The sequence below is a fragment of the Streptomyces sp. NPDC055103 genome (genome assembly GCF_053607625.1).
The window spans coordinates 1-56,439 of record NZ_JBSGTX010000035.1 but is presented as its reverse complement, the minus strand read 5'-3'; the positions used below and the strand labels follow the sequence as shown (position 1 = coordinate 56,439).

Genomic DNA, 56,439 nt, shown 5'->3' with positions numbered 1-56,439 from the left:
CGCCGTGGCCCGCCTCGCAGTGCTCGTACAGGGCCTGGAGGAAGTCCGAGGGGCCCCGGGGCTTCTTCTGGGACGGGCCCCACCAGTGGGCCGAGCCGAGGAGGAGGGAGCGGGGGCGCGTGAAGGTGACGTAGCCGAGGCGGAGCTCCTCCGTGTGCTGGTGGTCCCGCATGGCGTTCTTGAACGAGGTGAGGGACTTGGCGTCCCAGGTGTCGATGCCCGGCAGCGTGTCCGCGTCGCCGCGCAGGGCGTGCGGCAGCACCTGGGGCTGGGACGTCCACGCCTCGCGGGCGCGGGCGCTCGGGAACGCGCCCGCGACCAGGCCGGGGACGGCGACGACGTCCCACTCCAGGCCCTTGGACTTGTGGGCGGTGAGGACCTTCACCGTGTTCTCGCCGCCCGGCAGGGCGTTGTCGAGGCCCTTCTCGAACTGGACGGCCGTGCGCAGGAAGCCGAGGAAGGCGAGCAGGCTCGCCTCGCCGTCGAGGGAGGCGAACCCGGCGGCGATGTCCAGGAAGTTCGAGAGGGTCTCGCGGCGGCGGGCGGCCAGCGCGTGCGGGGAGGCCGAGAGCTCGACCTCCAGGCCGGTCGCGGTGAGTATCCGGTGCAGGACGTCCATGAGCGGGTCGGCGAGCGAGGTGCGCAGGGCGCGCAGCTCGGCGGCGAGGCGCGCGAAACGGACCCTGGCCTCGGCGGAGAAGGGCAGTCCGTCGTCGGAGGCGCCGCCTGAGTCCAGGAAGGTGTCGAGCGCGTCCGCGAGCGAGATCACCTCCGCCGGGTCGACGCCCTCGACGGCGGCGGCCAGCCGCTGCTCGGGGTCCGGGTCGTCGCCGCCGCGGTGGACGAGGAGGCGGGCGCGGCGGCCGAGGAGAGCCAGGTCGCGGGGGCCGATGCGCCAACGGGGGCCGGTGAGGAGGCGGACCAGGGAGGCGTTGGCCCCCGGGTCCTGGAGGACCTCGCAGACGGCGACGAGGTCGGCGATCTCGGGCAGGTGGAGGAGGCCGGAGAGGCCGACGACCTCGACGGGCACGTCCCGGGCGACGAGGGCGGCGTGGATCGCGGGGAAGTCGGTGGCCGTACGGCACAGGACGGCGATCTCGCCGGGCTCGCGGCCGGTGCGGACGAGGTGGGCGAGGGAGTCGGCCAGCCAGTCGATCTCCTCGGCGTGGGTGGGCAGCAGGGCGATGCGGACGCTGCCGTCCTGCTCCGCGCCGGGCGCGGGGCGTAGCGCCTCCACGCCCGCGTGCATGGCGCGCAGGGGGGCGGCGAGGCGGTTGGCGAGGTCGAGGAGGCGGCCTCCGCTGCGCCGGTTCTCGGAGAGCGAGTAGCGGCTCGCGGGGCTGCCGTCGGCGCCCGGGAAGTGCTCGGGGAAGTCGTCGAGGTTGGCGACGGAGGCGCCGCGCCAGCCGTAGATGGCCTGGCAGGGGTCGCCGACGGCGGTCACCGCGTGGCCGGTGCCGTGGCCGAAGAGGCCGGAGAGCAGCAGCCGCTGGGCGACGGAGGTGTCCTGGTACTCGTCGAGGAGGACGACCCGGAACTCGTCCCGCAACAGGCCGCCGACCTCGGGCCGGGTGGTGGCGAGCTCGGCGGAGAGGGCGATCTGGTCGCCGAAGTCGAGGAGGTCGCGGGAGCGCTTGGCGGCGCGGTAGCGGACGACGAGGTCGAGGAGCTCGCGGCGGGCGGCGGTGGCCTCGGGGATCTTGCGCAGCTCGGCGTTGCTGAGCTTGGCGCCGGCGAGCGCGCTGAGGAGCTCGGAGTCGTACGCGCCGAGGTCCTGGGGCCGTACGAGGTGCTCGGCGAGCTCGCCGTCGAGGGCGAGGAGGTCGGTGACGAGGGTCGGGAAGGACTTGGTCAGCGCCGGGTACGGGCCGGGGGCCTCGCGGAGCACGCGCGCGGCGAGCTGGTAGCGGGTGGCGTCGGCGAGGAGCCGGGAGGTGGGCTCCAGGCCGATGCGGAGGCCGTGGTCGGTGAGGAGCTGCCCGGCGAAGGCGTGGTACGTGGAGATGCGGGGCTCGCCGGGGGGCTCGTCCGGGTCGATGACGTCGGGGTCGGTGACCCCGGCGCGGACGAGGGCGGTGCGGACGCGCTCGGCGAGTTCGCCCGCGGCCTTGTTGGTGAAGGTGAGGCCGAGGACCTGCTCGGGGGCGACCTGTCCCGTGCCGACCAGCCAGACCACGCGGGCGGCCATCACCGTCGTCTTGCCGGAGCCGGCTCCGGCCACGACGACCTGCGGAGCGAGCGGCGCGGTGATGCAGGCCGTCTGCTCCGGGGTGAACGGGATGCCGAGGAGCTCCTTGAGCTGCTCGGGGTCGGTGAGGTGTGCGGTCACCTCAAAGAGGCTAACGCGACCGACTGACAGTGCGGCCCCGGCCGGTGCTCACCGGGCCTCCCGCACCCCCGTCACGCGCGCGTGCCCTGGTCCAGCTTGGAGAGGTCCACCGTCTCGGAGGCGGGCGGGACGACCACGTCGACGGGCTTGTCGTAGTCCGAGAACACCATGGAGCCGGGTTCGTCGCCGCCGGTCCTGACCATCTTGAGGATGTAGGGCTTGCCCTCCTGGGAGACGGAGACGGTGGTCGTCCCACCGCCGGCCTTCTTCTTCGACAGGGTGGCGACGGGGGTGCCGTCCACCTCACCGTCCGGCCCGCGCGTCAGGCCGCCGCGCTCCGCCGGGTCCTTGTCGAGGTCGGCGAGGAGTCCCTTCAGGTCGCAGACGCCCCCGAGGTCCGCGGAGCCGGCCTGTCCCGGGGCGATCTTCAGCCAGCGGCCCTTGACGAGCTCGATCGTGGCGTCGATCTGGGCCTCGGGCATGCCCTGGGAGGCCATGGAGACGCGCCAGAAGGCCTCGTCGCCCTTCATGTACGTGATGTCGTCGACGCGGCGCAGTTCGGCGGTGCCGCCGTCGATCTTCATCACGCCGGTGCACTCGTCGCGGTCGTTGACGGCGAATTCGATGTCGAGCGGCTGCCCGTCGGCGGCGACCCGGCCCGCCATGCGGAGCGAGGTCGCGGACTGGGTGGCGGTGACCGCCCGCTCGCCGATCTCGTCGGGCGTGAGCTTCGCGAAGGGGTCAGGGGAGGGAGAGGGGGCCGTGATCCCCGCCGGTGCCGCCGGGACAGCCGCCCAGGCCACCGCGGGCGCGGGGCCGGCGACGACCACGGCGGCGCAGATCACGGCCGCGGTACGGAGCTTTCGGTGCGACGCCATGCGAGCCTCCTCGCGGGTTCCCGAGCCCCGGCCCCTGTCCACCAGGGTGGCCCCACGCGCGCGTGCCCGCGACCGGGCGGGGTGGTGCGCGCGTGGGGAGGGGTGGTGCGGGTCAGGACGCGCCGGCGAGCTGCGCCATGTCGACGACCTGGTCGGCCGGGGGCGCGGTGACCGTGACCGGCTTCTCGTAGTCGGTGAAGGTGACCGTGCCGGGCTCCTCGCCGCCGGCCTCCACGACCCGGAGGACGTACGGCTTGGCGGCGTCCTTGGCCACGTAGAAGGTCGTGGTCTCGCCCTTCGTGCCCTTGCCCGTGAGGACGACGGCGGGCGTGCCCTCGACGTCCGCGTCGGCGCCGCGGGTCAGGCCCTTGCGCGGCGTCTCCTCGTCCATGTCCTTGATGATGGTCTTGAGGTCGCAGAAGGCGTCGGGGCCGCCCTCGCCGCCGGCCGGCATCTTCATCCAGCGGCCCTTGAGGAGCGCGGTCATGGCGCCGGCCTCCTCGGACGAGCCGCCCTCCTCGCCGGTGGTGGAGCTCCAGAAGGCGTCGTCGCCCTTCATGTAGCTGACGCCGCCGGTGCCGAGCATCTCGGCCTTGCCGCCCTTGGCGCTCTGCATCGTGCCCTTGCAGGAGCCCTTGCTGTCGACGGAGAGATCGACGGTCATCTCCTCGCCGTCGGTCTTGCCGGTGCCGTTCATGTGGAAGGCGGTGGCCGCCTTCGTGGTGGCGACGGCCTTGTCGGCGATGGCGTCGGCGGTGAGGCCCGCGAACGGGTCCGCGGCCTTGTCGTCGCCCTGGGAGCAGCCCGTGACACCCGAGACCACGGCCACACAGACCGTCGCCGCAACCCAGAGCTTCCGATTGGCCTTCATGCGTACTCCCTCAGCGTTCGTTCACAGCTTGTCTTCACGGTGTCCTTATGAGGGACGCCGCGAAGAGTGACGTGCGAGAGCGAACAATAGATGTACGCGGTGGAACGTGACCCTCCACACAGAGCGTCATTCGACGATCTGTCGGCCCTCGGGCTGGGCGCTGCACGAGGCGCGGAACGCGCAGTTCGTGCAGTGCTGACCGGTCGTGGGGGTGAAGCGTTCGTCGAGGACGCGGCCGGCGGCGGTGGCGAGCAGGTCGCCGACCCACTCCCCCTCCAGTGCCTCCTGGGCCTGGACCTTCGGCAGGGCGTCCCCGCCCTCCTTCTTGGGCGCGGCCTGTCGCAGCTGTACGAGTTCGGCGCCGCCCGGCTCCGGACGGTTCCCGTCGAAGACCTCGTCGAGGGCGCCCTCGCGGACCGCGAGCTGGTAGACGGCGAGCTGCGGGTGGTGGGCGACCTCGTCCCTGGTGGGGGCCGACTTGCCGGTCTTGAAGTCGACGACGTAGGCGCGGCCGTGCTCGTCGGTCTCGACGCGGTCCATGGAGCCGCGGATGCGGACCGCGTACTCCCCCGCCTCCAGGGTCACGTCGAAGCCGTGCTCGGAGGCGGCGGGGGTGCGGCCGCCGCGGTCCATGACGTGCCACTGGAGGAAACGTTCGAGCGCCACGCGCGCGTGGGCCTTCTCCTGGGCCGATTTCCAGGGGGCGTCGAAGGCGAGGGCGTCCCAGACGGAGTCCAGGCGGGCCATGAGGACGTCGAGGTCGGCCGGGGTGCGACCGGAGGCGACCTCGTCGGCGAGGACGTGCACGACGTTGCCGAAGCCCTGGGCGGCGGTGGCGGGGGCCGCGGCCTTGACCTCGCGGCCCAGGAACCACTGGAGGGAGCAGGTGGTGGCGAGGTTCTCCAGGGCGCTGGGCGAGAGGGCGACGGGCAGGTCGCGGTCACGCAGCGGCACCGTGCTGTGCGTCGGCTCGAAGAGCCCCCACCAGCGGTCCGGGTGCGCGGCGGGCGCCAGTGGCTGGCCCTCCTCGTCGGTGAGCGCGGCGAGGGAGGCGAGGCGGTGGACGGCGGCGTCGCGGAGCGCGGGCGAGGCCGCGGGGTCGACGGTCGTCGCCCGGAGCTCGGCGACCAGGGCCGAGACGGCGAGGGGGCGGCGGGGGCGGCCGGGCACGTCCTTCGGCTCGACGCCGAACTCGGCGAGGAAGCGGGAGGGCCGGTCGCCGTCCTCCGCCGCCGCCTTCACGGCGGTGACGACGAGGCGGTCGCGGGCGCGGGTGGCGGCCACGTAGAACAGGCGGCGCTCCTCGGCGAGGAGGGCGCCGGGGGTGAGGGGCTCGGCGAGGCCGTCGCGGCCGATGCGGTCGGCTTCGAGGAGGGACCCGCGGCGGCGCAGGTCGGGCCAGAGGCCCTCCTGGACGCCGGCGACGACGACGAAGCTCCATTCGAGGCCCTTGGAGCGGTGGGCGGTCATGAGACGGACGGCGTCGGGGCGGGTGTGGCGGCGGGTGAGGGTGTCGGCGGCGATGTCCTGGGCGTCGAGCTCTTCGAGGAAGTTGAGGACACCGCGGCCGCCGACGCGCTCCTCGGCGCGGGCGGCGGTCTCGAAGAGGGCGCAGACGGCGTCGAGGTCCCGGTCGGCGTTGCGCCCGGCGGGGCCGCCGCGCAGGGCGGCGCGCTCCAGGCGCCCGGGCCAGGGGGTGCCGTTCCAGAGCACCCAGAGGGCCTCCTCGGCGGTGCCGCCGGCGGCGAGGAGCGTACGGGTCTCCTGGAGGAGGTCGCCGAGCCGCTTTGCTCCGCGGGCGTAGGCGGGGTCGTGGGCGACGAGACGCTCGGGCTCGGCGAGGGCGCGGGCGAGCAGGACGTCGGAGGGGGGCGGGATCTTGTTCCCGCCGGCCCGCTCCTCGTCGCGGAGGGCGCGGCCGAGTCTCCGCAGGTCGGCGGGGTCCACACCGGCGAGGGGGGAGGCGAGCAGTTCGAGCGCGGTCTCGACGCCGAGCCAGCCGGCGGCGGCGGCCTGGGGCGCCGCCTGGGGCCCCGAGGCCTCCTCGGGCTCCTGGGCCCCCGGGGCCTCCTCAGCCTCCTGGGCCCCCGAGGCCTCCTGGGGCTCTTCGGCGCCCGCCACCTGGTCCGCCCCGGGTGCGGGGTGCGGGTGGGGGGCCGACGGTGCGGCTCCGTGGGTGGTTGTGCCCACCCTCCCCCAGAGCTCCGCCTGGGAGGTACCCCCAGCCCCGGCGGAACGCATGCCCACAACCTGGGCGGGACCGAGCGCGGGGTCGCCCACGACAGGGGCGGCCCCGGGTGCGGGCTCGCCCGCAGACGGGTCCGGCGTCGGCGCGGGCTCGCCACCGGCCAGGCCCGGCGTAGGCGCGGGCTCGCCACCGGCCAGGCCCGGCGTCGGCGTCGGTGTCGGGTTCGTTGTCGGTTTCGCCACCGCTCGGAGGGCCAGGAGCAGGGGGGCGACCGCCGGCTCGTGGCGCAGGGGGGTGTCCGCGGCGTCCGTCTCGACCGGGACGCCCGCCGAGGTGAGGGCCCGGCGGAGGGAGGGCAGGGAGGCGGCGGCTCGGGTGAGGACGGCCATGTCCTGCCAGGGGACGCCGTCCTCCAGGTGCGCCCGGCGCAGCAGGTCGGCGATGTTCTCGGCCTCCGCCGAGGCCGTGGGATAGGTGTACGCCTCCGCCCGGCCCCCGTCCCGCGCCGCCGCGAGCTCCCGGTGGGCCCGGACCTTGGCGGCGGGGAGCCGGGTCAGCGGCATCCGCTGGGTGAGCAGCCGGGTCGCCCCGAGCAGCTCCGCGCCCGCGCGCCGCGAGGTGCGCAGGACCTGCACGCCGCCGTCGCCGCCGAAGGCGGCCGGGAAGTCGAGGATGCCGTTCACGTCGGCGCCCCGGAAGGCGTAGATCGACTGGTCCGGGTCGCCGAAGGCGACGACCGTCCCCCGGCCGCCCCCCGTGAGCGCGTGCAGGAGCCGGACCTGCGCGGGGTCGGTGTCCTGGTACTCGTCGACGTACACCGCGTCGTACGCGGGCAGGGTGACGCTCCCGGCGAGGAGGACGGCCCGGTGGACGAGCTCCGTGTAGTCGAGGACGCCCTGGAGGTCGAGGACGTCGAGGTACTCGGCGAGGAAGCCGGCCGCCGCCTTCCAGTCCGGTCGCCCGACGCGCTCGGCGAAGCGGGCGAGCGCGTCCGGGCCGAGGCCCAGCTCGCGGGAGCGCGCGAGGACCGCCCGCACCTCGTCGGCGAAGCCTCGGGTGGTGAGGCAGGCGCGCAGCTCGTCGGGCCAGCCGACCCGTCCGAGGCCCGCCTTCTCCAGGTCGATCTGGCCGGCGAGCAGCTCGCGCACGGCGAGGTCCTGCTCGGGTCCCGACAGCAGTCGCAGCGGTTCGGCGAAGAGCTCGGCGTCCTGGTGGGCGCGGATCAGGGCGTAGCAGTACGAGTGGAAGGTCGTCGCCTGCGGCGGGCGGCGGCCGCCGAGCCGGGTGGCCATGCGGTCGCGGAGTTCGACGGCGGCCTTGCGGCTGAAGGTGAGGACGAGGAGGCGTTCGGGGTCGGCGCCCCGCTCCATGCGGGCGGCGACCGACTCGACGAGGGTCGTCGTCTTGCCCGTGCCCGGTCCGGCGAGGACGAGGAGCGGTCCGCCGGTGTGGTCAACCACTTCCCGCTGGGCTGCGTCCAGCTGAGGGGGATCCAGCGGGGCCGGCGCGGTACGCACCAGTCGGTACGCGCCCGGGGTCCGCTGCCGGCCCGGACCCGGGTACGGCTGTCCCTGGTGCGGCGTGTGCCGGGTGGTGGAGGAGGAGCTCACGTGGTTCGCCGGTCCTGGGGGATGTGGTGGTGCGGATGAGACGCCCCTGCGCGGCGGCCGTCGCCGCGGAAGACGCGAACGTCGACGTTACGCGAAACGGCCCGCCGCCGAGCCGTACTCCGCGCCGGTTCCCCCGCCCCGCGCCGTGCCGGATCCGGCGCCGCAGGCCGTACCGCGTCCGCTCCTCCGGGCCCGCCGGGCCCACCCGGACCGCACCCCCCGGCGCTCCGGCCTCAGGTGTGAGTTCCGTCCCAGCGCGCCCGCCGCATGTCGATCCGCGGTACGTGTCCCTCGGCGGCCGGGCCCGCCTGGCGCAGCGGCGTGCCCTCCGCGCGGTAGTGGGCGAGGGCCCGCGACTCGTGCCCGGGAAGCAGCGTCCCGTCCGCGCGGACCACGCGCCACCACGGCGCCGTCCCTCCGTACAGGGCCATGACGCGGCCGACCTGACGCGGCCCTCCCTCGCCCAGCCATTCGGCCACGTCGCCATAGGTCATCACCCGGCCGGGCGGAATCCCGTCGGCGACGTCGAGCACCCGCTCCGCGTACTCGGGCAGTTCTCCGGTCTCCCCCACGGGTTCCTCCATGCTCATCCGGCTCATCCTGCCTCACCCCACCGACATGGCCCTGCTGCCTCCGCGCGGCGGCTCTTCGTGCCACCATCGTCCGGGCGGTGACTGGTGATACGAGATCAAGAGCGACAAATACACGAACTAGAGCAAGAGCAAGAACGCGACAAAGAACGCGATCGAGAACAAGAGCGGGAACGACACGACGCGCATGCAGAGACGGACATGGTGATGGGCCAGGACACCCAGCCGCCCGGGGAGGGCGAGGCCGACGTGCCCGAGCGGGTCTCCGGGGACGAACCCCTGCTCGCCGCCCGCGTCCACCGGCCCTCGGACCTGATGCGGCTGCTCGCCGGTCTCCTGGCCATCGGTCTCGTCATCGCCGTCGCCGCCTTCGCGCACGCCACGACGTCGGGCCTGGAGGAGGACATCAACAAGGGGGCCGTCGGCGCCCCTGACGTCTTCGTCAAGATCGCCGGTCTCGTCTCCTCCATCGCCGTCCTCCTGGTCCCGGTCGCCTTCGCCATCGAGCGGCTGATCAAACGCGACGGCCTGCGGATCGCCGACGGCGTCCTCGCCGCCGTCCTCGCGCACGGCGTCACCCTCGCCACCGACCTCTGGGTCGCCCAGGCGGCGCCCGGCACGATCCAGGACGCGCTGACCCAGCCGCAGTCCGGCGGCGGGCTCACCGACCCGGTGCACAACTACCTCGCCCCCGTCATCGCGTACATGACCGCCGTCGGCATGGCCCGCAGACCCCGCTGGCGGGTGTCGCTCTGGGCGGTGCTGCTGCTCGACGCGTTCACGATGCTGGTGGCCGGCTACACCACGGCGCTCTCCATCATCCTGACCGTGCTCATCGGCTGGACCGTGGCCTACGGCACGCTGTACGCCGTCGGCTCCCCGAACGTCCGGCCCACCGGCCAGACCCTCCTCGCCGGCCTGCGCCGGGTCGGCTTCCGCCCCGTGACGGCGCTGCGCGCCGAGGGCGTGCCGGACGCTTCGGACATCGGCGACCGGGGCCGCCGGTACATCGTGACCCTGGAGGAGGGGGGGCCGCTCGACGTCACCGTCGTCGACCGCGAGCAACAGGCGCACGGCTTCTTCTACCGGGCGTGGCGGCGGATCACGCTGCGCACGATCACCACCCGCCGGTCGATCGTCTCGCTGCGTCAGGCCCTGGAGCAGGAGGCCCTCCTCGCCTACGCGGCGATCGCCGCCGGGGCGAACGCGCCGAAGCTGATCGCCACCTCGGAGCTCGGCCCGGACGCCGTGATGCTCGTGTACGAGCACATCGGCGGCCGGAGCCTGGACTCGCTCGACGACCACGAGATCACCGACGAGCTGGTACGCGGCGCCTGGCGGCAGGTGCGGGCGCTCCAGTCGCGCCGGATCGCCCACCGCAGGCTCGCGGGCGACGCGATTCTGGTGGATCGTTCCGGCAGGGTGTTCCTGACCGATCTGCGGGGCGGCGAGATCGCCGCCGGGGACCTGATCCTGCGGATGGACATCGCGCAGCTGCTCACCACCCTCGGTCTGCGGGTCGGGGCGGAGCGGTCGGTCGCGGCGGCCGTGGAGGTCCTCGGACCGGACAGCGTCGCCGACTGCATGCCGCTGCTCCAACCGATCGCGCTGAGCCGCTCCACGCGCGCGACGCTGCGGAAACTGGCGCGGGAGCGGTCGCACCGCGAGCGCGAGGCCGTACTCGCGGACTCCGAGGCGGCCAAGCACGAGCGGGAGCTGGCGAAGGAGGAGGCCGCGGCGGACAGGACGGCGGACAAGACCGCCGTACGGTCCGAGACGAAGGCCGAGAAGAAGGCGGACAGGAAGGCCGAGAAGCGGGCCCTCGACACGGCGCTCGACGAGGCCCGTGAGGAGGACCTGCTGGCGCAGATCCGGCAGCAGGTCCTGTTGATCCGCCCGCAGGCGCCGGTGGAGCCGGTCCGCCTGGAGCGGATCAAGCCGCGGACCCTGGTCAGCATGATCGCGGGCGCGGTCGCCGCGTACTTCCTGCTGTCCCAGATCGCCCGTACGCCGCTGTCGACGATCAGCGAGGCGGACTGGCGGTGGGTGGCGACCGCGGTCCTGTTCTCGGCGCTCAGCTACCTGGCGGCGGCGATGAGCCTGCTGGGCTTCGTCCCGGAGCGCGTCGGGTTCTGGCGGACGGTGGTGGCGCAGGTCGCCGGCTCCTTCGTGAAGATCGTCGCCCCGGCGGCGGTCGGCGGCGTCGCCCTCAACACCCGCTTCCTCCAGCGCGCGGGCGTACGGCCGGGGCTCGCGGTGGCGAGCGTCGGCGCCTCGCAGCTCTTCGGGCTCGGGGCGCACATCCTGCTCCTGCTCCTCTTCGGCTATCTCACGGGGACGGAGAAGACGCAGTCGTTCAGCCCGTCGAGGACGGTCATCGCCGGTCTGCTGACGGTCGCGGTGATCGTCTTGGTGGTGACCGCCATCCCGTTCATGCGCAAGTTCGTGTCGACGCGGCTGCGGTCGCTCTTCGCCGGTGTGGTGCCGCGCATGCTGGACGTCCTCCAGCGGCCGCTGAAGCTGCTCACCGGCATCAGCGGAATGCTGCTCCTGACCACAGCGTTCGTGTTCTGCCTGGACGCCTCCATCCGGGCCTTCGGCCACGGCGACCACTCGGTCAGCTACGCGAGCGTGGCCGTCGTCTTCCTCGCGGGCAACGCGCTGGGTTCGGCGGCGCCGACCCCGGGCGGTGTCGGCGCGGTCGAGGGCGCGCTCATCGCCGGTCTGGTCGCCGTCGGCCTGCCCATCGAGGTCGCCACGCCCGCGGTGCTGCTGTACCGCCTGCTCACCCTGTGGATCCCGGTGCTGCCCGGCTGGATCTGCTTCAACTGGCTGACGAAACGCGAAGCGCTGTAGCGAGCGAGCCCGGCGGCGGAGCTTGTGACGAGCCCGGCGGACGAGCCCGTGCCCGTAGCGAGCCCGGCGGCGGAGCCCTCGGGGTGTCCTGCCACCCGTCCGGACCCCCGCCCCGCGCGGTGGTCCGGACGGCGGCCCACGATGGGCCTATGCCGATCTCCGCCGCCCAGCGCGCCGCCCTGATCACCGCCACGACCGTGCTGCTCGCCGCCGGGTGCTCGGACGGCGCGGAGACCTCGGCGGAACCGACGAAGCCGACCGACTCGGCCGGCCTCTCGGCGCTGACGGCGCAGAAGCTGGTCTGGGCCCCGTGCACGGCGCCCTCCGCCGCCGAGGGCGGCGGGACCGCGCCCTCGCCGCTCCCCGGCGGCACCGCCTGGGAGTGCTCGTTCCTCCAGGCGCCGCTGGACTGGGCGTCACCGGCCGGCGAGACCATCGAGCTGGCCCTCATCCGGGCCCGGGCCCGTGCCGGCGGCGCCCGGATCGGCTCGCTCGTCTTCAACTTCGGCGGGCCCGGCGGCTCCGGCATCACCGGCCTGCCGGGCTTCGCCAAGGAGTACGAGTCCCTCCGCTCCCGCTACGACCTCGTCTCCTTCGACCCGCGCGGGGTGGGCCGCAGCGACCCCGTCGAGTGCGCCACCGACAAGGAGCTCGACGCCTACTACGCCCTGGACTTCACGCCCGACGACGCGGCCGAGGAGCGGACCCTGTCGGACGCGCAGAAGACGTACGCGGCCGGGTGCGAGAAGGACGCGGGGGCGGCCCTCCCGCACGTCGGCACCGAGAACGCCGCCCGGGACCTGGATCTGATGCGCCAGGTCCTCGGGGACGACAAGCTCCACTACTTCGGCATCTCGTACGGCACCGAACTCGGCGGCGTCTACGCCCATCTCTTCCCGAAGAACGTGGGCCGGGCCGTCCTGGACGCCGTCGTCGACCCCGACGCGGGCGTCGAGGAAGGCGCGCTCGCCCAGGCGAAGGGCTTCCAGCTCGCCCTCGACAACTTCGCCCAGGACTGCGTGGACCGCGGCGACGAATGCACCCTGCCCGGTGCGAGCGTCGCCGAGGTCGAGTCCTTCGTCACCGACCTCCTCGCCTCGCTCGACAAGAAGCCGATCCCCGGCATCGGCACCCGCGAGCTGACCCAGACACAGGCCACCAACGGCATCGCGCAGTCCCTGTACTCCAAGGAGTACTGGCCCTATCTGGAGCAGGGGCTCGACGCGGCCGACGGCGGCGACGGCGCCCTGCTCCTCTCGCTCTCGGACTCGATGAACGGGCGCGGCGAGACCGGCGCGTACAGCAACATCCAGGCCGCGAACGCCGCCATCAACTGCGTGGACTTCAAGGAGCGCTACACCCTCGGCCAGGCGAAGGAGCGGCTCGACAAGTTCCGCGAGGCGTCCCCCGTCTTCGGCGACTTCATGGGCTGGGCGCTCGCCAGCTGCTCGCAGTGGCCGGTGCCGGGCACCTGGGAGCACCCGGACGTCTCCGCGCCCGGCTCGGCGCCCATCCTGGTCGTCGGCACCACCGGGGACCCGGCCACGCCGTACGAGGGCACGCGCGCGATGGTGAACGCGCTCGGCAAGGACGTCGGCGTCGAGGTGACGTACGAGGGCGAGGGGCACGGCGCCTACAACAGCGGCAACGCGTGCGTGAAGAAGACCGTGGACGCGTACCTCCTGGAGGGCAGGCTGCCGGCCTCGGGCACCGTCTGCAAGTGAGCCTGTGCGCCAGTACCCCTAGGATGGGCGGCCTTGCCGCGATCCTGGGGGAACACATGTCCATACGCGTACGCATGACGGTGCTCGCCGTGACCGGGCTGCTCGTCGCGGGCTGTACGGGCGGCGGAAGCGGCGCGAGCGGCGGCGGGCCGACCGCGAAGGAGCCGTCCGCCGCCACCAGCCCGACGCCGCCGCCGGCCACGACCGGCACCAAGCCGTCGACGGCCGCCGCGCTCCCCCCGCTCCCCGCCTCCCTCACCGGCCAGCGCCCCGACTGGAAGCGCTGCGAGGCCTCCGAGAGCGGGCAGCGGCCCGGCGCGGAGTGGCGCTGCGCGACCGTACGGGTTCCCCTCGACCACGCGAAGCCCGAAGGCGCCACGATCCCCGTCGCGCTGATCCGCAAGGAGGCCGGCGACAAGAGCGGCCGGATCGGCTCGCTCCTCTTCAACTTCGGCGGCCCCGGCGCCTCCGGCGTCGACATCCTGCCCCGGGCGGCCCGGGCCTACGCGAAGCTCGGCAAGCGCTACGACCTGGTCGGGTTCGACCCCCGGGGCGTGGGCGGCAGCGCCGGCGTGGTCTGCCGGGACGACGCCGAACAGGCCGCCGCCGAGGCCTCGGTGGACCTCACCCCGGACACGGCCGCCGAGGAGGCCGCGTACCTCAAGGACAACACCGCCTTCGGCGCCGGCTGCGCCCGCCGCTCCGGCACGGTCCTCCCGTACACCACGACCACCGCCACCGCCCGCGACCTGGACCTGGTCCGGCAGGTCCTCGGGGACGACAGGCTCCACTACTTCGGCATGTCGTACGGGACGCAGCTCGGCGGCACCTACGCCCATCTGTTCCCGAAGAACGTGGGGCGGTTCGTCCTCGACGCGGTGGTCGACCCGACCGCCGACACCACCGGGCACGCCCGCCACCAGACCATCGGCTTCCAGCGGGCCCTGGACAACTACCTGAAGAGCACCGGTCAGGACCCGAAGGCCGGGACGGAGCGGATCGCGCGGCTGCTGCGGAAGCTGGACCGCGAACCGCTCGCCGTCGGCGAGCGCCGGCTGACCGAGGGCCTCGCGCTCACGGGCATCGCGGTCACGCTGTACGGGCAGTCCAACTGGCCCGTGCTCACCCAGGCCCTGGCCGAGGCCGAGCAGGGCCGCGGCGGCAGCCTCCTCGAACTCGCCGACGCCTACAACGACCGGGACGCGCGGGGCCACTACGCGACCCAGTCGCACTCCCAGCGGGCGATCTCCTGCGCCGACTCCAGCGAGCGCCCGACGGCGGCGCGGGCGAAGGCGCTGATCCCGGAGTTCCGCGGCCTCTCCCCCGTCTTCGGGGCGTTCCTCGCCTGGGACACGGCCGGCTGGTGCGCGAACTGGCCGGTGAAGGGCGAGCGGGCGACCCCGGAGGCGAGCGCCCCGGGCGCGGCCCCGATCCTGGTCGTCGGCACGACCGGCGACCCGGCGACCCCCTACGAGGGCGCGGAGAAGATGGCGAAGGAGCTCGGGGACGGCGTCGGCGTGCTGGTCACGAACAAGGGCGAGGGCCACGGCGCCTACGGGACCTCGGCGTGCGTGACGCGGACGGTCGACGCGTACTTCGTGAAGGGCACGGTCCCGGCGTACGGCACGACCTGCGGATAGGGCAGACGGAAGGGCCCGTACCTCATGACGAGGTCCGGGCCCTTTCGCGTATCGGTCAGTAGACCGGCTTCTCCGGCTCGACCTGGTGGACCCAGCCGATGACGCCGCCGCCGACGTGGACCGCGTCGGCGAAGCCCGCGGACTTGAGCACCGCGAGGACCTCCGCACTGCGGACACCCGTCTTGCAGTGCAGGACGATCCGCTTGTCCTGCGGCAGGTCCTGGAGGGCGGTGCCCATCAGGAACTCGCCCTTGGGGATCAGGCGCGCGCCGGGGATCGAGACGATCTCGTACTCGTTGACCTCGCGGACATCGATGATGTCGATGTTCTCGCCCTCGTCGATCCACTCCTTGAGCTGCTTGGGAGTGATCGTCGAGCCGAGCGCCGCCTCCTGGGCCTCCTCGGACACGACGCCGCAGAAGGCCTCGTAGTCGATGAGCTCGGTGACGGTCGGGTTCTCGCCGCAGACCGCGCAGTCGGGGTCCTTGCGGACCTTGACCTGGCGGTACTGCATCTCCAGGGCGTCGTAGATCATCAGGCGGCCGACCAGCGGGTCGCCCACGCCGGCCAGGAGCTTGATGGCCTCGGTGACCTGGATGGAGCCGATGGACGCGCAGAGCACGCCCAGGACGCCGCCCTCGGCGCAGGACGGGACCATGCCCGGCGGCGGGGGCTCCGGGTAGAGGCAGCGGTAGCAGGGGCCGTGCTCGGACCAGAACACGGACGCCTGACCGTCGAAGCGGTAGATGGAGCCCCAGACGTACGGCTTGTTCAGCAGCACGGCCGCGTCGTTCACCAGGTAGCGCGTGGCGAAGTTGTCCGTGCCGTCGACGATCAGGTCGTACTGGCTGAAGATGTCCATCACGTTGTCGGCCTCGAGCCGCTCCTCGTGAAGGATCACGTTCACGTACGGGTTGATGCCGAGCACGCTGTCACGCGCCGAGGCGGCCTTGGAGCGGCCGATGTCGGCCTGGCTGTGGATGATCTGGCGCTGGAGGTTCGACTCGTCGACCTCGTCGAACTCCACGATGCCGAGCGTGCCCACGCCGGCGGCGGCCAGGTACATCAGCGCCGGCGAGCCGAGGCCACCGGCGCCGACACACAGCACCTTGGCGTTCTTCAGCCGCTTCTGCCCGTCCATCCCGACGTCCGGGATGATCAGGTGGCGGGAGTACCTGCGGACCTCGTCTACGGTGAGCTCGGCAGCCGGCTCGACCAGGGGTGGCAGCGACACGGGGACTCCGGTGGTCGGTATGTCAGTACGGTTGTTCTCCCCGTAACACTGCCACGCCCCTCCTCATTCCGAGACACCCGGTCCGATCCGCGAGACGATTTCGTCCCAGTAGCCGGGCAGCGAGTGGAATGGCGCGCTTTGTCCCCGGGCCCCGGTCCGGTCGGTGAAGAAGATCGTCCCGGCCCCCTGCCAGCGGGCCACCCGCAGCGCCTCGTCGAGGTGGGTGCGCGGGACGCCGTGGACGAGGTGGACGAACTTCGCCTCCGCGTAGTCGGCGGTCCACTCCGCCACCTGTGACCAGCGGTAATCCGTCCAGGCGCCGGAGAAGGTGACCAGCTGGTCGGCGGTCTCCGCGTACCCCGGATGGGGGTGGGTGCCGTGCCCGAGGACGAGGTGAGCCTCGCCGCCGAGGACGGCCTCCAGGGTGGCCGTGAGCCGCCGCGTCCCGGCCAGGTCGGCCCGGTCCGAGGGGGCGCGGTCCAGGTAGAAGCCGTCCACCTTGTACCAGTCGAGGAAGTGGTGGGCGTCCGAGATCAGCTCCCCGAAGGGCCGGGAGCCGTGGGCGAGGTCCAGGTGCCCGAGGACTCGGACCCCGGCGTTGCGGAGCTTGCCCGCCGCCTCCAGACAGTGCGGGTCGGGGCGGCTCCCCGGGCCGTCGGAGACGTTGAGCACGGCCCAGTGCAGCGGCGTCCCGGGGCGGGTCAGCTCGGCCCACTCGACGGGGGCGAGCAGCGGGTGGGCGTAGCCGGGGACGCCCACCCCCAGCGCCTGGACCGCCCCCGTGGCCGTGGCCGTCGTCAGATGCGACACGCCGCCTCCATCCAGATGTCTGCGAGCGACTCCTCCAGGTTGATCCGGGGCCGCCAGCCGAGCCGGTCGCGGGCGGTCCTGACGTCGGCCTGCTGCCAGGGGCCGCAGCCGTCGGGGTACGGGTAGGGGGCGGCGGCCAGCTGGTCGGCGATGGTCCCCTCGGTGCGGGGGGCGCCGATCATCGGGCGCTGCGGCATGCCGTGCGGGGCGTCCAGCTCGTGGAGGTTGCCGGTGTAGCCGGCGACCCGGGCGAGCACGGCGGCGGCGTCCCGGAGCCGGACGGCCCGTCCTGTGCCGATGTTGACGACGCCCTGGGCGGCGGAGAGCGAGGCCGCGTGGACGGCCCTGGCGACGTCCCGTACGTCGACGAAGTCCCGCTGCACGCCGAGTCCGCTGAGCTTGAGCTCGCCGTCCCCGGCCTGCATGGCGCGGCGCATCGCCTCGGCGAGCCGGCCGAGCGGGGAGCCGGCGGGCGTGCCGGGGCCGACGGGTGAGAAGACCCGCAGGACGACGGCGTCGAGGCCCGAGCCGAGGACGAGCTCGGTGGAGGCCAGCTTCGACACGCCGTACGGGCCGCCGGGGCGAGGTACGGCGTCCTCGGCCGTGGAGGAGCCGGGCTGGCTCGGGCCGTACTCCGAGGCGCAGCCGACCTGCACGAGCCGGGCGCCGCAGCCGCTGCGGCGCAGGGCCTCGCAGACGGTGGCGACCGCGATGGTGTTGTGCCGGATGAGGTCGCGGGCGCCGCCGCGGGTGGCGCCCGCGCAGTTGACGACGACCCCGGGGTGGACCGCGTCGAGGAAGCGGGTCAGCGCGCCCGGGCTGCCGGAGGCGAGGTCGAAGCGGACGTCGGCGTCGTCGCCCCGGCCGAGGGCGGTGAGGTGGACGGCCGGGTCGGCGAGCAGCCGATCGGCGACGAAGCGGCCGATGAAGCCGTTGGCTCCGAGCAGTAGCACCCTCATCGTGCGGCCCCTACGTGCCGACCGGCCGGTCCTTGGGATCGAGGGGTCATGGTCTTCGGTCTCCTTGCGGGGTTTGAGAGAGGTGACGGGGCACGCCCGCGGCGTCGGCTCCGCGGGTGAGAGGGGGGTCCTGGCGGGAGGGCCGGCGGGATGGTGGCTGCGGGGGCCGCCGGGCCTTCGCTCGGGAGCTCACGGGGTGGCTGTGTGGGCCGAGGCCCGGGCGAGGGCGCCGGTCGCGTGGGCCAGCAGGCCGAGCGCGGCGGCGCCGCAGACGAGGGTGGGTACGGCCCCGGGTCCCGCGGCGTCGACGAGGGCGCGCACGGGGGCGGCGAGCGCGTCGAAGCCGGGGGCGGGGATGCGGGAGGCGAGGACGCTCGCGAGGGCGAGGGCCTCGGCGGCGCAGGCGGCGGCGAGGGCGGCGGAGGCCGTCTCGGGGAAGCCGTGCACGGTGAGGAGGCGGGCGAAAAGGAGGAGCGCGCCGAGGGCGAGGGCCCCCGGGCTGAATCCGGTGAGGGCGAGGAGGGCGGTGAGCGCGAGGAGCTGGAGCGTCACCGTGCCGAGGAGCAGGGGCCGGGCGCCGGCGGCGAAGTCCGCGAGTCCCCGGCTGTCGGCGATCCGGCGACGGGCCCGGCTCGCGAAGAGATGGGCGCCCCAGGCGGCGGGGGCGACGGCGAGCGCGAGGGCGAGGAGGGGGCCGGGGGCGAGGTCCCAGGGCCCGTCGGGACCGCCCGTCAGGACCTGGCCCAGGAGCCCGTCGCCGGCGACCGCGTAGGCGAGGAGCCAGAGCGTCCAGAGGCGGGCGGCGGGCACGGTCCGGCCGCCGGGGGCGCGGAGCGGGCCGCGCCGGACGGCGACGACGAGCGCCCCGGTGAGCGCGAGGGCACCGGCGGCGCCGACGGCGAGGCGGACGGAGCCGTGGGTGAGGGTGAGCCCGAGTCCGGCGAGCGCGGCGGCGGCGCCGGGCGCGAGGACGGCGAGCGCCCAGGGGGCGCGGGGCCGCTCGTCCGGCGCCGGGGCCGGGGGCGTCCCGGTGCCGCGGGGCACGCGGACGTACAGCTCCTCGGCGAGCGCGAAGACGTCCCGGTGCCGGAAGCGGGCGGCGGTCCGGTCGGTGAACCCCTGCGCTTCGAGGCCCGCGGCGATCTCCAGCGGGTCGACGGCGCGCTCGCACAGCTCCCGGTGCCGGTGCATGAGCACCTTGACGGGGTCGGCGTTGCCGCGCCGGGGCCGGGGAGGTGAGGCCGAGAGGGCGGGCGCCGGCGCACCCGTCCCCCCGACCGGCACGGGGGCCTCGGAGACGGGCCGGGCAGCCGGGGTGGACGTGACCTCCGGGGCGTGCGCCGCCTCCAGGGTGGACTCCGCCTGTGTGTGGTCCTCCGCCGGCGTCCGCTCCTCCGCCGGTGCCCACTTCTCCGCCGGTGCCCACTTCTCCGCCGTGGTCATCCAGGCGAGTCCGCGCTCCGGTGCGTCGGGGTGGTCGGCTCCTTCGTACGAGGGTGGGGCCGGGGTTATCCCGGGCGGTGCGGTGTCCGGCGTGCCCGGTGCGGCCGGCGCGTCCACCGGGTCCCCGGTGGCGGGGAGGTCGAAGGACGCGGCGTCGGCGGCGGTCAGGGCCGGAGTGCCGAGGAGGGCTTCGGAGCGGGCGTCCCAGGCTCCGGGGCTCGTGGGGGCGGCGGGGCCGCGCATGGGTGTGCCTCCTTCAGGCATCGGGGGCTCCTGTGCCCGCGGTCACGGCCTGGTGCGTCCAGCTGCCGGGCACATGGGCCTCGGCCGGGTGGGCGAAGGGCACGCCGTCCCCGGGGCGGTGGCGCACCGGCGCGTGGGAGAGGAGCTCCAGGTAGATGCCGCGGAACGCGGCCAGGTTCTGTTCGACGGTGAAGAGTTCGAGGGCGCGGGCGCGGGCCGCGGCGCCCAGACGGTGGCGGCGCTCGGGGTCCCGCAGCAGCGCGAGGCACGCGTCGGCGAGCGCGCGCGGGTTGCGCGGCGGGACGACGAGGCCGGTGCCGCCGATGACCTCGACGACCGCGCCGACGTCGGTCGAGACGGTGGCGCGGGCGCAGAACATCGCCTCGACGAGGCTGGTCGGGAAGCCCTCGACGACGCTGGAGAGGACGACGACCGCGGCGGAGGCGTAGGTGTCCTCCAGGGTGGGCGCCTCGGGTCCGCCGAGCTCCTCGAAGGTGACGGGGTTCTCGCCGACGGCGTGCGCCCCGGCGGCCTCGTCGGGGAAGAGCTGGGCGGCGAAGCCCTTGCAGTGGGTGAGGTACGCGTCGGCGGCGGGCTCGGGGGCGGGCGCGGCGACGATCCGCAGCCGGACGTCGGGCTGCCGGGCCCGGATCTCGGCGAAGGCGTGCAGCAGGGCGACGAGGTCCTTGGCGGGTTCCACGCGGCCGACCCAGACGAGGGTGGCCGGGTCGCCGCTCTCCTCGTCCTCGCCGACCTCGGCGAAGCGGTCGGCGGCCAGGCCGGGGTGGACGGTGCGGATCCGGTCGCGGCCGGCGCCGCACTTCTCCTGCCAGCGGCGAGCGTGGGCGTTGCCGGGGGTGAGGAGGGTCGCCTGTCCGTAGATCTCGGCGGCGATCCGGCCGTGGAGGGCGGCGAGGAGGGCGCGCAGGGGGGCGGAGCGGTCGGCGGCGGCCGGCGAGAGGTAGTGGGCGCGGAGCTGGACGCCGTACTCGGTGACGAGGAGCGGCGTGCCGAAGAAGCGTTTGGCCAGGAGGCCAGGGAGGGCGGCCGGGCCGCCGGCGGTGGCGTGGCAGAGGTCGACGGCGCCGAGCGCGTCCTCCTCGTACCAGTCGAGGGAGAGCGGGCGCAGGGCGCGCTCCAGGTGCTCGGCGAAGGCGAGGTGGTCGGGGAGGCCGGCGGCGGCCGCGGTCCGGCGTGCGCCGGGGGCGCGGCAGGCGGCTTCGAGGATGCGGACGGCGTCGTCGGAGCGGAGCGCTCCGGGCAGTCCGCCGTGGTCGCGGGCGAGGTCGGCGAGGGCGTGGAGGCCGGTGGCGAAGGACGTCTCGTCGTGTTCGGCGCAGAGGCCGGTGGCGAGGGCGTGGAAGCCCTCGGTGAAGCGGCGGCGCTCGCGTCGTCCGTAGGCGCGGCGGGAGGCGCGGGCGGCGCCGAAGGCGGCCCGCTCGACGGGGCTCTGCGGTGCGTGCTTCTCCGGGGCCGTGTCGTCGAGGGCGCCCAGGTCGCCCGTGCGGACGAGCCGGGCGTTCGGGGGGAGGGGCCGGTGGGTGCCGGTGGGGCCGAGGGCATAGAGGTCGAACTGGTGCTGCCCGAGCCCGTGTACGAGCCGTTCGCACCAGAGTCCGGCCTCACCGGTGGCGTACGGGTAGCCACCCTCCGCGAGCAGTCCGATCCGCACGAGCACACCCCCGATCTCCCTTGACGGCGGCCACCGTTGGTCCGGCGACTCGCAGCGGGAAGAACGTAAGCGGAGATACCGGTGGTGCGATGGACGGTTGTCCGTCGCACCACCGGAAGGGGTGAATGCACGTAACTTTCCCACCCCGGTCGCGTTCGGTCGCGATACGGTGCGGATCGGTTACGGAGCGTCAGGCAGCGGCCAGTTCCTGGCGCCGCCCCCGGCGCTCGGCCGCGAGGACCGGGTCGAGGGACGGGACGGCGGCGAGCAGCCGGCGCGTGTACGGGTCCTGGGGTGCGCCGTACACCTCCTCGACCGTGCCCTGTTCGACGATCCGGCCGCCGCGCATGACGGCGACCCGGTCGCTGACCTGCCGGACGACGGCGAGGTCGTGGGCGATGAAGACGAGCCCGAGGCCGAGTTCGGCCTGGAGCTCGGCGAGCAGCGCGGTCACCTGGGCCTGGGTCGTGACGTCGAGCGCGGAGACGGGTTCGTCGCAGACGACGACCCGGGGCTCGGCGGCGAGCGCGCGGGCGATGCCGACGCTCCCCCTGCCTGCGGCGGGGGGACCCCCAGCGCTGGCCGCCGCTGAACTCGTGCGGGTAGGCCTCGTACCGGTCGGGTTCGAGCCCCACCCGGTCGAGCAGTTCGCGCGCCCGGGAGCGGATACGGGTCTCGTCGCGCTCCCCCGCCGCGCTGGGGGTCCCCCGCCGGAGGCAGGGGGAGCGTCGGCGATGGACTCGCCCACGGAACGGCGCGGGTCGAGGGAGGCGACGGGGTCCTGGAAGACCATCTGGAGCTCGCGGCGGTACGGGCGCAGTTCCCGCTCCGAGAGGGCGCCGATCTCCGTACCCCCGTAACGGAGTCGGCCGCCCGTCGGGTCGAGGAGCCGGACGAGCATGCGGCCGAGGGTGGTCTTGCCGCTCCCTGACTCGCCGACGACGCCCAGGGTCTCGCCGGCGTGGACGGCGAGGGAGACGCCGTCGACGGGATCAGCAGCAGCGGGCGGGGGAAGTCCCGGGGGGGCGACGGCGGTCAGCGCGATGGCGAGGACCAGCATGGGCAGGGCGACGAGCACGTCGGTGATCCGGCCGAGGAGGCCGTCGACCCAGCGGCTGCCGAGCCCGGCGGCGAGGCCGATGACGACACCGAGGGCGACCTGGACGGCGGTGGCGCCGACGGCGACGAGGAGGGAGATCCGGGCGCCGTGGAGGAGCCGGACGAAGAGGTCGCGGCCGGTGCCGGGTTCGACGCCGAGCCAGTGGTCGGCACTCGCCCCGCCGAAGGGGCCGTACGGGACGCCGCCGCGGGCCGAGTCGACGAGGTCGTCGTGGTACGCGTACGAGTCCTGGCCCTCCAGGGCGGCGAGCAGCGGCGCGGCGAGGGCGAGGAGGACGAGCAGGAGGAGGACTCCGGCGGAGACGAGGGCGGCGGGGCGGGTGCGGAGCCGCCGCAGGGCCTGCCGGGCGGCGCCCGTGGCGGGGGCGCCCGCCACGACCTCTCGGAGAACTGCGGGCGGGGAAAAGGGAATTCCGCGCAGGCAGCGGCGAGCGGCGACGTCCGGGAATGCGGACGGAGAACCGGAACAGCAAGGGGAAAGCCGCGCCTACGGGAAGAACACCCGGGCACGGAAGGGCGTCGGCGGCAAGGGAACAGAGAAAGCCGACGGGCGCTCGGGCCGGGGCACCATCCGGGCCTCTGGGCCCAGGGGGAGCGTCAGCTACAGAGAATGTCGGCGACGGCGTGCCGGGTCACGCCGATGAGCGCCAGCTCAATGGCGGCGCGATCGAAGGCGACGTGACGGTGCGACATGCCGAGAGATATGAACGAACACCCGAGCGATGTCAACGCGCATTCCACGAGTCCCGGGACGCGCGTCTCACCATCCGATCACCTCCGGATCGGACGGGACATCAACTACCCGGGTAAACCCACGGGTTGGGACGGCAGGAGATTCCGTCGATCTTCAGCGACTTCGTCTGCTGCTGCATCACGGGGGCGAGCGCACCGGGGGTGTCACAGCTCACGTGACCGTGCCCGAGCCGGTGTCCGACCTCGTGGTTGATGAGCATCTGGCGATACGCGTACATGGCCTTGGGCCCGAAGGTCTCCGAACCCTGCGCCCAGCGGAAGGCGTTGATCATCACGCGCTCGGTGCTGGCGGAGTCGCAGGACACGTTGTCGACCGTCGTGTCCAGTCCGGACTTGCGGCACCAGTCCCCGGTGGTGCCGGGGCTCGCGAGCGTGATGACGAACTCGGGATCCCCGCTGGAGATCCGCTCGAAGGTCATCGCCCCCTGACCTGCCCAGCTGCGTTCGTCGTTGAGCGTCTTGTGCACGGCCGAGGCGAAGAGCACGGGGTCGAGTCCGACCCCCTTCTCGACGTCGATCCGGTAGCGGACGAGCCGCCCCTTGCCCGGCGCCTTCTGGAAGCCCGGCACGGCCTCGAACTCGCCGGAGCCGTGCAGCTTCGGATCGATCGGGAACTGGCGGGTCATCAGCTGCTCGTACGTCGGCGCCGGGGCCGCGGAGGGCGCCGCGGGTGCGGCGGTCGCCGGTCGCGTCGGGGTGATCCGGTCGTCGGAGCGGGAGGCGGAGGTGTCGCCCGAGGCCCGCTCGCCCGGCCCGTCGGCGGCGCGGGCGGTGCTCGGCGCGGTCCCCCGGTCGGCGACCTGGCCGGCGACGACGACGGCGAGGACGGTGGTGACGGCGGCGGCCGCGATACCGGTCAGGGTGCGGCCCTTGAGGGTCCGGCCGGCCGGCTCCTCGGCCGGGTTCTCGCCGTCGGCCTCCGCTTCGGCCGGGCCCTCACGCCGGGGTCCGGGGATGAACGGCCCCTGGGGCGGGGCCTGTTCGGAGAGAGGAGCGTCCTGCTCGGGCCCGGCGGCCCGATGCGAGCCGGGCCGGCGGCCGTACTCCCCGGGCAGTGGACGGGCGCCCTCGTCGTGCTGCGGATGGCCGCCCCGCACGGAAGTGCCCCCGTAGGCGGGGATGCCGTACGCCGGGGTGCCGGGGGTCCCGTGCGCCGGGGTGTCGTAGGCCCCACCGCCGTACCGCTGACCGCCTTGCGCCGGCTGCTGACCGCCGCGCGCTTGCCGCTGACCGCCGTACGTCTGCTGCTGACCGCCGCGTGTCGGCTGCTGACCGCCGTACGCCTGCTGCCCGTACGCCGGTGGCGCCTGCGGGGAGGCCCCGTACGGAGACTGCCCGTACTGAGGCGTCCCGTGCGCCGGCGTACCGGCCGTGTCCTGGCCGGCGCCCGGCGCCCTGCGGCGGCGTCCGGTTCCCGAGGCCTGCCCGGGCGCTCCCCCGGCCTGCCCTGTCACCGTCCGGGGCTGCCCGGCCGCGCCCTGCGCCGCCGTCCCCGTCGTCCGTCCGGCCGCCGCGCGTTGCTCGGTGTCGGGCACCGAGGGCGCGGAGCCCTTGCGACTATGTCGTCCCACGCCCCGGTCAGCTCCCGCCGTCGTCGGCGATCAGTTCCCGCACGGCCTGGGCGACCGTCTCGGGGTACTCCATCATCGCCACGTGCCCCGCGTCCGGCAGGGTCAGCAGGCGCGAGCCCCGGAAGGCGGCGGCCGCCTTCCGGGCCATCCGGTACGCGACGAGCTGGTCGCGCCCGCCGTAGACGAGCAGTGTCGGGGCGAGCACGCGCTCGGCCTGCCGCCACAGCCCGTGCTGCCCGCCGAGCGTGTAGGCGTCGACGATGCCGCGCGAGGAGCGGGCCATGGCGTCCCAGAAGTACGGGAGCTCAAGGCGCCGCTCCATCTCCTCGACGGCGTGCCGGAAGCCCTCGTCGGTGACCCGGCCGGGGTCTCCGTAACAGAGCGAGAGGACGCCGCGGACCCGCTGCTCGGGCGTCCAGTCCCGGGAGAGCTTCGCGAAGAGCGAGGCGACGCCGGGCACCGCGAGCAGCACGGTGGGCCAGGCGGTGCGCTGGGCGCGCAGCTCGGGCAGGGCCGGGGCGACGAGAGTGAGGGTGCGGACCAGGTCGGGCCGCACGGCGGCGACGCGGGTGGCGACGGCGCCGCCCAGCGAGTTGCCGAAGAGGTGGACCGGTCCGCGTCCGCCGGCGTCCAGGAGCCGGATGACGGCCCGGGCGTGCCCGGTGACCGAGTAGTTGCCGTCGTCGGGCGGCGGGGAGTCGCCGAAGCCGGGCAGATCGACGGCCTCGCCGTCGACGCGGTCCGCCAGCAGCGGCATGAGCGCCGACCAGTTCTGCGAGGAGCCGCCGAGGCCGTGGACGTACAGCGCGGGCGGCAGGCCCTGGCTGGTGCCGGGCCGGGCGCGCACGGTCAGGGTGAGCCCGGGCAGGGCGACGGAGCGGAGCTCCTCACCGTCGGCGACCCGGACGGCGCGGATCCGCGACGCCTGTGAGGCGGCGGCGGTCCGGGTTTCCGGCAGCTCGGTCGAGGACATGGCCGCAATATTACGAGACGATCACGCGAGGGCGTGTGTGGGTGGCGTCACAAGTGCGTGTGCGGCGGGGCGCGTGTGCTCCTACGCTCGAAGAGAGGGCCATCGGAGAGGACCGCGGACCTCGCGCGCCGGAAGGAACCGCATGACTGTCGATCCGACCGAGCCGGACACATTCGTCGAGGAAGAGGTTGACGTGCTCGACCAGGAAATCCCCGAGGCCGACGCGGCCGAGCAGCACACCGAAGTGCAGCAGCACGAGGACGAGCACCCCACCCATATCGAACACGAGTCGGCGAACGAGGCCGACGCGTCCGATCAGACGCGTGTCGTCGCCCTCGACGAGGACGACTACCGCTGATTTGTTCGGTTTAATCTTGAATCGACTGTCGACCAGGGCATCCGGTCCGTGAAATTCTGCGTTCGCACCGCGCACAGCCGGGTTACCCAAAAGTACGATGGCGGCGCGGCGCGACAGCGCGCATGGATCGATTCTTGGGAGGCCGCGTGAGCGCCATCGAGCAGACAGAGGCAGCACGCCCTCGGGGCACGCGCCTGCCGCGACGTGCCCGACGGAACCAGCTGCTCGGCGCGGCCCAGGAGGTCTTCGTCGCCCAGGGGTACCACTCGGCCGCGATGGACGACATCGCCGAGCGGGCGGGCGTCAGCAAGCCGGTGCTCTACCAGCACTTCCCCGGAAAGCTGGAGCTCTACCTGGCCCTGCTCGACCAGCACTGCGAGTCCCTCCTGCTGTCGGTGCGCACGGCCCTGGCCTCCACCACGGACAACAAGCTCCGGGTCGCGGCGACGATGGACGCCTACTTCGCGTACGTGGAGGACGAGGGCGGCGCCTTCCGGCTGGTCTTCGAGTCCGATCTGACCAACGAGCCGGCCGTACGCGAGCGCGTGGACCGCGTCAGCCTGCAGTGCGCCGAGGCGATCTCCGACGTCATCGCCGAGGACACCGGGCTCTCCAAGGACGAGTCGATGCTGCTCGCCGTGGGACTCGGCGGCGTCTCCCAGGTCGTGGCCCGCTACTGGCTGTCCAGCGAGTCCGTGATCCCCCGCGAGAAGGCGGTGGGGCTGCTGACCTCGCTCGCCTGGCGCGGCATCGCGGGCTTCCCGCTGCACGCGGTCGACGGCCAGCTGAGCGCCGAGGGCCACTGAGGCCCAGGCCCTCCGTACCCTCCGCGCCGGGTTCATTCCCGCGGGCTGTTCGCTCCTGGCGTGCCACGCTTGAGCCGTACGCGTCCCCTCACCGGGCTAATGTGTGCAGCGTAGGGCGCGGGAAGATCGCGCAACGCTGACCGTTCGGAGGGACATAGCCGTGGAGGTCAAGATCGGCGTGCAGTACGCACCCCGGGAGATCGTTCTGGAGAGCGGGCAGTCCGCCGAGGAGGTGGAGCGCGCTGTGGCCGACGCTCTGTCCGGCAAGGCGCAGCTGCTCAGTCTCTCGGACGAGAAGGGTCGCAAGGTCCTGATCCCGGCAGACAAGATCGCGTACGTGGAGCTCGGCGAGCCCGCCGTGCGTCGGGTGGGCTTCGGCGCCCTCTGAGTCCCGGATCTACGGGAAAGGCCCGGTGGACCGTCACGGTCCACCGGGCCTTTCGTGTGCCGTTCCCCGCTCCGCATCCGCACCGGCCCGCCGCCGTCTGGCCACGTCAGGGGGTACGGGGAGGATTGCCTTCCGGGCGCCAGGGGTAGAAGGGCTTCGACCGCACCACCCGCCCCGCAGTACCCGCGAGGTGATCCGCCGTGTTCCTGGAAGCCCTCGGTTCCGCCCTGCTCGGGTTCGCCCTGGCATGGACCGCCGTGCACCGGTTGACCGACCGTCTCCCCTCCCGGGGGACCGTCCTCATGACCGGCGCGGTAGGCGGCGTCTTCGGCGCGCTCGTCACCCACGGAGCACTGGGCCCCGGCCACTTCCTCGCCACCCTGATCGGCGCCGTGGCGGTCGCGGCGGTGCTGCTCTCGCTGCTGATCCGCCCGGCCTCGCGCCGGTTGCGACGATCAGCGGCGGCGTGAGCAGCGCCGCGCGCTCGACGGTCCGGAGGGGAATTACGCGGCCAGGCCGAGCGCGGCCATGCGCTTGGTGTGGGCCTCGGTGATCCGGGAGAACATGCGGCCGACCTCGGCGAGGTCGAAACCGTCCGCGACGCCGCCGACCAGCATCGTCGACAGGGCGTCGCGCTCGGCGACCACCCGCTGGGCCTGCGAGAGCGCCTCGCCCATCAGGCGGCGTGCCCAGAGCGCGAGCCGGCCGCCGACGCGGGGGTCCTTGTCGATCGCCGCGCGGACCTTCTCCACGGCGAAGTTGCCGTGGCCGGTGTCGTCGAGCACCGACAGGACGAGCCCGCGCGTGTCCGTGTCGAGGCGGGCCGCGACCTCCCGGTAGAAGTCACTGGCGATCGAGTCGCCGACGTACGCCTTGACCAGACCCTCCAGCCAGTCCGACGGCGCGGTCTGGCGGTGGAAGTCGTCGAGCGCCTTGGCGAAGGGCTCCATCGCGGCGGTCGGCTCGGCGTCCACGGCCGCGAGCCGGTCGCGCAGCTGCTCGAAGTGGTGGAACTCGGCCGAGGCCATCTTCGCCAGCTCCGCCTTGTCCGCGAGGGTCGGCGCCAGCTTGGCGTCCTCGGCGAGCCGCTCGAAGGCCGCCAGCTCTCCGTAGGCCAGCGCGCCGAGGAGGTCGATCACGGCGGCGCGGTACTGCGGCTCGGCGGATGCCGTGGCCCAGTCCTCGGCGGCGATTCCCTTGTGCTCGCTGTCTGTCACGGCAAACCTTCCGATTCCGCTGCGGCGCACCGCGGCCGGCTGCTAGCGTCCCTGCTGCGCGTCACCGCGTCGGGCAGGGCTTGTCCGTCATAAGGCTGCTTCGCAGCCGAGTGAGAAGCCCCTCAGGGGGAGGAGTCACGGAGCGCACAATAGCCCGCGCTCAGCGCATGGGAAGACCCCGTCCGGCACCGCCGGGCGGGGCCCTCGACAATTCGGCCCAGCACGGATGCGCGAATCCGGGGTACAGTGGTAATGCGCCTGCTGAGTATGCGGACATGCTTTCGCACGTTCGGACGTATCCGGTGGGCCGACTCATGAATGAGGATGCCCGGTCGGTGGCCCGATCGGCTCCGGCCCGACAGCCCTTCCGGCGGACCCGCGGAGGGGTCACCTCAGCGGTTCGACGCTCGAGCGACGGCAGTGGTCCCGCGCCACCTGGCTGTGATCTTCACGATCCGGCCGGAAGTATCCCGGCACGGTACGACCCCCATCGTTCGCCTCGCACCGCGTCCACAGAAGAGGCAGCACCCTGACTACGACTTTCCGAGAGCTCGGAATCCTTCCCGAGACGGCCGAGGCCCTTGAGGCCGTCGGTATCGTCACCCCCTTCCCCATCCAGGAGATGACCCTCCCGGTCGCCCTCACCGGCACCGACGTCATCGGCCAGGCCAAGACCGGCACGGGCAAGACCCTCGGTTTCGGCCTTCCGATCCTGGAGCGCGTGACCGTCCCCGCGGACGTCGAGGCCGGCCGGGCGAAGCCCGAGCAGCTGACCGACGCACCGCAGGCCCTGGTCGTCGTCCCCACCCGCGAGCTGTGCCAGCAGGTCACCAACGACCTCCTCACCGCCGGCAAGGTGCGCAACGTCCGTGTGCTCGCCATCTACGGCGGCCGGGCGTACGAGCCCCAGGTCGAGGCGCTCAAGAAGGGCGTCGACGTCATCGTCGGAACCCCGGGCCGCCTGCTCGACCTGGCCGGCCAGCGCAAGCTCGACCTCTCGCACGTGAAGGTCCTCGTCCTCGACGAGGCCGACGAGATGCTCGACCTGGGCTTCCTGCCCGACGTCGAGAAGATCATGAACATGCTGCCGCCGAAGCGCCAGACCATGCTGTTCTCGGCGACCATGCCGGGCGCGGTCATCAGCCTGGCCCGCCGCTACATGTCGCAGCCGACGCACATCCGCGCCACCTCGCCCGACGGCGAGGGCGTGACCGTCGCCAACATCAAGCAGCACGTCTTCCGCGCGCACAACATGGACAAGCCGGAGATGGTCTCCCGCATCCTGCAGGCCAACGGCCGAGGGCTCGCGATGATCTTCTGCCGTACGAAGCGCACGGCGGCCGACATCGCCGAGCAGCTGGAGCGTCGCGGCTTCGCCTCCGGCGCGGTCCACGGCGACCTCGGCCAGGGCGCCCGCGAGCAGGCGCTGCGCGCCTTCCGCAACGGCAAGGTGGACGTCCTCGTCTGCACCGACGTCGCCGCCCGCGGCATCGACGTCGAGGGTGTCACCCACGTCATCAACTACCAGTCCCCCGAGGACGAGAAGACCTTCCTGCACCGCGTGGGCCGCACCGGCCGCGCGGGCAACAAGGGCACGGCGGTGACGCTGGTCGACTGGGACGACATCCCGCGCTGGCAGCTCATCAACAAGGCGCTGGAGCTGGACTTCCACGACCCGGTCGAGACGTACTCCTCGTCCCCGCACCTCTACGAGGAGCTGGACATCCCGGCGGGCACCAAGGGCATCCTGCCCCGCATCGAGCGGACCCGTGCGGGTCTGGGCGCGGAGGAGCTGGAGGACCTGGGCGAGCCCGGCGGCCGCCGTGGCCGCGGCCCGAAGACCGACAAGGTCGAGAAGGCCGAGGAGTTCCCGGCCCGGACGCGGACCCCGCGTCAGCGCCGGCGTACCCGTGGCGGCGGCGAGTCCGGTGACGCCCCGGCGTCGACGGCTCCGGCCACCGCCGTGTCCGCCGCTCCGGCCGCTTCGGTGACCGAGGACGCTCCGGCCGAGTCCGGCCCGCGTACCCCGCGCCGCCGTCGCCGTACCCGTCCGGGCAACCCCACCGTCGCGCCGGCCGCCCAGGCGGCTCCGGTGGTCCAGGCGGCTCCGGCCGCCCAGGCGGCTCCCGTGGTCCAGGCGGCTCCGGTCGTCGAGGCCGCGCCCGTCGTGGAGGCCGCTCCGGCGCCCGTCGCCGAGGAGCCGAGGGCTCCCCGTCGTCGTGCCCGCGCCGCCCGCCCGGAGGCCGTGACGGCCGCGCCCGTCGCCCCGGCCCCCGTGTTCCAGGAGGCCGCCCCGGCCCCGCGCCGTCGCCGTCCCCGCGTGCTGCGGCCGGTCGAGGACACCGGTTCGTTCCAGACGGTCGAGACCGCCGCGGCCGCGCTGCGGAAGGCTCCGGTCGTCGAGGCGCCCGCCGCCCCGGTCGTCGAGGCCCCCGTGGAGGCCCCTGCGGAGCCGAAGAGGGCCCCCCGTCGCCGTACGGCCAAGAAGGTCGTCGCGGAGCCGGTCGTCGAGACCGTCATCGCTCCGGTCGTCGAGGCCGCCGCCGCTCCGGTCGTCGAGACCGTCGCCGCTCCGGTCGTCGAGACCGCCGAGGTCACGGCCGAGGTTCCCGCCCCGCGCCGTCGCCGCGCGGTCCGCAAGGCCACCGGTTCCCCGGTGACCGCCGAGGCGCCGGTGGCCGAGGCCCCCGTCGTCGAGCCGGTCGCCGCGCCGGTCGTCGAGGAGGCCCCGAAGGCTCCCCGCGCCCGCCGCACCGCCCGCAGGCCCGCCGGCTCCCCGGTCACCACCGAAGCCCCGGTGACCGAGACAGTCGTCGAGCCGGTCGTCGCGCCGGTCGTCGAGGAGGCCCCGAAGGCTCCCCGCGCCCGCCGCACCGCCCGCAGGCCCGCCGGCTCCCCGGTCACCACCGAAGCGCCGGTGGCCGAGGCCCCCGTCGCCGAAGCGGTCGCCGCGCCGGTCGTCGTCGAGCCGGTCGTCGAGGAGGCTCCCAAGGCCCCCCGCGCCCGCCGTACGACCAAGAAGGCCGCCGCCGCGGCCGAGGTCGTCGTCGAGGCCGTCGAGGCCCCGGTGACCGAGGAGGCCCCGAAGGCTCCCCGTCGCCGCGCCACGAAGAAGGCGGTCGCCGCCGAGGCGCCCGACGCCTCGGAGCCGAAGACGCCGACGCGTCGCCGTACGACGAAGAAGGCCGCGGCAGCCGAGGCCCCCGCGGCCGACGCCCCGGTCGCCGAGGAGGCCCCGAAGGCTCCTCGCCGTCGCACCACGAAGAAGGCGGCGGCTCAGCCCGATAGCTGATCCCCGCTCCGTCACGGCCGTGCGGCCCGGTCCCTCCCCAGGGGCCGGGCCGCACGGCTGTGACGGCAGCCCCCCGAGCCCTGCCCGGTTCGCGCCGTTACAGTCCAGATATGAGCAAGCCCCGTTCCCTCGCACTGCCGCCCCGCACCCGAGCCCGCCGGCTGGTGACCGCGCGGGGCGACTTCGCCGTCCTCGACGCGACCCCCGCGGGCGAGCGGCACGGGACGGTGCTGCTGCTGCCCGGGTACACCGGCAGCAAGGAGGACTTCCTGGGGCTGCTCGGTCCGCTGAGCGAGGCCGGGTACCGGGCGGTGGCGGTGGACGGGCGGGGCCAGCACGAGACCCCGGGTCCCCGCGGCAGGGCCGCCTACCGGCGCAGGGCGCTCGCCCTCGACACGGTCGCGCAGGCCGCCGCCCTCGGCGACGGGCCCGTCCATCTGCTCGGCCACTCCTTCGGCGGCCTCGTGGCCCGGACCGCCGCCACGCTCGCGCCCGCCGCGTTCCGCTCGCTCACCCTGCTGTCCTCCGGGCCCGGCCGGGTCGCGCGGCCGCAGCGGATCCGGATCCGGGTGCTGCGGGGCTCACTGGCCGTGCTGCCGAGGGAGCGGGTCTGGCGGACGATGTGCTGGCTGGACAGCCGGGGCGAGCAGCCGGAAGCGGTCGACGCACCGGACCTGACGGTCTTCCTGCGGCGGCGCTGGATGCGGACGCGGATCGCACAGCTCGCGGGCGCGGGGCGGCTGCTCCTGAACGACCCGGACGGCACGGCGGAGCTGCTCGACCTGCGGATGCCGCTGCACATCGCGTACGGGGCGGACGAGATGGTCTGGCCCCCGGCGGAGCTGGCCGCGGCGGTGGCCCGCACCGGCGCGCACCACACGGTGGTCGACGGCGCGGGCCACTCCCCCAACGTGTCGCACCCGCGCGAGCTGACGGACCGGCTCACCGGCTTCTGGGAGCGGGTCACCGCCCGTACGGAAGCCGGTGCGGCGGCCTCGTAGGCCCGCTGTCACATCGGTCGGTCAGAACTGCGCCTTGAGGTGCTGCCAGAAGCCGTCCCGCAGGGCGCGCCGCAGGGCGGCGTGGCCGCGCAGGGAGCGGCTGAGCAGGCGTTCCGCCTCGACGAGCAGGTCCTGGTCGACCGGCCCCGGGAGGTAGGGCGCGCCGGGCAGGAGCTCGCCGAGCCGGTCGCGTCCGCGCTCGGCGAGCCAGGTCGCGGCGATCTGGGCGCCGACGAAGCGGACCTCATCGCGCGAGGGCGGCGGCTCGCCCTCGTTCTCGTACGTCGTGACGGGGCGGCGGGTGACGTACGGGCGGCAGAAGTCGAGCTCGAAGGTGCGCTGGCTGTCGACCTCCCAGAGGAGCGCCTCGGCCTGGTTGCGGCCCTCGGCCGCCTCGATGCCCCAGAGGTGGACGCGGGCCCCGAAGCCCTGGGCGGCCTCGACGGCCGACACGAGGTCCTCGTCGCCGCCGACGAGGGCGGCGTCGCTGATGGCGCGGTGGCGGGCGAGGGACTCCAGATCGGTGCGGATCAGGGAGTCGACGCCCTTCTGCTGGTTGTTGGCGTTGAGGTTGCCGAGGCGCACCTTGACGTCGGGGAGCTCGGCGATGGCCTGCTGTTCGGGGGTGTGGATCCGGCGCCTGGCGCCGTCGTACCAGTAGACGCGGAGCAGTCTGCTGTCCGCGAAGATCGTGCGTGCTTTGTCGATGAAGGCCTCGATCAGGCCCTCGGCGTCGAGGTCGAAGGAGCGCCGGTCCTCGGTGCCCGTCACCAGCAACCCGGCCGCAGCATGGACGTAACCTGCGTCGACGAAGATGGCGTGGGTGGAAGGTGTTTTGGCTACCTCGGCCAGCATCCGCTGGAGGAGCTCGTTGGTGCGCTCCACGCGGGCGTCGAGTGCCCTCAGGCGGGCGTCGATCGGCTGCGCTTCGATGGGTGCGTCGATGGTCTCTGCGTCGTTCATACGGAGCTCATTCTCCGCCGCCGGCGGGGCTGCCGCCACACCCTCTACCGGCTAGTAGTTAGCCATCCGAAAATTTTCCTTAGCGTAAGGAATGTTTGCAGGATGCACGTCGTTGGACCACTACGTAACCCAGTTCTCCTCCAGGAGGATCAACTCAGACGAAGGGAGAAGCCCATGCGCTTCGAAATCCTGCGACTCGACGACATCGACGGCACGCCCGTCGACCGTACGGTCGTGGACGCCGCCTCCGTCAATCGGATCGTGCAGCAGGCCGCCTCGATCGGCCAGCGCATCTGGATCCGCCCCGCCGAGACCTCGGCCTCGTAACAGGCCAGGTCCACACCACGCACCGCGCCCCCGCACGGACTTCGCAAAGCGGAATCCGTACGGGGGCGCAGTGGTGTCCGGAGCCGTCAGGCTCCCTGGATCACCTGGGTGACGCCGTTGATGATCTGCTGCACCGCGATGGCGGAGAGCATCATGCCGGCGAGCCGGGTCACGAGGACCACGCCGCCGTCCTTGATGACCCGGATGATCAGCAGCGAGTAGCGCATGGTCAGCCAGAGCACGACGTGCATGGCGACGATGGCGGCCCAGACGGAGACCTGGGCGGCGGCGCTGTCGGCGTGCTGCACGGCGAGGATGACCGAGACGATCGCACCGGGCCCGGCGAGCAGCGGCATGCCGAGCGGCACCAGGGCGACGTTCACGTCCTTGGTCTGCTTCGGCTCGTCGGTCTTGCCGGTGAGCAGGTCGAGCGCGATGAGCAGCAGGAGCAGACCGCCCGCGATCATCAGCGCGGGGACGGAGACGTGCAGATACGCGAGGATCTGCTGCCCCAGGATGCCGAAGACGGTGATGACCCCGAAGGCCACGGCGACGGCCTGCCAGGCCATCCGGCGCTGGACCTTGGCCGGCCGGCCGGAGGTGAGGGCGAGGAAGATCGGCGTGATCCCGGGGGGATCCATGATCACGAAGAGGGTCAGGAACAGCGAGCCGAAGACGGCGACGTCGAACACGGTGGGGTGCCTTGCGGGAGAGTCGAACGGTGGGGTGTGGGCTTCCGCTGCCGGAATGTGGAGTTCCGCCAGCGGGCCGACGTGGGTACGTCCACCGCGGGGCGGGAAGCCGGGCGGGGTGACGTGAACGGATACGGGTGGGGCGGGAAGGAGAGCGGTCGTACGGGCGCGGGCGGGGCGACCGCTGTCGCCTCGGGCCGGCGAACCGGTCCCGCCGACGGGCCCTGGGCCCTCACCGGCCGGCGCACGCCCCGAGGCGGGACGCGCATCGGTGGATCGCCGTGACCGCCCGGCCGGACCGACCGCCAGGGGACGACCGTCCCCCGCCGATCACCGACCGCCTGCGGCCGACCTCGGGCCGCGGGTCTCGGGCCCTGCCCGCCCCTGAGGGCTAGGCGGCTCCCCCCGTGCCGGGGACCGCGAAGGCCCCTGTGGCACGGCGGATGATCTCGCCGTAGATCTCGGGGTCGGTGGTGCAGTCGCCGAGGCGACAGGTCTTGCGGCTGCCGTGGTAGTCGCTGGAGCCCGTGGTCAGCAGCCCGAGCTCCTTCGCGAGTCCGCGCAGCCGCGCCCGCGTCGCCTCGTCGTGGTCCATGTGGTCGACCTCGATGCCGTCGAGACCGGCGTCGGCCAGCCGGGCTATCGCCGCCTCCGGCACGACCTCCCCGCGCTTGACGGCGAGCGGGTGCGCGAAGACCGTGACCCCGCCGGCGGCCTTGACCAGGCGGATCGCGTCGACGGGGTCCAGCTCGTGCTTCTCGACGTACGCCCGGCCGCCGTCGGCGAGCCAGTCGAGGGTGAAGGCGCCGGACACGTCGGGTACGACCCCGTGCTCGACGAGCGCCTCGGCGACGTGCGGGCGGCCGACGGAGCCGTCGCCGGCGATCCGGGCGACCTGCTCCCAGGTGACGGGGACGCCGAGCTCCTGGAGCTTGCCGACCATGGCCTGGGCGCGGGGCACCCGGTCGTCCCGGACGAGCTCCCGCTCGGCCAGGAGCGCGGGCTCCTCCGGGTCGAAGAGGTACGCGAGCATGTGCAGGCCGATGCCGTCGAGGCGGCAGGACAGCTCGGCGCCGGTGACGAGGGTCAGCCCCTCGGGCAGCGCGCCGATCGCCTCGGCGTGGCCGCGGGTGGTGTCGTGGTCCGTCAGCGCGACGACATCGAGCCCGGCCGCGGCCGCGTTCCTGACGAGTTCGGCCGGCGAGTCCGTGCCGTCGGAGGCCGTGGAGTGGGTGTGCAGATCGATGCGCACGACGCGGTACTCCGGGGACTCGACACGGACGAGGACGCTTCAGCATAACGGGCGAATCGAACAGGTGTGTACGGATCCGGTCACCCGGTCGCCCGTTACTTCAGCAGCCTCGGGGTGAGGGCGCCGCACGGCAGGAGCTCGACCTCGGCGCCCGCGTCCCGGAGGTCCGTCAGGACCAGCTCGTCGTACATCAGGAGGCCGGACTGCTCGGGCCAGACGATCGCCCACAGCCAGTGACCGCGCGCCTCCCCCGCGAAGACGGCCCGGTCCTGCGGGGCGCCGGTGACGTGCCACAGCGGGGTGGGGCGCCCGGCCGCGAGCACCTTCGTCTGGGGCGGCTTGTCGATGGCCATGCCGGAGCCGGGATCGACGCCGTCGATGCCGGCGTACCGCGCGCCGAGCCCGACACCGATCTCCTCGGCGATCAGGAGCAGCTCGCCGAGCCCGCCGAGCGGGCCGGGACCCGAGCAGGCGACGGCTGTCGCCCGTGCGCCGCTGCGGTCGTCACCGGCGCACGCGACGCCGGCGTAGAGCCAGCCGACGGGCAGGGGCCACGGCATCCACACCGGTACCTGGGACCGGCGCACCACGACGTCGAGAGCCTCGACGCTGGGTGGGAGCACGGGCTGGAGCGGGTGCACCGAGCCGTGCACGTCACACTGCCAGGAGTCGGCGAAGAGACCGGGCGCCCTGACCCTGCCACCGCACTTCGGACAACTGGGTTCGCCCCTCATAGGGCTCAACGGTCCTACCCCCGGGGCCCCGCGTCAAGGACGGCCCGCGGGCGATCACCCGTCCGGCCCGAGCCGTTCACCCGGGGTGCGCGGTCCCGGCGCCGGGCATCGGACCGGCCGCGCCACCGGGGTCTCCGCGGGCTCAGTCCAGGCTCACGGACCCGCGCAGCGGATCGCGCAGATCCGTTCCCCTGGCCAGCCAGCGCTCCTCCAGGGCCTGCGCCCCGTGCACGCGCTTCCAGGCCGCCTCGTTGGGGGTCATGGGGAGCAGCGGCAGGAAGCGGACCGGGTCGAGGGGTGCGTCCAGTTCCAGGTCCTCCACGAGACCGCCGGACTCGGCGACGAGGACCGAGCTGAAGGAGGCGCCGGGCCAGAGGGGCTCGCCCACGTCGAGCGAGGCGCCCGGGGCCACGACGACGCCCTCGACCTGCGGGGTGGAGGCGAGCACGGCGAGCGGGCGCAGCACCTTGTCGGTGTCGGCGAGGCCGGCCCGCACGGTGAGGACGAGCTCGGCGCGCGGGCCCTTCACGGGGTCGGCGAGGGCGGCGGTCGGATCGGCCATCGGCGCGGCGGACATCCCGAGGGTCGCGTACCGCACGAGGTCGCCGTCGACGAAGCGGAGCACCTCGATCCGATCGGTACCGAGGAACGTCACCGCGGCCCGCGCGTCCGGTTCGCCGAGCGCCGTCCGCAGCCGGGCCTCGACCAGAGCAAGAACTTCTCCCATGAGCTGAGCATAAAGCGCGTATGGAACGGGCAAAGTCAGGGATTGACCCTCTGTCGGCTGATAGTCTTGGCCGCTGGTCGGGAGTCACGAACTCCTGATTACTCGTCACACGTCATCCCTCACGGGGGACCGGCCGGAGGAGGTGGGGCTGCGATGGACCGAAGTCGGTCGGGCAGTACCAGTCGCTCTTCCGCCCCGCACCCGAGCCCGGTGCGCTTCTCCCTCCGGTGATCCCAGGGTCCCGTTCGGACCTGCCTTCTCCGGCATCTCGCACGACGGAAGAGCATTTCGCCTTTGCCTGTCTGTAGCGAACGCCGTCACCGCGATTCCCCGGTGCCGCCCGCTTTGTGGACGACGTAGCTCCACGTCCCCATTCCGGGCTGTGCCACGCATCGCTCCGACGGCCTCTCCGTGAAGGAGCATGCCCATGTCGATGATCCGTGACCTGCGCGCCGCCGTCCGGCCGAGCCTGCGGCACACCCTGCGCAAGACCCCCACCACGTACACCTCGTACGACCCCACCCGCGACCACTCGGCCTCCAGCGCCGTCGTCGACTGCGCGGTCTACCGCGACGGGCGCCGGGTCGACGACCGCGACTGCCTCACGCCCCGCGGCGCGATGAGCCGGGTGCGGGAGAGCGGCGGCTTCGCCTGGATCGGGCTCCACGAGCCCACGGAAGCCGAATTCGCCGGTATCGCCGCCGAGTTCGGGCTGCACCCGCTCGCCGTCGAGGACGCCGTCCACGCCCACCAGCGGCCCAAGCTGGAGCGGTACGACGACACGCTCTTCACCGTCTTCAAGACGATCCACTACGTCGAGCACGCCGCGCTCACCGCGACCAGCGAGGTCGTCGAGACCGGCGAGGTCATGTGCTTCACGGGGCCCGACTTCGTCATCACCGTCCGGCACGGCGGCCAGGGCTCCCTGCGCAACCTCCGCCACCGGCTCCAGGGCGAGCCCGAACTCCTCGCCAAAGGCCCGTCGGCCGTGCTGCACGCCATCGCCGACCATGTCGTCGACGGCTACATCGCGGTCGCCGACGCCGTCGAGCTGGACATCGACCAGCTGGAGATCGACGTCTTCTCGCCGAGCGCGAAGGGCTCCACCCGCGGTACGGACACCGGCCGGATCTATCAGCTCAAGCGCGAGGTACTGGAGTTCAAGCGGGCCGTCTCCCCGCTGCTGCGCCCGCTGACGCTGCTCAGCGAGCGCCCGATGCGGCTCGTCGACCCCGACATCCAGAAGTACTTCCGGGACGTCGCCGACCACCTCGCCCGCGTCCAGGAGCAGGTCGTCGGCTTCGACGAGCTCCTCAACTCGATCCTCCAGGCCAACCTGGCGCAGGCGACCGTCGCGCAGAACGAGGACATGCGCAAGATCACCTCGTGGGCGGCGATCATCGCCGTCCCCACGGCGGTCTGCGGCGTCTACGGCATGAACTTCGACCACATGCCGGAGCTGCACTGGAAGTACGGCTACCCGATGGTGCTCACCGGCATCATCGTGGCCTGCCTCAGCATCCACCGCATGCTCAAGCGCAACGGCTGGCTTTGAGCACGAAGGCAATAAGCTTCGGGCCATGACTGAAGAGCTGCCCGGGTCCGCCCTCGTCGAGGAGGCCACCAAGAAGTCCGGCCTCGTCTGGGTGCGCGGGACGGGTCCCGCCCGCGCGCTCTGGCACGTCTGGCACGACGGCGCCGCGCACGTCGTCGGCGACGGCCCCGGGGAGCAGCCGCTGCCGGGTCTGACGGAAGGCGGGACGGCCGAGGTCACGGTCCGCAGCAAGGACAAGGGCGGGCGGCTCGTCGCCTGGACGGCCGCCGTGCGCGAGCTCTCCCCCGGCTCCGAGGAGTGGGACGCCGCGGTCGCCGAGCTGAAGGGCAAGCGGCTGAACGCCTCGGACGGCGAGGCCATGCCGGGCCGCTGGGCGCGCGAGTGCCGCGTGCTGCGGCTCGACCCCCGCTCCTCGACGACGGAGCTGCCGGACGGCTCCCTGGCCGCCGTACCGCTGCCCTCGGAGGCCACGACGCGCCTGCCGGTGCCGGCGGCGCTCCCCAAGCTGCTGTTCAGGAAGCGCCGCGGGAACCGCTGACGCGCCTTAGGTGCGCGGCAGCTGCTTGCCGTAGTCGAGGGTCTCTTCCTTCGACGGCTCCGCGAGCGCGAAGTCCTTGTTCCACTCGGAGAGCACGACGACGCCCGCTCCCCCGCCCCGCGCGAACTGCAGCGGGTACGGGGAGCCTTCGAGGGCCACGTCGAGCGTGCCGCCCTCGCCCTCCGGGCCGCCCTTGACCTTGATCGTCCGGATCCCGCCGATCTGGTCCCGGTCGCCCTTGACCTTCTCACCGTGCAGGCCGATCAGCCCGTCGAGGAGCACGTCCATGTCGGTGAAGCCGCGGAACTGCTTGTACGAGGGGTCGCCCTCCGGCACCTTGACGTACTTGTCGTCGAGCTTGTCGGCGGCCTCGGTGTCCGCCTCGGTGGGCTCGTCGGTCGCCTTGTCGTCGTGGGCCCAGAAGTCCGCGTCCGCCTTCAGGTAGAGCGCGTCGCCGACCCGCAGCAGCTCGAAGGTGCTGTTCTTCGTCGTCACCGAGCCGGCGGCGCCCTCCTGCTTGAGCCGCATGTTGAGCTTGAAGGTGCCGCCCTTGCTGACGAGCGTGCCCGCGAGGCGTACCGCCTTCGCCGCGTCGGCCGCCGACTGCGCCTTCTGCTCGATCTCGGGCGCGGCGAGTCTCCCGACCCCGTTGGTCCCCTCGTCCGGATCGGCACCGCAGCCGGTGAGTCCGACCGTCAGCCCGGCGCAGAGCGCCAGGGGCCCGACGGTCCTGCGGATACGCGATGACGGGGTACGAACGGCCATCTGCGCTGCCTCTCGTGTCGTGGGGGGTACGCCGGGCCGTGGCCCGTACGGGTGCCGAGGGAGGGCCGTCGGCCGGGCCGGGCGGAATGGCCGGGTCCGGGTGCCGGGGCCGAGTGGGGGGACGGCAGACCGCAGCGTACCCGGGCCGGGTGACGCGCCCCGCAGGGAGCCGTACGGAGTCGCTGCCGGAGCGGGGCGGAACGGCACGGGCTAGCCTGAACCCGGCAAAGCTCTGCAATCACCGGCAAAGCTCTTGCCACGACTCGAATCGTGCGACACCGAGGAGGCGCGTGGCATGGCGGCAGGCGCCCCCCGGATCTTCGTCTCCCACCTCGCGGGAGTTCCCGTCTTCGACCCCGTCGGTGACCAGGTCGGCCGGGTCAGCGACCTCGTCGCGATGCTCCGGGTCGGCCGCAGACCGCCCCGGCTGCTCGGGATGGTCGTGGAGGTGCTGAGCCGCCGCCGGGTCTTCGTCCCCATGACCCGGATCACCGGCGTCGAGTCCGGCCAGGTCATCACCACGGGCGTGGTCAACATGCGCCGCTTCGAGCAGCGGCCCACCGAGCGGCTCGTCCTCGGCGAACTCCTCGACCGGCGCGTCCGGCTCGTGGGGGCCGACGGGCAGGAGGGCGAGGAGGTCACCGTCCTCGACATCGCCATCCAGCAGCTGCCCGCCCGCCGCGACTGGGAGATCGACAAGGTCTTCGTCCGCAAGGGGAAGGGCGGGGTGCTGAGCCGCAAGGGCGAGACGCTGACCGTCGAGTGGTCGGCGGTCACCGGCTTCTCCCTGGAGGAGCACGGGCAGGGCGCCGAGAGCCTCGTCGCCACCTTCGAGAAACTGCGCCCCGCCGACCTCGCCAACGTCCTGCACCACCTCTCCCCCAAGCGGCGCGCCGAGGTCGCCGCGGCCCTCGACGACGACCGGCTCGCGGACGTCCTCGAAGAGCTGCCGGAGGACGACCAGATCGAGATCCTCGGCAAGCTGAAGGAGGAGCGCGCGGCCGACGTCCTGGAGGCGATGGACCCGGACGACGCGGCCGACCTGCTGTCCGAGCTGCCCGAGGAGGACCAGGAGCGGCTGCTCACCCTGATGCAGCCGGACGACGCCGCCGACGTACGCCGCCTCCTGTCGTACGAGGAGCGCACGGCCGGCGGTCTGATGACGACCGAGCCGATCGTGCTGCGGCCGGACGCCACGGTCGCGGACGCGCTGGCCCGGGTGCGCCAGCAGGACCTGTCGCCGGCGCTCGCCGCGCAGGTGTACGTGTGCCGGCCGCCGGACGAGACGCCGACCGGCAAGTACCTGGGCACGGTGCACTTCCAGCGGCTGCTGCGGGACCCGCCGTTCACCCTGGTCAGCTCGCTCGTCGACAGCGACCTGCCGCCGCTCGGCCCGGACACCCCGCTGCCCGCCGTCACCAGCTATCTCGCCGCGTACAACATGGTCGCCGCCCCCGTCGTGGACGAGAGCGGTTCGCTGCTCGGCGCGGTCACCGTCGACGACGTGCTCGACCATCTGCTGCCGGAGGACTGGCGGGAGACGGAGTTCCACGAGGAGGGGACCGGGCATGGCCGCTGAGCGGGGGCAGGAGAGGGAGCGGGAGCGGGACCGGCCGATGGTGGCCCGGATCCGGCTCGACCTGCCGCGCGAGCGCCGGGCGAGGCTCCTGCCGGAGTACGACCCCGAGGCCTTCGGGCGGATGTCCGAGCGGATCGCCCGTTTCCTGGGGACCGGGCGCTTCCTCGTCTGGATGACCCTGACGATCATCGTCTGGGTCATGTGGAACATCTTCGCCCCGGCCTCGCTGAAGTTCGACGAGTACCCGTTCATCTTCCTGACGCTGGCCCTGTCGCTCCAGGCCTCGTACGCGGCCCCGCTGATCCTGCTCGCGCAGAACCGGCAGGACGACCGGGACCGGGTCAACCTCGAACAGGACCGGAAGCAGAACGAGCGGTCGATCGCGGACACCGAGTACCTGACCCGGGAGATCGCGGCGCTCCGCATGGGCCTCGGCGAGGTCGCGACGCGCGACTGGATCCGCTCGGAGCTCCAGGACCTGATCAAGGAGCTGGAGGAGCGCCGGGATCTATTCCCGTCCGGCGAAGGTCACGGAAGTGACGTACCCGACCGTTGACAGCCCTTTCATGGGCCGGTGGTCGGCGCCGTACCATCGTCGGTATGGCTATGGAAGACGCGGTGCGCGACGCACTGGCGACGGTGAACGACCCCGAGATCAACAAGCCCATCACTGAGCTCGGCATGGTCAAGTCGGTGGAGATCGAACCGGACGGCAGGGTCGCCGTCACGGTCTACCTGACGGTCTCCGGCTGCCCGATGCGCGACACCATCACGCAGCGCGTGACGGAGGCCGTCTCCCGGGTCGAGGGCGTCACCGCCGTCGACGTCACGCTGGACGTGATGAGCGACGAGCAGCGCAAGGAGCTGGCGGCGGCGCTTCGCGGGACCGGCGCGGAGCGGGAGGTGCCGTTCGCGAAGCCGGGCTCGCTGACCCGGGTGTACGCGGTCGCCTCCGGCAAGGGCGGTGTCGGCAAGTCCTCGGTGACCGTGAACCTGGCCGCGGCGATGGCCGCGGACGGTCTGAAGGTCGGTGTCGTCGACGCCGACATCTACGGCCACAGCGTGCCGCGGATGCTGGGCGCGGACGGCCGTCCGACCCAGGTCGAGAACATGATCATGCCGCCGTCGGCGAACGGCGTGAAGGTCATCTCCATCGGCATGTTCACGCCGGGCAACGCCCCGGTGGTGTGGCGCGGCCCGATGCTGCACCGCGCGCTCCAGCAGTTCCTCGCGGACGTGTACTGGGGCGACCTGGACGTCCTCCTGCTCGACCTGCCGCCGGGCACCGGCGACATCGCGATCTCGGTCGCGCAGCTCGTCCCGAACGCGGAGATCCTGGTCGTCACCACCCCGCAGCAGGCGGCGGCCGAGGTCGCCGAGCGGGCCGGCTCGATCGCGGTGCAGACGCACCAGAAGATCGTCGGTGTCGTCGAGAACATGGCGGGCCTGCCGTGTCCGCACTGCGACGAGATCGTCGACGTGTTCGGCACGGGCGGCGGCCAGCGGGTCGCGGACGGCCTGACGCGGACGACGGGAGCGACCGTCCCGGTCCTCGGCTCCATCCCGATCGACGTACGGCTCCGCGAGGGCGGCGACGACGGCAAGCCCGTCGTCCTGTCCGACCCGGACTCCCCGGCGGGCGCGGCCCTGCGCGCCATCGCGGGCAAGCTGGGCGGCCGCGCGCGCGGCCTCTCGGGCATGAGCCTGGGCATCACGCCGCGCAACAAGTTCTGAGAAGCGAGGAAACCGGGTTCTGAGAGAAGACACGTTCTGAGAACCGAGGAAGGGGCACCCCGCGCGGGGTGCCCCTTCTTCCGTTCCTAGGCGTACGCCTCCAGGTCCTTGATCTGCGAGAACCCGAGCCCGTACGCGCTCATGCCCCGCCCGTACGCCCCGAGGTGCACCCCGGCCGCCGATCCCGCGAGCACCCAGCCGAACTCGGACTCGCGGTAGTGGAAGGGCATCGGCACCCCGTCCACGGGGAGCGACAGCGTCGACCAGGCGGGCCCGTCGAGGTCGTCGGCGAGCTCGAAGGCCGTCTCCGTCTGCTGGTCCAGCCAGTCGTCCCGCAGCCCGTGGTCGAGCGAGGCGGGCCAGGTGTGGACCAGTAGGCCCGAACCGGCCAGCCAGGCGGCGGAGGAGACCGTCGTGGCGTCGAGGACGCCGGTCCCGTCCCCGGTCCGCCGGACCGGGCTCGCCGCGACCGTCACCACGACGGCGAAACGCTCCTTCTCCGCGGCCTTCGCGTCCGACTTTATGGACGGCTCGTCGCCGTGCCCCGTCGAACCGTGCTGCACGCTGCCGTCCGCCGCCGTGCCGACCTGCATCAGCCAGCGCGGCCCGGTGAACGCCTCGTCCAGGCCGTACCAGGCGAAGGGTGCGCGCAGATAGCCCTCGGGCGTACGCCGGGCCGTCGGTACGCCCTCCACCCGACTCGTGGTCTCCAACTCGGCCGCCTCCTCGTTCCGTCAACAGAGGGAGGATAGCCACCAGGACGCGTCGGGTCGGTGACAGCCCGTCGTCAGGTCGCGTCGGAGTCGTACGGCGGACGCTCGGCGGTGTCCGGCTTGTCCTGCTTCTTGAGGAGGTCCGGGGTGCCGCCGGCGGCGGCGCCGGCGATCGCCGAGGGCTGCGGATCGCGGCTGTGGACCGCGTCGGCGACGTCGTTCATCTCCTTCTTGAGGTCGAACGAGCCGCGGAGCTCCTTGAGCTCCTTGAGGTCCTCGTTCCCCTCCAGCTGCTTGCGGAGGAACGTCTTGGGGTTGAGGTCCTCGAACTCGAAGTCCTTGAACTCCGGCCCCAGCTCGCTGCGGATGTCCTCCTTCGCGCTGTCCGAGAAGTCACGGACCTTCCGGATGAAGCGCGAAACGTCCTGGATGACCTTCGGGAGCTTGTCAGGCCCGAAGACGAGCACGGCGAGGACCACGAGGGCCACCAGCTCGAGTGCGCCTATGTCGCTGAACACCTAGTAGCTCCTTCACGCCGGTCCAGGGCCCGGTCCACGGTACCCGCCGAAACTGTCGGACGGGTACCTCCCGGTGTCCACCACATGGCACTCAGGTTCCCTGCGACGAACCCAGTGTCAACGTCTTGGTCAGCTCTTTGCCGTCACGGGTGAGGGTGAGGCGCAGCTTGTCGCCGGGGCGGTGGGCGCGGATCTTCACGATCAACTCCTCGCCGTTGTGGACCCGCTGGCCGTCGACCTTGGTGATGACGTCGCCGGGCCGGAGCCCCGCCGCGGCCGCCGGGCCGCCCGGGGTGACGGAGGCGGCGCCGTCCTTGCCCTTCTCGCCGACGCGGGCGCCGTCGCCGTTGAACTGCATGTCGAGGCTCACACCGATGACGGGGTGGGTGGCCTTGCCGGTGTTGATGAGCTCCTCGGCGACCCGCTTGCCCTGGTTGATCGGTATGGCGAAGCCGAGGCCGATGGAGCCGGGCTGGCCGGCGCTGCCCCCGTCGCCGTCGCCGGAACCGCCGGCGGCGCGGATCGCGCTGTTGATGCCGATGACCCGGCCCTTGGAGTCGAGAAGCGGCCCACCGGAGTTTCCGGGGTTGATGGGGGCGTCGGTCTGGAGGGCGTCGACGTAGCTGATGTCGGTGCCGTCGCCCTTCTCGCCGCCGGCGGTGATCGGGCGCTCCTTGGCGCTGATGATCCCGGAGGTCACGGTGTTGGAGAGGTCGAAGGGGGCGCCGATGGCGACGACGGGGTCGCCGACGCGGACGTTGTCGGAGTTGCCGAGGGGCAGCGGCTTGAGGCCGGAGACACCGGTGACCTGGACGACGGCGAGGTCGTAGCCGGTGTCCTTGCCGACGATCTTGGCGGAGGCCGTCTCGCCGCTGGAGAAGGTCACGGTGATGTCCCCGGAGGACTCGGCCGCGTCGACCACGTGGTTGTTGGTGAGGATGTGGCCCTTGGTGTCCAGGACGAAGCCGGTGCCGGTGCCGGAGGAGCCGCCGCCGCTGACGTGCAGGGTGACGACGCCGGGCAGCGCGCCGGCGGCGATCCCGGCCACGCTCTCGGGGGCGCGGTCGGTGTCCCCGGCGTCGGCCTGGGGCAGCTCGACGGTGGTGAGACCGCCGTTGCGCTCGACGTACGCGCCGATGCCGCCGCCGATGACTCCGGTGACGAGGGCGAAGACCAGCGCCCCGGCGAGCGCGAGGCCCTTCCGGGACTTCTTCCGGGGCGCCGGCGCGACCCCCACGCCGCCGACGGCCCCACCCCAGGGGTCGTACTGCATCCAGGGGGCGGTTCCGCCCTGCTGCGGCGGTACGGGGGGCACAGCGGCCTGCTGCGGCGGTACGGGCGCCACGGGGCCCTGCGGGGGTGCGGGGGGCGCCGGGTGCTGCACGGGCGGTGCGGGCGCCCACGGGCCGGGCTCGCCGTAGGGCGGCGTCCGGTACTCGTCGGGCGCGTGCAGGGGCTGGGGGGCGGGCTGTGCGGGAGCGGGAGTGGGAGCCGCCGGGGCCTGGGCCGCGTCGGCCACGACGGTCGAGTCGGTCACGTCGGTCGCCTCCGCCGCGTCGGTCACGGGGGCGTCGGCCGGCTCGTTCTTCGTCAGAAGGACGGCGGGCTCGGGCTCGGCCACGGCTGCCGGCTCGGGCTCCGGCTCCGGCCGGGGCGCCGCGATGGGTTCCGGCGCGCCGGAACCGGTCACGGCCTCGGCGACAGCCTCGGTCGCGGCTTCGGCGGTGGTCTCGACCGGCTGCTGGGGCGCGGGCAGGGGGAAATCACCGTCGCCGTCGTCACCGCCGTCGCTCGGAGGCGGCGAGGGTATCCGCGCCGCCTCCGGTGCCGTCGAAGGCCGGCTCCACCAGTTCGGCTTCCCGTCGTTCATGTTCTCCCCGCAACCGCTGACCCGTCCGCGCCCCTGGCTCGGGCGCCCCTGTCCCTGGATTCAACCAGGTCGCGGGTCAGCGGTGGGAGCCGAGCGGGGCGTTCGTCGGGCTCGGCGCCGGGCTGGGACCGGGGGCGAGGGCCAGATCGAGGGCCGGACCCGTCGGTCGTATGAACGGCGAGAGGGCGAAGAACGACTGCGCCGCCTGGTTCCGGAGGTGCACCGCCGCCGGCGGAGCCGTGACGGAGCGCACCGCGTCCGGCGGAACCGCGCCGGCGGGAACGGTGCCCGCGGGAGCCTTGCCGACGGGAGCGCCGTCACGGGCCGCGAGCGGTGTGAGCGGCTCTTCGGCGACGGACTGGACGCCACGCTCTCCGGAACGCGTACCGCGTGCGGTACCCGTGCCCGGGGTGCCGCCCGAGGCCGTGGCGCGCAGCGGGGTGACAGCGCTGCCGGTGCCCTGCCCGCCGCGGCCGCTCGCGCTGACCGAGGTCTCCATCGGCAGGGTGCCGCCGAGGGCGATCGCGGCGAACGAGACCGCGCTGGCCGCGGCGAAGGCGAAGCGCCGGCCGCGCCCGGACGTGCCGGAGGCGCGGTCGCCGACGTCGTGGATCCGGAAGCCGGCGCCGGGGTGCGGGGAGCGCGGGGTGACGACGGCCGCGGTGGCGAAGCCGTCGGACTTCAGCGCCGCCGAGCCGAGCAGTTCCTCGAGGGGCCCTCGTGGGGCTCCGAATCCGCCGGAGCCGCCCGAGGACTCACCTGGTCCCCCGGGCAGCCCCTGGAGCCGCGCGAGGAAGCCCTCCGAGGGCGGCGGGGGCGCCGTGGAGGCGAAGACGCTCTTCACGGTGCGCTGCGCGTCGGCCTCGGCCTTGCAGCGGGCGCAGGTCGCGAGGTGTGCGAGCACCCGCTCCCGGGCGTCGTGGCCGAGCTCGCCGTCGACGAGCGCCGCGAGCCGGTCCCCGAGGTGGTGCTCCGCGGGGGTCGGTGACGAGGGACGTGTGCCGCTCACGCTGTCCCTGCTTCCCATCCGACGGAGGCGAGGGCACGCTCCGCCCGGGCCTCGGGCGAGCGGTGCTTGAGCGCCTTGCGCAGGTGGGAGCGCCCGCGGTGGATCCGGCTGCGGACGGTGCCGAGCTTCACGCCGAGGGTCGCGGCGATCTCCTCGTACGACAGTCCTTCGATGTCGCAGAGGACGACCGCGGCGCGGAACTCGGGCGCGAGGGTGTCGAGGGCCTGCTGCACGTCGGCGTCGAAGTGGGTGTCGTTGAACACCTGCTGCGGCGACGGCTCACGGCTGGGCAGCCGCTCGGCGGCGTCGTCGGCGAGCGCGTCGAAACGGATGCGCTGCTTACGGCGGACCATGTCGAGGAAGAGATTGGTGGTGATGCGGTGGAGCCAGCCCTCGAAGGTGCCCGGCGTGTACGTCGACAGCGAGCGGAAGACACGGACGAAGACTTCCTGGGTGAGGTCCTCGGCGTCGTGCTGATTGCCCGTGAGGCGGTAGGCGAGGCGGTAGACCCGGCCACTGTGCGTGCTGACGATCTCCTCCCAGGTGGGCGGAGTCCACGCCTGCGATTCCGCATCCGATGCGAAGGTCGCGGTGGTGGGAGCGGAGTCGGTGGTGCGGATTCGGTCAGCGGTGTCGGTCACGGATTTCGGCTCACCCGCCGACCTGAGAAGACGCCGAAGCACTCCTCCCCGATCCACAGGCGCAGCCGCACCTCCCCTGTCGGCTCTGGTGGTGTCCAGCGGAGCCCCTACCATAGCCACCTCGCCCGTTAGCTCCGGATAAGAATCTTTACGCGAATTTGGGACCGGCTCGCCCGGCTGTCGCCGAGCGCGTCCCGCCTCCAGTGAACGCGCGGTCCCATCTGCGGGTTCCCGCTGACAGCGGATACAGTCACCGTTGCGTCAACTACGGGGACAGGAGAGGGCCATTACCGCCAACCGGCAGACGAGCTGGTCGTTCGCCGACGCCTTTGTCGCCGAGGACGAAGCTCTGCGCTGGGCCCGGGACCGGGCCCGGGAGGCAGGGCTGCCCTCGGTGTCGCCCGGCACCGGCGGCGCGCTGCGCCTGCTCGCGGCGACGGCGGACGCCAAGGCGGTGGCGGAGATCGGCACCGGCACGGGCGTGTCGGGCATCTACCTGCTGCTCGGCATGCGGCCCGACGGCGTCCTGACGACGGTGGACCTCCAGCCGGAGCGCCAGCAGTTCGCGAAGACGGCGTTCCGTGCGGCGGGCTTCGCCGGCAACCGGGCCCGGTTCATCCCCGGCCGCGCCCTGGACGTCCTGCCGCGTCTCGCGGACGGCGGGTACGACCTCGTCTTCTGCGACGGCGACCGTCTGGAGTACCTGGACTATCTCGCTGAATCGTTGCGCCTGCTGCGACCTGGCGGTCTCGTCTGCTTCGAGGGAGTCTTCGCGGACGGCCGGACGGTCGACTCCGCGGCCCAGCCGGCGGAGGTCCTGCGCGTCCGGGAGCTGCTGCGCACCGTGCGGGAGAGCCAGGAGCTGCTGCCCTCGCTCCTGCCGGTGGGCGACGGCCTGCTCTGCGCCGTACGCCGGGGCTGAACCCCCCGGGGACCCGACCCGGGCCCCGAAGAACCTCCAGGGGCCCCTCGGCGCCCGGAGATCCCGTCCTCGACCCGCCGAGGGGCCGTCCTCGACCCGCCGAGGGGCCGTCCTCGCCCCGTCCTCGGCCCACTCCCTTCCCTCCTCGCCCCGGACGCACCACTGCCCCGACACGGTGGAAACCGTCCCGGGGCAGTGGCGAGGAATCGTGGAGGATCAGGTCAGCCGACGACCTTCTTCAGGGCGTCGCCCAGCGCCTCGGCCTCACCCGGGGTCAGCTCGACGACAAGCCGACCGCCGCCTTCGAGCGGAACGCGCATGACGATGCCCCGCCCCTCCTTGGTCACCTCGAGCGGGCCGTCACCCGTCCGCGGCTTCATGGCCGCCATGCTTGTTCCCCTTCCTGAAACCAGCTCATCGTCAGCCGGGCAGCTCTTCGATGCGGAGCACGCTTCACCGGCTTCGAACACATTGCTTCCAGGTCATTATCCCGCATCGCAGGACCCGATGACCAACATCGATCTGCATCGCTTCCGCAACGCGCTCTCTCAAAACCCCACATTTCGGCGATCGGGCTGCGATACTGCGCCGCTTCGGAACCCCTCGGCGGCCGAAATTCTTTGACGCAGCTCACATGTGCGGCGCGGGTGATCTCCGCCATGCTGGGCAGGTCAACCACGCAATGAGGCGAAGGGAACCCCATGGCCGACACGGTGCTCTACGAGGTGAGCGACGGACTCGCCACCATCACGCTCAATCGGCCCGAGGCCATGAACGCGATGAACGTGGCGACGAAGGTCGCGCTCCGGGACGCCGCGGAAACGGCCGCGGCGGACACCGCCGTACGGGCCGTCCTGCTCACGGCGGCCGGTGACCGGGCCTTCTGCGTCGGCCAGGACCTCAAGGAGCACGTGGGCCTGCTCATGGCGGACCAGGAGTCCGGGACGCGCGAGACCATGAACACGGTCCGCGATCACTACAACCCGATCGTCCGGGCCCTCACCGGCATGCGCAAGCCGGTCGTGGCGGGCGTGAACGGCGTCGCGGCGGGGGCGGGCTTCGGCTTCGCGCTCGCGGCGGACTACCGCGTCGTCGCGGACACGGCGGCGTTCAACACGTCCTTCGCGGGCGTCGCGCTGACCTCCGACTCGGGCATGTCCTGGACGCTGCCCCGGCTGATCGGCGCGAGCCGGGCGTCGGACCTGCTGCTCTTCCCGCGCTCGATCTCCGCCCAGGAGGCGTACGAGCTCGGCATCGCGAACCGCCTGGTCCCGGCCGCCGACCTCGCCGCGGAGGCCACGAAGGTGGCCCGCGCCCTCGCCGAGGGCCCGACCGTCGCGTACGCGGCGCTGAAGGAGTCCCTGGCCTACGGCGCGGACCACTCGCTCGCCGAGTCCCTGGAGAAGGAGGACGAGCTCCAGTCCCTCGCGGGCGCCTCCGAGGACCACACGATCGCCGTCCGCGCCTTCATCGCCAAGGAGAAGCCCCGCTACCTCGGCCGATAGGCCGCGGGCCCCGGGGCGGTGCGCTACCGGCCGCCCCGGGCCACGCAGTCCTCCACGTGGTCGTCGACCAGGCCGCAGGCCTGCATCAGGGCGTAGGCCGTGGTGGGGCCGACGAAGCGGATGCCGCGCTTCTTGAGGGCCTTGGCGAGGGCGGTGGACTCGTCGGTGACCGCCGGGACCTCGGAGACCGAGCGCGGGACGGGACGGCCGGCCGGGTCGGGGGCGTGGGACCAGATCAGGGCGTCGAGCTCGCCCGGGGACCAGGTGGCGAGCAGTTTCGCGTTGGCCAGGGTCGCGTCGACCTTGGCGCGGTTGCGGATGATGCCCTCGTCGGCGAGGAGCCGCTCCCGGTCGGCCTCGCCGAAGCCGGCGACGGAGGCGATGCGGAAGCCGTGGAAGGCCTGCCGGAAGGTGTCGCGGCGGCGCAGGATCGTGATCCAGGACAGGCCCGACTGGAAGGCCTCGAGGCAGAGCCGCTCGAAGAGCTCGTCGTCGCCGTGGACCGGGCGGCCCCACTCCTCGTCGTGGTACGCGACGTAGTCCTCGGTCGACAGGCCCCAGGGGCAGCGCAGCCGCCCGTCCGGGCCCGGGACCGCTCCGCCGTCCGTCATGAGCGCTCGTCCTCTCCGTCACCGGCGGACGCTCCCGCGAGCGCCTCCTCCAGCTCGGCGATCCGGGAGTCTCGCTCGGCCAGTTCGGCGCCGAGGCGGACCAGGACGTCGTCCACGTCCGCCATCCGGTAGCCGCGGACCGCGACGGGGAGGCGGAGCGCCTCGACGTCGGCGCGGTCGACCGGGCGGGCCGCCGGGAGGGGGTCGACGAGCTGCTCGGGCGCCACCTCGGGCAGCACCTCGCCGTCGCCTCCGCCGACCACCGCCAGAGTCACCGCGGCCACGACCACGACCATCGTGATGAGCAGAAACCAGAACACCTGCGCGCCTCTTCCCGGAGTGGAATTCGTCCCGTGCCGATCGTGCCATGCGCCACTGACGGTTAGGGTCGCAGCGAACGCACGCGAGGGAGGACAAAAGGGATGCTGCGCTTGGGACGGCGTGAATTCGGGCCGCACGAGCCGGTGATCATGGCGATCGTGAACCGGACCCCGGATTCTTTCTACGACCAGGGCGCCACCTTCCGGGACGAGCCGGCGCTCGCCCGGGTCGAGCAGGCGGTGGCCGAGGGCGCGGCGATCATCGACATCGGCGGGGTCAAGGCGGGCCCCGGCGAGGAGGTCACGGCCGAGGAGGAGGCCCGCAGGACGGTCGGCTTCGTCGCCGAGGTCCGCAGGCGCCATCCCGATGTGGTGATCAGCGTGGACACCTGGCGGGCGGACGTCGGCGCGGCGGTCTGCGAGGCCGGTGCGGACGTCCTGAACGACGCGTGGGGCGGGGTCGACCCCGGGCTCGCGGAGGTGGCCGCCAAGTACGGCGCGGGGCTCGTCTGTACGCACGCGGGGGGCGCGGAGCCGCGGACGCGGCCGCACCGGGTCGCATACGAGGACGTGATGGCCGACATCCTGCGCGTCACTGTGGGGCTCGCGGAGCGGGCGGTGGCCCTGGGGGTGCGGCGCGACGGGATCATGATCGACCCGGGGCACGACTTCGGGAAGAACACCCGGCACAGCCTGGAGGCGACGCGGCGGCTCGGCGAGATGGCGGAGACGGGGTGGCCGGTGCTGGTGTCCCTGTCGAACAAGGACTTCGTCGGGGAGACGCTGGACCGGCCGGTGAAGGAGCGGGTGCTCGGGACGCTGGCGACGACGGCGGTCTCGGCTTGGCTCGGCGCTCAGGTGTACCGGGTGCACGAGGTGGCCGAGACGCGGCAGGTGCTCGACATGGTGGCGTCCATCGCCGGGCACCGGCCGCCGGCCGTCGCTCGGCGCGGGCTGGCGTAGTCGCGGAGCGGGTGCGGGAGGGGGTGAGGGACCTTTCCCCACCCCACCCCTTCCCGAAACCGGGGCTCTGCCCCGGACCCCGCGCCTCGGACTCCCCCTACGCCCTGAGGGCGTGGGGCCCCCGCGGGGCTGACTTCTACTTGCCCGTCTCCTTGGTCACCAGCGCCACCGCCTCCTCCACGTCGTCCGTGACGTGGAAGAGGAGCAGGTCGCGCTCCGACGCCTTGCCGCCCGCGACGACCGAGTCCCGCAGCCAGTCGACGAGGCCCTTCCAGTACTCCGTACCGAAGAGGACGATCGGGAAGCGGGTGACCTTGCGGGTCTGGACCAGGGTCAGCGCCTCGAAGAGCTCGTCGAGGGTGCCGAGGCCACCGGGCAGGACGACGAAGCCCTGCGCGTACTTCACGAACATCGTCTTGCGGACGAAGAAGTAGCGGAAGTTCACGCCGATGTCGACGTGCGGGTTGAGCCCCTGCTCGAAGGGGAGCTCGATCCCGAGGCCCACCGAGATGCCCTTGGCCTCCCTGGCCCCCTTGTTGGCCGCCTCCATGGCGCCCGGGCCGCCGCCCGTGATGACCGCGAAACCGGCCTCGACGAGCGCCCGGCCGATCCGTACGCCCGCCTCGTACTCGGGCGAGTCCGGCTTCGTGCGGGCCGAGCCGAAGACGCTGATCGCGCTCGGCAGTTCGGCGAGGGCTCCGAAGCCCTCGACGAACTCGGACTGGATGCGCATGACCCTCCAGGGGTCCGTGTGCACCCACTCCGAGTCGCCCTCGGTGTCGAGCAGCCGCTGGTCCGTGGTGCCCGGCTGGACCTGGTCCCTGCGCCTCAGCACCGGCCCCAGTCGCTGCTCCTCGGGCTTCGCCATTCCCTCGGGAATGCCCATGGCCTGCTCCCTCCGCCGATCCGACTGATCTTCTGGTCCGGTCAGCGTAGGACGACAGAGGTGACGAAACGCGAAATTACGGAAGTCAGGCAGTCAGCCAGTCGCGGAGACGTGCCTCGCAGTGGTGGATCCGGTCGACCGGGACGTGCTCGTCGCGCTTGTGCGCGTAGATCGGGTCGCCGGGGCCGTAGTTGACCGCGGGCACCCCGAGGGCGCTGAAGCGGGACACGTCGGTCCAGCCGAACTTCGGCTGGGCGCTGCCGCCGACGGCCTTCATGAAGGCCTCGGCTGCCGGGTGGGAGAGGCCGGGCAGCGCGCCGGGGCTCTCGTCGTCGACGACGAACTCGGCGATGTCGCAGTCGGCGAAGTACGCGCGGACGTACGCCAGCGCCTCGGCCGGGGAGCGGTCGGGGGCGTACCGGTAGTTGACCGTGACCGTGCAGGCGTCGGGGATGACGTTGGTGGCGACGCCGCCCTGGATCGCCACGGCGTTGAGGCCCTCGTGGTACTCCAGGCCGTCGATGACCGGCTTGCGCGGCTCGTACGCGGCGAGGCGGGCGAGGATCGGGGCGGCGGTGTGGATGGCGTTGGAGCCCATCCAGGACCGCGCGGAGTGGGCGCGCTCACCGGCCGTGTGCAGGATGACGCGCAGGGTTCCCTGGCAGCCGCCCTCGACCTGGGCGTCCGAGGGCTCCAGGAGGACGGCGAAGTCGCCCTCCAGCCAGTCGGGGTGCGCGGCGGCGATCTTCCCCAGGCCGTTCAGGTCGGCGGCGACCTCTTCGTTGTCGTAGAAGACGAAGGTGAGGTCGCGGTTGGGCTCGGGCACGGTGGCGGCGATCCGCAGCTGGACGGCGACGCCGGACTTCATGTCGGAGGTGCCGCAGCCCCACAGGATGCCGTCCTCGTCGAGCCGCGAGGGGACGTTGTCGGCGATCGGCACGGTGTCGATGTGACCGGCGAGGACGACCCGCTCGGCGCGGCCGAGGCGCGTACGGGCGACGACGTTGTTGCCGTGGCGGTCGACGGTGAGGTGCGGCAGGGCGCGCAGAGCCTGCTCGATGGCGTCCGCGAGCGGCTGCTCCGTACCGCTCACGGACGGGAAGTCGACGAGGGCGGCGGTCAGTGCCGCACCGTCCTGGGAGAGGTCCAGCCGGGTCTCGTGCGGAGTGATGTCAGCCATGTGCCGACCCTAACCCGGCCTCCAGTACGGTGGGCCCCGTGTCCGAGCCCACCCGCCCCGCCCGTAGCGGCCGCCGCACCCGCCGTGGCCGTCTCGCCCGTTCCGTGGCCGCCCTCGCCGCGCTCGCCGGCCTGGCCTCGTACGTGGCCTTCCACCAGATGACAGGGAGCAAGGGCACACCGCGGTGCAGTGTCGGCACCGGCGAGAACCGGTACGAGTTCACTCCGGAGCAGGCGTCGAACGCGGCGACGATCTCGGCGGTCGGCACCACCAGGGGGCTTCCCGAGCGCGCGGTGACGATCGCGCTCGCGACGGCGCTCCAGGAGTCGGCGCTGCGGAACATCCAGCACGGTGACCGGGACTCGCTCGGCCTGTTCCAGCAGCGGCCCTCGCAGGGCTGGGGGACGCCGGCGCAGATCATGGACCCGGTGTACTCGGCGGGGAAGTTCTACGAGGGGCTGGAGAAGGTCCCGGGGTACTCGCGGCTGCCGCTGACGGTGGCGGCGCAGAAGGTACAGCGGAGCGGTTTCCCGCAGGCGTACGCGAAGCACGAGCCGGACGCCACTCTGCTCTCGGCGGCGCTGACCGGCCGGGCGCCCGCCGCGCTGACCTGTACGGCGAGCGACATGAAGGGCCCGCCGGGCGATCCGGAGCGGGTGCGTTCGGAGCTGGTGCGGGCCTTCGGCGAGAAGGCGGTGCCGAAGACGGTCACGGGCGGGTCGAGCGCGGGCCGGTCGGCGGCGGAGCCTCCGGTGCTCGTGATCCCCGTCCGGGCGGGGACGGACGCGGGCGCGGCCCCGGGGGCCGACTCGGACGAGCGGCGCGGCTGGGAGCTCGCGCAGTGGGCGGTGGCGCGGGCGGACGAGCTGCGCGTCACGGAGGTCGCGTACGGCGGCCGGGTGTGGCGCGCGAGCGACTCGTCCGGCGGCTGGGAGAAGTCCTCCCCGGGCTCCGCCGGCGCGGCGTCCGGTGCCGGTTCCGGCACCGGTTCCGGGGCCTCCGCCGCGGGTTCGGTCCGCATCCGGCTCGCGCGGTAGCCGGTCACCCGTACGGTCGTTCACTCCCCCGTGGCATGCGCCCGGACGGAATCCGAGGAAATTCGCCCGCCTTTCCGGCGGGCCTTTCCATGCCCTGTCCCGACACGCCAGTTCCCTTGCGGGACATGGGAAGTGACGGTTCGGCAGACATCCACGCAATGAGACGTTCGTCCGTTTTCCTCCCCACCCGACAATACGACGCATTGCCAATCCTTTACCTTCGACCGCCGCAACCTCCCCCACCCCGGGGCCGGTTGTCAGTGCACCGAACATCACTCGTCGCACCCCGTCGAAGGAGCACCATGTCCCTCCCCCTGACCCGCCGGATCGCCCGCGCCGCCCTCCTCATCGCGGCCGGAGCAGCCCCCGTGGTCGGTGCGGCCGGTTCCGCGAGCGCCCTGGACCACGGCATCGCGCCGACCGGCGCCCTCGGTGGCGTCACCGCCCTGGACGCCGCCGGTGCGGGCAGCGCCGTCGACAGCGGCGCGCAGGCCGCCACCGGCGTCGTCGGCGCGACCGGCAGCCAGGCCGTCGGCACGGCCGTCCCGGCCGTCGGCAAGACCGCGGGCGCGGCGGGCAAGACCGCCACCCCGGCCGCCCAGAAGGTGGCCGGCGAGGCCGCCGGCAGCACCGGCGAGGTCGTCGGCGAGACCGCCGGCGCCGCCGGCGAGAGCGCGCAGGGCCCGGCCGCCGGCGCCCTGGGCGGCGGCCTGCCCGCCGCCCCGTCCCTGGGCGGCCTGCCGATCGGCTGATCCCTCGCACGGAAACCCGGACACGCGGACACGCGGACACGCGGACACGCGGACACGCGGACACGCGGACACGCGGACACGCGGACACGCGGACACGCGGACACGCGGACACGCGGAAGGG

Annotated in this window: 51 protein-coding genes (1 of these 51 only partly in view); 20 read left to right on the top strand and 31 right to left on the bottom strand. The window is 73.3% G+C overall.

Annotated features, from left to right (window positions below):
* The 5 genes from ACWFR1_RS22340 to ACWFR1_RS22320 all read right to left on the bottom strand — a co-directional run.
* Positions 1-2,329 carry the 5' portion of a UvrD-helicase domain-containing protein gene (locus ACWFR1_RS22340; protein ID WP_453553771.1) on the bottom strand. 1,094 nt of this gene lie to the left of the window's left edge, so the window shows 2,329 of its 3,423 coding nt (coding positions 1-2,329); it begins with the start codon at positions 2,327-2,329; its stop codon lies beyond the left edge, outside the window.
* A gap of 71 nt (positions 2,330-2,400) precedes the next feature.
* Positions 2,401-3,207 (bottom strand): hypothetical protein, encoded by an 807-nt coding sequence (locus ACWFR1_RS22335; protein WP_453553769.1) that lies wholly within the window; start codon positions 3,205-3,207, stop codon positions 2,401-2,403.
* A gap of 112 nt (positions 3,208-3,319) precedes the next feature.
* On the bottom strand, positions 3,320-4,078 hold the full coding sequence (locus ACWFR1_RS22330) for a hypothetical protein (RefSeq protein ID WP_453553767.1): 759 nt from the start codon (positions 4,076-4,078) through the stop codon (positions 3,320-3,322).
* 126 nt (positions 4,079-4,204) lie between these two features.
* Positions 4,205-7,876, bottom strand: coding sequence for an ATP-dependent helicase (locus ACWFR1_RS22325; protein WP_453553765.1), 3,672 nt, complete (start codon positions 7,874-7,876; stop codon positions 4,205-4,207).
* Positions 7,877-8,109: 233 nt separating this feature from the next.
* A complete protein-coding gene (locus ACWFR1_RS22320) occupies positions 8,110-8,475 on the bottom strand; it encodes an MGMT family protein (protein WP_453553763.1) in 366 nt (121 codons plus the stop codon).
* Positions 8,476-8,667: 192 nt separating this feature from the next.
* On the opposite strand from ACWFR1_RS22320, the gene ACWFR1_RS22315 reads away from it, so the two are divergent.
* From ACWFR1_RS22315 to ACWFR1_RS22305, 3 genes are all read left to right on the top strand, one after another.
* Positions 8,668-11,322, top strand: coding sequence for a flippase-like domain-containing protein (locus ACWFR1_RS22315; protein ID WP_453553761.1), 2,655 nt, complete (start codon positions 8,668-8,670; stop codon positions 11,320-11,322).
* A gap of 149 nt (positions 11,323-11,471) precedes the next feature.
* Positions 11,472-13,046, top strand: a complete 1,575-nt coding sequence (locus tag ACWFR1_RS22310; protein ID WP_453553759.1) for an alpha/beta hydrolase — start codon at positions 11,472-11,474, stop codon at positions 13,044-13,046.
* A 56-nt stretch (positions 13,047-13,102) separates the two neighbouring features.
* Positions 13,103-14,686 (top strand): alpha/beta hydrolase, encoded by a 1,584-nt coding sequence (locus ACWFR1_RS22305; RefSeq protein WP_453553757.1) that lies wholly within the window; start codon positions 13,103-13,105, stop codon positions 14,684-14,686.
* A gap of 55 nt (positions 14,687-14,741) precedes the next feature.
* Here ACWFR1_RS22305 and moeZ read toward each other — a convergent pair whose 3' ends face one another.
* The 9 genes from moeZ to ACWFR1_RS22260 form a co-directional block, all read right to left on the bottom strand.
* Positions 14,742-15,920, bottom strand: coding sequence for an adenylyltransferase/sulfurtransferase MoeZ (moeZ, locus tag ACWFR1_RS22300; RefSeq protein WP_453553755.1), 1,179 nt, complete (start codon positions 15,918-15,920; stop codon positions 14,742-14,744).
* A 63-nt stretch (positions 15,921-15,983) separates the two neighbouring features.
* Positions 15,984-16,730: a spherulation-specific family 4 protein gene (locus ACWFR1_RS22295; RefSeq protein ID WP_453553753.1), complete on the bottom strand. Its 747-nt coding sequence runs from the start codon at positions 16,728-16,730 to the stop codon at positions 15,984-15,986.
* Positions 16,718-17,689 carry an NAD-dependent epimerase/dehydratase family protein gene (locus tag ACWFR1_RS22290; protein WP_453553751.1) on the bottom strand — a complete coding sequence of 324 codons (972 nt, stop codon included), beginning with the start codon at positions 17,687-17,689 and terminating at the stop codon, positions 16,718-16,720. Before ACWFR1_RS22290 ends, ACWFR1_RS22295 begins: the two co-directional genes overlap by 13 nt.
* A gap of 189 nt (positions 17,690-17,878) precedes the next feature.
* Positions 17,879-19,375, bottom strand: a complete 1,497-nt coding sequence (locus ACWFR1_RS22285; RefSeq protein WP_453553749.1) for a hypothetical protein — start codon at positions 19,373-19,375, stop codon at positions 17,879-17,881.
* 13 nt (positions 19,376-19,388) lie between these two features.
* Positions 19,389-21,047 (bottom strand): glycosyltransferase, encoded by a 1,659-nt coding sequence (locus ACWFR1_RS22280; protein WP_453553816.1) that lies wholly within the window; start codon positions 21,045-21,047, stop codon positions 19,389-19,391.
* A gap of 190 nt (positions 21,048-21,237) precedes the next feature.
* A complete protein-coding gene (locus ACWFR1_RS22275; RefSeq protein WP_453553748.1) occupies positions 21,238-22,542 on the bottom strand; it encodes an ATP-binding cassette domain-containing protein in 1,305 nt (434 codons plus the stop codon).
* 221 nt (positions 22,543-22,763) lie between these two features.
* Positions 22,764-22,859, bottom strand: coding sequence for an Ms4533A family Cys-rich leader peptide (locus ACWFR1_RS22270; protein WP_317598890.1), 96 nt, complete (start codon positions 22,857-22,859; stop codon positions 22,764-22,766).
* Positions 22,860-22,960: 101 nt separating this feature from the next.
* Positions 22,961-24,490 carry a DUF3152 domain-containing protein gene (locus ACWFR1_RS22265; protein ID WP_453553745.1) on the bottom strand — a complete coding sequence of 510 codons (1,530 nt, stop codon included), beginning with the start codon at positions 24,488-24,490 and terminating at the stop codon, positions 22,961-22,963.
* A gap of 7 nt (positions 24,491-24,497) precedes the next feature.
* On the bottom strand, positions 24,498-25,463 hold the full coding sequence (locus ACWFR1_RS22260; RefSeq protein ID WP_453553743.1) for an alpha/beta fold hydrolase: 966 nt from the start codon (positions 25,461-25,463) through the stop codon (positions 24,498-24,500).
* A 142-nt stretch (positions 25,464-25,605) separates the two neighbouring features.
* On the opposite strand from ACWFR1_RS22260, the gene ACWFR1_RS22255 reads away from it, so the two are divergent.
* From ACWFR1_RS22255 to ACWFR1_RS22240, 4 genes are all read left to right on the top strand, one after another.
* A complete protein-coding gene (locus ACWFR1_RS22255) occupies positions 25,606-25,821 on the top strand; it encodes a hypothetical protein (RefSeq protein WP_453553741.1) in 216 nt (71 codons plus the stop codon).
* Positions 25,822-25,967: 146 nt separating this feature from the next.
* Complete coding sequence (locus tag ACWFR1_RS22250) at positions 25,968-26,627, top strand: TetR/AcrR family transcriptional regulator (RefSeq protein ID WP_453553740.1); 660 nt, start codon at positions 25,968-25,970, stop codon at positions 26,625-26,627.
* Positions 26,628-26,787: 160 nt separating this feature from the next.
* Positions 26,788-27,015, top strand: a complete 228-nt coding sequence (locus tag ACWFR1_RS22245) for a DUF3107 domain-containing protein (protein WP_453553738.1) — start codon at positions 26,788-26,790, stop codon at positions 27,013-27,015.
* Between the two features lie 200 nt (positions 27,016-27,215).
* Entirely contained in the window at positions 27,216-27,485 is a 270-nt protein-coding gene (locus ACWFR1_RS22240; protein WP_453553736.1) for a hypothetical protein, read from the top strand.
* A gap of 33 nt (positions 27,486-27,518) precedes the next feature.
* Here the strand turns inward: ACWFR1_RS22240 and ACWFR1_RS22235 are convergent, their stop codons facing one another.
* Positions 27,519-28,232 (bottom strand): ferritin-like fold-containing protein, encoded by a 714-nt coding sequence (locus ACWFR1_RS22235; protein ID WP_453553734.1) that lies wholly within the window; start codon positions 28,230-28,232, stop codon positions 27,519-27,521.
* A 622-nt stretch (positions 28,233-28,854) separates the two neighbouring features.
* On the opposite strand from ACWFR1_RS22235, the gene ACWFR1_RS22230 reads away from it, so the two are divergent.
* Positions 28,855-31,524, top strand: a complete 2,670-nt coding sequence (locus tag ACWFR1_RS22230) for a DEAD/DEAH box helicase (RefSeq protein ID WP_453553732.1) — start codon at positions 28,855-28,857, stop codon at positions 31,522-31,524.
* A 110-nt stretch (positions 31,525-31,634) separates the two neighbouring features.
* Entirely contained in the window at positions 31,635-32,525 is an 891-nt protein-coding gene (locus ACWFR1_RS22225) for an alpha/beta fold hydrolase (RefSeq protein ID WP_453553730.1), read from the top strand.
* Between the two features lie 21 nt (positions 32,526-32,546).
* Here ACWFR1_RS22225 and ACWFR1_RS22220 read toward each other — a convergent pair whose 3' ends face one another.
* Positions 32,547-33,488, bottom strand: a complete 942-nt coding sequence (locus ACWFR1_RS22220; RefSeq protein WP_453553728.1) for an NYN domain-containing protein — start codon at positions 33,486-33,488, stop codon at positions 32,547-32,549.
* 174 nt (positions 33,489-33,662) lie between these two features.
* Here ACWFR1_RS22220 and ACWFR1_RS22215 point away from each other — a divergent pair, with 174 nt between their 5' ends.
* Complete coding sequence (locus ACWFR1_RS22215) at positions 33,663-33,815, top strand: hypothetical protein (protein WP_086024648.1); 153 nt, start codon at positions 33,663-33,665, stop codon at positions 33,813-33,815.
* Positions 33,816-33,901: 86 nt separating this feature from the next.
* Here the strand turns inward: ACWFR1_RS22215 and ACWFR1_RS22210 are convergent, their stop codons facing one another.
* From ACWFR1_RS22210 to ACWFR1_RS22195, 4 genes are all read right to left on the bottom strand, one after another.
* A complete protein-coding gene (locus ACWFR1_RS22210) occupies positions 33,902-34,507 on the bottom strand; it encodes a MarC family protein (protein ID WP_351823479.1) in 606 nt (201 codons plus the stop codon).
* Positions 34,508-34,898: 391 nt separating this feature from the next.
* Positions 34,899-35,759 carry a PHP domain-containing protein gene (locus ACWFR1_RS22205; protein ID WP_453553725.1) on the bottom strand — a complete coding sequence of 287 codons (861 nt, stop codon included), beginning with the start codon at positions 35,757-35,759 and terminating at the stop codon, positions 34,899-34,901.
* A 95-nt stretch (positions 35,760-35,854) separates the two neighbouring features.
* Positions 35,855-36,493, bottom strand: coding sequence for a DUF6758 family protein (locus tag ACWFR1_RS22200; RefSeq protein ID WP_453553723.1), 639 nt, complete (start codon positions 36,491-36,493; stop codon positions 35,855-35,857).
* Positions 36,494-36,635: 142 nt separating this feature from the next.
* Complete coding sequence (locus tag ACWFR1_RS22195) at positions 36,636-37,220, bottom strand: suppressor of fused domain protein (RefSeq protein ID WP_453553721.1); 585 nt, start codon at positions 37,218-37,220, stop codon at positions 36,636-36,638.
* A gap of 427 nt (positions 37,221-37,647) precedes the next feature.
* On the opposite strand from ACWFR1_RS22195, the gene ACWFR1_RS22190 reads away from it, so the two are divergent.
* Together ACWFR1_RS22190 and ACWFR1_RS22185 are read left to right on the top strand one after the other, a co-directional pair.
* Entirely contained in the window at positions 37,648-38,775 is a 1,128-nt protein-coding gene (locus ACWFR1_RS22190; protein WP_453553719.1) for a magnesium and cobalt transport protein CorA, read from the top strand.
* Positions 38,776-38,800: 25 nt separating this feature from the next.
* Positions 38,801-39,313: a hypothetical protein gene (locus ACWFR1_RS22185; RefSeq protein ID WP_453553717.1), complete on the top strand. Its 513-nt coding sequence runs from the start codon at positions 38,801-38,803 to the stop codon at positions 39,311-39,313.
* Positions 39,314-39,319: 6 nt separating this feature from the next.
* Here the strand turns inward: ACWFR1_RS22185 and ACWFR1_RS22180 are convergent, their stop codons facing one another.
* Positions 39,320-40,078 carry a hypothetical protein gene (locus tag ACWFR1_RS22180; protein ID WP_453553715.1) on the bottom strand — a complete coding sequence of 253 codons (759 nt, stop codon included), beginning with the start codon at positions 40,076-40,078 and terminating at the stop codon, positions 39,320-39,322.
* Between the two features lie 295 nt (positions 40,079-40,373).
* Between ACWFR1_RS22180 and ACWFR1_RS22175 the strand changes: the two genes are divergently transcribed.
* From ACWFR1_RS22175 to ACWFR1_RS22165, 3 genes are read left to right on the top strand one after another with little or no spacing between them, the layout of a single operon-like run.
* Positions 40,374-41,657, top strand: coding sequence for a magnesium transporter MgtE N-terminal domain-containing protein (locus ACWFR1_RS22175; protein WP_453553713.1), 1,284 nt, complete (start codon positions 40,374-40,376; stop codon positions 41,655-41,657).
* Complete coding sequence (locus ACWFR1_RS22170; protein ID WP_453553711.1) at positions 41,647-42,213, top strand: DUF1003 domain-containing protein; 567 nt, start codon at positions 41,647-41,649, stop codon at positions 42,211-42,213. The genes ACWFR1_RS22175 and ACWFR1_RS22170 overlap by 11 nt, the downstream gene beginning before the upstream one ends.
* 44 nt (positions 42,214-42,257) lie before the next feature.
* On the top strand, positions 42,258-43,391 hold the full coding sequence (locus ACWFR1_RS22165) for an Mrp/NBP35 family ATP-binding protein (protein ID WP_453553709.1): 1,134 nt from the start codon (positions 42,258-42,260) through the stop codon (positions 43,389-43,391).
* 86 nt (positions 43,392-43,477) lie between these two features.
* On the opposite strand, the gene ACWFR1_RS22160 is transcribed toward ACWFR1_RS22165, so the two are convergent.
* From ACWFR1_RS22160 to sigE, 5 genes are all read right to left on the bottom strand, one after another.
* A complete protein-coding gene (locus ACWFR1_RS22160) occupies positions 43,478-44,104 on the bottom strand; it encodes a hypothetical protein (protein WP_453553707.1) in 627 nt (208 codons plus the stop codon).
* Between the two features lie 74 nt (positions 44,105-44,178).
* A complete protein-coding gene (locus ACWFR1_RS22155) occupies positions 44,179-44,622 on the bottom strand; it encodes a sec-independent translocase (RefSeq protein ID WP_453553705.1) in 444 nt (147 codons plus the stop codon).
* A 91-nt stretch (positions 44,623-44,713) separates the two neighbouring features.
* Complete coding sequence (locus tag ACWFR1_RS22150; RefSeq protein WP_453553703.1) at positions 44,714-46,492, bottom strand: S1C family serine protease; 1,779 nt, start codon at positions 46,490-46,492, stop codon at positions 44,714-44,716.
* 76 nt (positions 46,493-46,568) lie between these two features.
* Entirely contained in the window at positions 46,569-47,501 is a 933-nt protein-coding gene (locus tag ACWFR1_RS22145; RefSeq protein WP_453553701.1) for an anti-sigma factor family protein, read from the bottom strand.
* Positions 47,498-48,256 carry an RNA polymerase sigma factor SigE gene (gene sigE, locus ACWFR1_RS22140; protein WP_125745465.1) on the bottom strand — a complete coding sequence of 253 codons (759 nt, stop codon included), beginning with the start codon at positions 48,254-48,256 and terminating at the stop codon, positions 47,498-47,500. The genes ACWFR1_RS22145 and sigE overlap by 4 nt, the downstream gene beginning before the upstream one ends.
* A 142-nt stretch (positions 48,257-48,398) precedes the next feature.
* Between sigE and ACWFR1_RS22135 the strand changes: the two genes are divergently transcribed.
* Positions 48,399-49,064, top strand: coding sequence for an O-methyltransferase (locus ACWFR1_RS22135; RefSeq protein ID WP_024759307.1), 666 nt, complete (start codon positions 48,399-48,401; stop codon positions 49,062-49,064).
* Positions 49,065-49,285: 221 nt separating this feature from the next.
* Here the strand turns inward: ACWFR1_RS22135 and ACWFR1_RS22130 are convergent, their stop codons facing one another.
* Complete coding sequence (locus tag ACWFR1_RS22130) at positions 49,286-49,453, bottom strand: DUF3117 domain-containing protein (protein WP_017239934.1); 168 nt, start codon at positions 49,451-49,453, stop codon at positions 49,286-49,288.
* Between the two features lie 312 nt (positions 49,454-49,765).
* On the opposite strand from ACWFR1_RS22130, the gene chcB reads away from it, so the two are divergent.
* Positions 49,766-50,569, top strand: a complete 804-nt coding sequence (chcB, locus tag ACWFR1_RS22125) for a 2-cyclohexenylcarbonyl CoA isomerase (protein WP_453553698.1) — start codon at positions 49,766-49,768, stop codon at positions 50,567-50,569.
* Positions 50,570-50,592: 23 nt separating this feature from the next.
* Here the strand turns inward: chcB and ACWFR1_RS22120 are convergent, their stop codons facing one another.
* Together ACWFR1_RS22120 and ACWFR1_RS22115 are read right to left on the bottom strand one after the other, a co-directional pair.
* Complete coding sequence (locus ACWFR1_RS22120; protein ID WP_453553696.1) at positions 50,593-51,180, bottom strand: DNA-3-methyladenine glycosylase I; 588 nt, start codon at positions 51,178-51,180, stop codon at positions 50,593-50,595.
* Positions 51,177-51,500 (bottom strand): hypothetical protein, encoded by a 324-nt coding sequence (locus ACWFR1_RS22115; protein WP_453553694.1) that lies wholly within the window; start codon positions 51,498-51,500, stop codon positions 51,177-51,179. Before ACWFR1_RS22115 ends, ACWFR1_RS22120 begins: the two co-directional genes overlap by 4 nt.
* Positions 51,501-51,602: 102 nt before the next feature.
* On the opposite strand from ACWFR1_RS22115, the gene folP reads away from it, so the two are divergent.
* The gene (folP, locus tag ACWFR1_RS22110; RefSeq protein ID WP_056643787.1) at positions 51,603-52,463 is read left to right on the top strand and encodes a dihydropteroate synthase; all 861 of its coding nucleotides are present in this window, start codon (positions 51,603-51,605) and stop codon (positions 52,461-52,463) included.
* Positions 52,464-52,599: 136 nt separating this feature from the next.
* On the opposite strand, the gene ACWFR1_RS22105 is transcribed toward folP, so the two are convergent.
* Together ACWFR1_RS22105 and dapE are read right to left on the bottom strand one after the other, a co-directional pair.
* Positions 52,600-53,349 carry an LOG family protein gene (locus ACWFR1_RS22105; RefSeq protein ID WP_453553692.1) on the bottom strand — a complete coding sequence of 250 codons (750 nt, stop codon included), beginning with the start codon at positions 53,347-53,349 and terminating at the stop codon, positions 52,600-52,602.
* A gap of 85 nt (positions 53,350-53,434) precedes the next feature.
* Positions 53,435-54,529, bottom strand: coding sequence for a succinyl-diaminopimelate desuccinylase (gene dapE, locus ACWFR1_RS22100; RefSeq protein WP_453553690.1), 1,095 nt, complete (start codon positions 54,527-54,529; stop codon positions 53,435-53,437).
* A 29-nt stretch (positions 54,530-54,558) separates the two neighbouring features.
* Between dapE and ACWFR1_RS22095 the strand changes: the two genes are divergently transcribed.
* Together ACWFR1_RS22095 and ACWFR1_RS22090 are read left to right on the top strand one after the other, a co-directional pair.
* Positions 54,559-55,566, top strand: coding sequence for a hypothetical protein (locus ACWFR1_RS22095; protein WP_453553688.1), 1,008 nt, complete (start codon positions 54,559-54,561; stop codon positions 55,564-55,566).
* A gap of 302 nt (positions 55,567-55,868) precedes the next feature.
* The gene (locus ACWFR1_RS22090) at positions 55,869-56,318 is read left to right on the top strand and encodes an ATP-binding protein (protein WP_453553686.1); all 450 of its coding nucleotides are present in this window, start codon (positions 55,869-55,871) and stop codon (positions 56,316-56,318) included.
* The last annotated feature ends 121 nt before the right edge of the window (positions 56,319-56,439 follow it).

Coding starts and splice junctions, on each gene's coding strand:
- ACWFR1_RS22315 (WP_453553761.1), top strand. CDS start 8,668: ATGGTGATGGGCCAGGACACCCAGCCGCCCGGGGAGGGCGAGGCCGAC.
- ACWFR1_RS22175 (WP_453553713.1), top strand. CDS start 40,374: ATGGCGGCAGGCGCCCCCCGGATCTTCGTCTCCCACCTCGCGGGAGTT.
- ACWFR1_RS22200 (WP_453553723.1), bottom strand. CDS start 36,493: ATGAGGGGCGAACCCAGTTGTCCGAAGTGCGGTGGCAGGGTCAGGGCG.
- chcB (WP_453553698.1), top strand. CDS start 49,766: ATGGCCGACACGGTGCTCTACGAGGTGAGCGACGGACTCGCCACCATC.
- ACWFR1_RS22170 (WP_453553711.1), top strand. CDS start 41,647: ATGGCCGCTGAGCGGGGGCAGGAGAGGGAGCGGGAGCGGGACCGGCCG.
- ACWFR1_RS22305 (WP_453553757.1), top strand. CDS start 13,103: ATGTCCATACGCGTACGCATGACGGTGCTCGCCGTGACCGGGCTGCTC.
- ACWFR1_RS22130 (WP_017239934.1), bottom strand. CDS start 49,453: ATGGCGGCCATGAAGCCGCGGACGGGTGACGGCCCGCTCGAGGTGACC.
- ACWFR1_RS22335 (WP_453553769.1), bottom strand. CDS start 3,207: ATGGCGTCGCACCGAAAGCTCCGTACCGCGGCCGTGATCTGCGCCGCC.
- ACWFR1_RS22090 (WP_453553686.1), top strand. CDS start 55,869: ATGTCCCTCCCCCTGACCCGCCGGATCGCCCGCGCCGCCCTCCTCATC.
- ACWFR1_RS22260 (WP_453553743.1), bottom strand. CDS start 25,463: ATGTCCTCGACCGAGCTGCCGGAAACCCGGACCGCCGCCGCCTCACAG.
- ACWFR1_RS22195 (WP_453553721.1), bottom strand. CDS start 37,220: ATGGGAGAAGTTCTTGCTCTGGTCGAGGCCCGGCTGCGGACGGCGCTC.
- ACWFR1_RS22150 (WP_453553703.1), bottom strand. CDS start 46,492: ATGAACGACGGGAAGCCGAACTGGTGGAGCCGGCCTTCGACGGCACCG.
- ACWFR1_RS22190 (WP_453553719.1), top strand. CDS start 37,648: ATGTCGATGATCCGTGACCTGCGCGCCGCCGTCCGGCCGAGCCTGCGG.
- ACWFR1_RS22255 (WP_453553741.1), top strand. CDS start 25,606: ATGACTGTCGATCCGACCGAGCCGGACACATTCGTCGAGGAAGAGGTT.
- ACWFR1_RS22220 (WP_453553728.1), bottom strand. CDS start 33,488: ATGAACGACGCAGAGACCATCGACGCACCCATCGAAGCGCAGCCGATC.
- ACWFR1_RS22285 (WP_453553749.1), bottom strand. CDS start 19,375: ATGCGCGGCCCCGCCGCCCCCACGAGCCCCGGAGCCTGGGACGCCCGC.
- ACWFR1_RS22290 (WP_453553751.1), bottom strand. CDS start 17,689: ATGAGGGTGCTACTGCTCGGAGCCAACGGCTTCATCGGCCGCTTCGTC.
- dapE (WP_453553690.1), bottom strand. CDS start 54,529: ATGGCTGACATCACTCCGCACGAGACCCGGCTGGACCTCTCCCAGGAC.
- ACWFR1_RS22120 (WP_453553696.1), bottom strand. CDS start 51,180: ATGACGGACGGCGGAGCGGTCCCGGGCCCGGACGGGCGGCTGCGCTGC.
- ACWFR1_RS22185 (WP_453553717.1), top strand. CDS start 38,801: ATGACTGAAGAGCTGCCCGGGTCCGCCCTCGTCGAGGAGGCCACCAAG.
- ACWFR1_RS22270 (WP_317598890.1), bottom strand. CDS start 22,859: ATGTCGCACCGTCACGTCGCCTTCGATCGCGCCGCCATTGAGCTGGCG.
- ACWFR1_RS22165 (WP_453553709.1), top strand. CDS start 42,258: ATGGCTATGGAAGACGCGGTGCGCGACGCACTGGCGACGGTGAACGAC.
- ACWFR1_RS22310 (WP_453553759.1), top strand. CDS start 11,472: ATGCCGATCTCCGCCGCCCAGCGCGCCGCCCTGATCACCGCCACGACC.
- ACWFR1_RS22215 (WP_086024648.1), top strand. CDS start 33,663: ATGCGCTTCGAAATCCTGCGACTCGACGACATCGACGGCACGCCCGTC.
- ACWFR1_RS22180 (WP_453553715.1), bottom strand. CDS start 40,078: ATGGCCGTTCGTACCCCGTCATCGCGTATCCGCAGGACCGTCGGGCCC.
- ACWFR1_RS22330 (WP_453553767.1), bottom strand. CDS start 4,078: ATGAAGGCCAATCGGAAGCTCTGGGTTGCGGCGACGGTCTGTGTGGCC.
- ACWFR1_RS22230 (WP_453553732.1), top strand. CDS start 28,855: ATGACCCTCCCGGTCGCCCTCACCGGCACCGACGTCATCGGCCAGGCC.
- ACWFR1_RS22225 (WP_453553730.1), top strand. CDS start 31,635: ATGAGCAAGCCCCGTTCCCTCGCACTGCCGCCCCGCACCCGAGCCCGC.
- ACWFR1_RS22320 (WP_453553763.1), bottom strand. CDS start 8,475: ATGAGCCGGATGAGCATGGAGGAACCCGTGGGGGAGACCGGAGAACTG.
- folP (WP_056643787.1), top strand. CDS start 51,603: ATGCTGCGCTTGGGACGGCGTGAATTCGGGCCGCACGAGCCGGTGATC.
- ACWFR1_RS22105 (WP_453553692.1), bottom strand. CDS start 53,349: ATGGGCATTCCCGAGGGAATGGCGAAGCCCGAGGAGCAGCGACTGGGG.
- sigE (WP_125745465.1), bottom strand. CDS start 48,256: ATGGTAGGGGCTCCGCTGGACACCACCAGAGCCGACAGGGGAGGTGCG.